Below are 57,671 nucleotides of genomic sequence, written 5' to 3'. Positions count from 1 at the left end.
ACGGCTCGACGGCGGTGGAGATCCTGCGCGGCCTGATGGTTGCGTCCCAGGGCACCCTGGGATTCGTCGCGGAAACCGTGTTCCGGACGGTCTCCCTGGACCGTATGACCCACACCGCCCTGCTGTTCTTCCCCGATCTCCCGGCGGCCGCGGCGGCGGTGCCCCTGTTCAACGCCGCCGGGGCGCGCGCGGTGGAGCTGATGGACGGCAACACCCTGCGCGCCTGCGCGAGCGTCGACGGGGTGCCCGCGGACTGGGCCGATCTGCCCCGGGAGACCGCCGCTCTCCTGGTGGAGTTCCGCGCACCTGACGAGCGGGCGCGCGAGGCCCACCGGCAGGCCGCCGCCGATGTGCTGGCGAAGCTCACGCTGGTGGTCCCGGTCGCGTCCGTGACCAACCACTTCGTCGAGGACCCGGCCACGATCCGGACGTACTGGCACGCCCGTGAGGCCTTCATGACGGCGGTGGGCAAGGCGCGCCCCGCCGGGTCGACGCTCATCACCGAGGACTTCGCGGTGCCGCCCTCGCGGCTCGCAGAGGCCTGCGAGGCGCTGGCGGAACTGCAGGAGCGGCACGGTTTCGACGCCGCGGTCGCGGGCCACGCTGCGCACGGGAACCTGCACTTTCTGCTGGCCTTCGACGCCGCCCGCCCCGACGAGGTCCGGCGCTACGCCGCCTTCATGGACGAGTTCTGCGCCATGGTGGTGCACCGTTTCGACGGCTCGCTCAAGGCGGAGCACGCCACCGGCCGGAACATGACCCCGTTTCTCGAACTCGAGTGGGGCCCCCGCGCGACCGAGTTGATGTGGCGGGTGAAGCAGACTCTCGACCCGGCAGGGGTCCTCGCTCCCGGCGTGGTGCTCAACCGCGACCCCGCGGCCCATCTCCTGGGTCTCAAGAGCATCCCGACCATCGAGGCCGTCGCCGATCCCTGCATCGAGTGCGGTTTCTGCGAGCCCGTGTGCCCGAGCCGCGACCTGACGACCACGCCGCGTCAGCGGATCGTCCTGCGCCGGGAGATGATGCGCCAGCCCTCCGGTTCACCGGTCATGGACAGCCTCCTCGGGTCGTACTCCTATGACGCGGTCGACACCTGTGCGGGCGACTCGAGCTGCAGGACGGCCTGCCCGGTCGGCATCGACACCGGCGCCATGATGAAGCGCTTCCGTCACCAGCGGCATTCGGTGCGGGAGGAGCGGTACGCGGCCCGGGTCGCCGAGCGGTTCTCCCTCGCGGAGTCGTCGCTGCGAACAGCCCTCGGTGTCGCGGACCATCTGAACGACCGGTTCCTGGGCGGCGTCACCTCGGCGGTGCGCAAGGCCGTGTCGCCCGACCTGGTACCCGAGTGGCTTCCCTCCGTCCCGTCCCCCGCGAGTCCACGACTGCCCCCCACGGACCGGACGACCGCCGCGGCCGTCTACTACGTCGCCTGCGTCAACCGGATCTTCGCGGGACCGGACGGCGTCGAAGGACCGTCCCTGCCCGAGGCGGTCGTCGAGGTCTCCCACCGGGCCGGGCGGCCGGTCTGGATCCCGCCGGACATGTCGGGGTCCTGCTGCGCGACCATCTGGCATTCCAAGGGGTACGACGCCGGCAACGAAATCATGGCGAACCGCATCGTGGAACGGGCCTGGGAGTGGACCGACGGCGGGCGGCTGCCGCTCGTCGTCGACGCGTCCTCCTGCACGCTCGGCATCGGGCGGGAGGTGAAGCCGTATCTGACGCCGGAGAACCTCCACAAGCACCAGGCTCTCACCGTCGTCGACTCGATCGTCTGGGCCGCCGAGGAGCTGCTGCCGGGTCTGGAGGTGACCGAGCGGCTCGAGAGCGCGGTGATCCACCCGACCTGTTCGATGCGGCACCTGGGCGATGTCGAGCAGCTTCGCGCCGTCGCGGAGTTCGTCGCGCGGGACGTCAGCGAGCCGGTCTACGCCGATTGCTGCGGTTTCGCCGGAGACCGGGGCCTGCTGCACAAGGAGCTGACCGAAGCGGCGACGGCCCATGAGGCGGCCGAGGTCACCGCGGGCACGTTCGACGCGCATCTTTCGGCCAACCGCACGTGTGAGATCGGTATGGAGCACGTCACCGGGCGGCCGTACCACTCCGCGCTGCTGGCACTCGAACGCGCCACCCGGCCCGTCGGCACCACCCCCCGCCCCGGTACCACCGATACCGCGGCCTGAACGGCGCGGCCGTGTCCAGGCGCGGGCGGTCGACGGCGGCCGTTCCTGCCCCGGCCCCGACCGCGGCCGGACCTGCAGCCGGGCCCGCAGCCGACTCCCGCCCCACCCTCACCCGAGCCTCCACCACCCATCGCACCTGGAGCACATCGTGCGTATCGCCAATCTCGCCGGCCGGCTGGTCGTGGTCACCGCCGACCGGGCGGTCGACGTCCAGCAGGCCAGCGACGGTCTGTTCTCCTCGGATCCGCAGGAGGTCTACCCCCGCTGGGAGGAGTTCCGTGCCTGGGCCGGCCGGGCGGATCTCGGTGACGGCGTCCCCTTCGACCCGGCCGATCTCGGCGCACCCGCGCCATCTCCCCACCAGCTGCTCGCCGTCGGCCTGAACTACCGCGAGCACGTCTCCGAGGCGGGATTCACCGTCCCGGACGGCATGCCGCCGGTCTTCACCAAGTACGCGACCAGCATCAGCGGCCCGGTCACCGAGGTGGCACTGCCCGAGGGCGGCCACACCGACTGGGAGGTGGAGCTGGTCGTGGTCGTCGGCCGCGAGGCCCACCGGGTGTCCGAGGCCGACGCCTGGAACCACGTCGCGGGCCTGACAGTGGGCCAGGACATCTCCGAGCGCGTGATCCAGATGGCCGGTCCGGCTCCGCAGTTCAGCCTCGGCAAGTCCTATCCGGGCTTCGCCCCGATGGGGCCCTGGCTCGTCACTCCAGACGAGTTCGACGACCCCGACGACCTGGAGCTGACCTGCGCGATCAACGGTGAGGAGGTGCAGCGTGGCCGCACCCGGCAGCTCATCTTCTCCGTCCCGGCCCTCATCGCCAGGCTTTCGCAGGTGCTCCCGCTGCTGCCGGGAGACGTCATCTTCACCGGCACGCCGGCGGGCGTCGGCCTCGGCCGCTCGCCGCAGCGCTGGCTGGCGCACGGCGACGAACTGGTCAGCGCCATCACCGGCATCGGCGAGCTGCGCCAGCGGTTCGTCGGCTGACCGCGCGGGACGGCGGCCGGGAAGCCCACGTTCCCGCACAGGCACCGGACAGACCGGACCGGGCGGGCCACGCCGAACAGACCGGACCGGCCGGAACAGACAGTCGGAACAGGCCGGTCGGAACAGAGAGACAGGAAGAAGCAATGACAAGAACGATCCATGGCAAACGGGCCGGCCTGCTGGCCGCCGCCGTGGCGGCGGCCCTCACGGCGACCGTCGCGGGCCCCGCGGCCGCGGCCCCGGCGGTGCGTTTCGTGGCACACCTGAACATGACCGACGGGCAGCGCCCCGAGAACATCACCCTGGAACCGGACGGCAGCGCCGACGTCACCTTCGCCTACAGCCGTCAGCTCGCCCGCATCAGCCCCGACGGCCGGGTGCGTGTCCTCGCGACCCTGCCAGAGCCCCCGGCCGGCGCCAGCACCCCTGCCCTGACCTCGCCGTTCCTCGGCGGCATCGTCCGGGCCCAGGACGGGACGCTCTACTTCCTGTACTCCACGGGCAGCAGCGATCTGACCGGCCTGTGGCGCCTGCGTCCCGGCGGCACCCCGGAGCGCACAGCCGCGTTCCCGGCCGACGGCCTTCCCAACGGCCTGGCCCTCGACAGCCGCACCGGACTGCTGTACGCGGCAGACTCGGTCCTCGGCACGGTCTGGCGGGTGCCCGTCACCGGTGGCACGCCCAGCAAGTGGGCGACCGGACCCGAGCTGGAGTCCACCGGGTTCCTGGGCGCCAACGGCATCAAGATCCACAACGGAGCGGCCTGGGTGTCCAACCTGGACCAGGGCACCGTACTGCGCATCCCGATCACCCCTGAGGGCACCGCCGGTCCCGTCGAGACCAAGGCCACCGGCCTCGTGAACATCGACGACATCGCCTTCACCGGCGCCGGCGACACTCTGCTCGCCGCGATCAACGCGAACAACGAGGTGGACCTGGTGAGGCCGGACGGCACCCACACCGTGGTGCTCACCGCCGCCGACGGTCTGCAGAACCCGACCTCCCTCACCGTACGGGGCACCACGGCCTACATAGCCAACGGTGCCTACTTCACCGACGAGGACCCCAACGTCCTCGCGGCCCGCCTCCCTTCCGCCCGGCAGCATGAGCAGGGTCGGCGGATCCAGCGGGGGCGGTCATGACGGAACCGGCAGGCATCACCCACCACACCGCCGTACTCAACGGGATCAAACAGCACTGGGTCAGTGCCGGAGAAGGGCCGCCGGTCTATCTGCTGCACGGCTTCCCCGAGACCTGGTACGGCTGGCGCAAGCAGATACCCGTACTGGCCCGGCGGTTCACCGTGATCGCCCCCGACCTGCGCGGCTACGGCGACACGGAGAAGCCGGCCTCGGGCTACGACAAGCGGACCATGGCCAATGACGTGATCGCGCTGATGGACCATCTCGGTCATGAGCGCGTCGCTCTGGTCGGCCACGACCGCGGGGCGCGTGTCGGGACCCGGTTCGCCAAGGACCACCCCGACCGGCTCGACCGGTTCGTCGCCATGGACAACATCCCGACCCGGGTCATCGCCGACACCTATGACGTGACCCTTGCCCGGGAGGGCTACTGGTTCTTCACCTTCCTCGGCGTGCCGGACCTGCCCGAGGCGCTGATCGCCGGCCGCGAGGAGACCTGGCTCACGCACTTCTACCGGAGCTGGTCGTACGACCCCGGCATGCTGACCCCGGAGGAGACCGCGGTCTACGTCCGCGCCTACCAGCAGCCGGGCGCGGTGCGGGGATCCTGCATGGACTACCGGGCGGCGCCCCAGGACGTCGCCCAGGACCGCGAGGACGCCGACCGGCTCATCGACTGCCCGGTCCTGACCATGTGGGGCGAGGACTTCAGCGCCGTCGGGCAGGCCTACGACGTCCTGGACGTCTGGAAGGGACTGGCGCGCGACGTCCGCGGGGTGCCGATCCCCCGGTGCGGACACCTCTGCCAGGAGGAACGCCCCGACGTCGTCAACGCCGAACTCCTCGACTTCCTCGCGGACTGGCGGGGCTGACCCGAAGCCATGTCCCGTGGGCACGACAGCGCCCACGGCAACCCCTCCCCACGCCGAGCGGGTGATGCGGCCGAGCCTTGTCGCCCGGCCGCTCTGCCACTCGCCCGGCCCGTCCGCCCGCCGCCCGCCCGGACGCACGCACGACCTCGTCACAGGGACCGGGCGGCAACACCACGGGAATTCACCTGGTAGCCACAGGGCTTCCGCACCGTCCTGAACACCCCTGTCGCCAGCGAGACTTGAGAAGACGACGGCAATGACCGATCCCCGCCCGGCCCCCGGCCGCGGCCACCCCTCCCTGCCCCGCGTCGCCGCCTTCTGGCTGCTCGGGGCGATCCAACTGCTTCTTCTCGCCGCCGCGAGCGCCCCCTCCCCGCTGTACCCCGTCTACCAGGCCCACTGGGGCTTCTCGGCGACCACCGTCACGGTGGTGTTCTCGCTCTACGCCATCGGTCTGCTGCTGGCCCTGACGGTGGTCGGCGCGCTCTCCGACCACATCGGCCGCCGCCCTGTCCTGGCCGTGTCGCTGCTCGTGGAGGCGGGCGCCATGGCGATCTTCGTCGTCGCCGGCGGAGTGGGCTCGCTGCTGCTCGCCCGCACCCTGCAGGGTCTGGCCACCGGTGCCGCGACCGGCGCCATCAGCGCCGGCCTGGTCGATCTCCAGCCCAAGCACCGCCCCAACATGGGAGCGCTGGTCAACAGCGTCTCCTCGCTCCTGGGCCTGGCCTCGGGTGCGCTGGGGTCGGGGTTGCTGGTCCAGTACGCCCCGGCGCCGACCACTCTGGTCTTCGTGCTGCTCGGGTCGGTATTCCTGGCCTCCGTCGTCTGCGTCACGCTGATGCCCGAGACCGCAACCCTCCGCTCGGGCGCGCTCGCCTCGCTGCGCCCGCGGGTGTCGGTGCCCCACCGGGTCCGGCCGCACTTCGTGGCCATCGCGCCCGGCCTGGTCGCTCTCTGGGCGCTCGGAGGATTCTCGCTGTCCCTCGGGCCCTCACTGACCGCCGACGTCCTGCATGTCCACGACCATCTCATCGCCGGTGTCGTGATCGGAATGCTCACCGGGACGGGGGCCGTCGGATCGCTCGCCCTCCACCCACGGGAGCCGAGGCACGCGATGGCCGTCGGGTCGCTGGCGCTGGCCACCGGAATGACGCTGACCTTGGTCGGTGTCTCGGCCGCCGTGCCCGCCGCCTACCTCCTGGGCAACGCGATCGCCGGCTTCGGCTGGGGTGCGGCGCTGCTCGGTTCCTTCCGCACGGTCCTCCCGCTGGCCGAGGCCAGGGAACGCGCCGGAGTGTTCTCGAGCCTGTACGTCGTCGGCTATCTGGCCTTCAGCCTGCCGGCGATCGCGGCCGGCGTGATCTCCACCAGGTTCGGCCTGCACAGGACCGCCGACGGATACGCGACGGTACTGATCCTGCTGTCGGTGAGCGCCGTCGCGCTCATGTTCCGCGGGCGTCGGCACCCCAAGGCGTAGCCGCCCCCTTTGCGGACGCCGGTGGACTTCGGCCGAGGGCCCGGCCATCGGCCGGCAAGCGACCGTTCTGGCCGCCGGTGTGATCCTGCGGTCGCCACCGGTCGATGCACCTGTCCAGACTCCGGCTGTCCCATGCCGGCCGTTCCCCTCCCCGGATACCATGCGGGCTCGCCACCCGCCCTCGGCCGGAAGAGGGGGTTCGGGGCGCCCTGGCAGGGACCGGTAGCGCGGTGTCCTACCGGAGCGGCTCGGGTGCGGATGGAGCGAGGGGACAGGGGGAGCGACGTGGCCGACGCGGATGGTGCGGAGTTCGGAACTCTGTTGCGGCAGTTGCGACTGGACGCGTCGCTGACCATCGAGATGCTGGCCGAGGCGTCGGGGGTGAGCGTCCGCGGAATCGGGGACCTGGAGCGGGGACGGCGGGCGACTCCCCAACGGGGCACGGTCGCCGCGCTCGCGGTGGGGCTCGGGCTGGGCGAGGCCGAGCGGGAGCGGCTCCTGGCCGCCGCCCGGTCCGGCCGCAACCCCCGCCAACGCCCGGCCGGCCTGCGCGCCTTCCCCCGGGGCATCGACGACTTCGTCGGCCGGAAGGCCGAGCTGGCGCAACTGACGGCAATGGCCGGGCAGGCGGCCGCCGGAACGCCGACCGTGGTGGCGGTGTCCGGACCACCCGGGACGGGCAAGACCACTCTGGCCCTGCGCGTGGCCCGCGAGCTGGCCGAACACTTCCCCGACGGGCACATGCTGATGCTCGACCTGCGTGGCACGGACGACCACCCGCCCGGGCCGGCCGAGCTGGTGCTCCGCGCCCTGAAGGCGCTGGGTGTGGCCGACCGGGACCTCGCCAAAGCCGGCCCGCACGGCCACCCGGAGCTGTACCGGCAGGCGTTGGCCGAACGGCGCTGTCTGCTGGTGCTGGACAACGCCCGCGACGAGGCTCAGGTCCGCCCCCTCCTGCCGAGCACGGGTGCCACCATGGTGTTGATCACCAGCCGGAGGATGCTCACCGGCCTGGAGAGCGTCCACCGTCTCCTCCTCGGCGAGCTGTCCCCGGCCGAGGCCGCCGATTTCCTGACCGCCCTGGTGGGGCGGGAGCGCGCGGAGGCCGACCCGGTCTCCCTGGCCGCGGTCGCCGACCGCTGCGCGCACCTGCCGCTGGCGCTGCGGGTGGCGGGCAACTGGCTTGCCACCCGCAGCGGCTGGTCCGTACGCCGCCTCGCCGACCGCCTCGCCCTGGAAGAACGCCGTCTGAAGACCCTGACCGCAGGGGACCTGCATGTCTCGGCGGCCTTCGAGCTGTCCTACCGTCAGCTCACCCCCGTCGCCGCCCGCCTCTTCCGGCTCCTGGCGTTGGTGGAGGGTTCCGACGTCAGCGCCGCGGGCGCCGCCCAGCTCAGCGGCCAGCACCTCTTCGACGCCGAGGACACCCTCGAGGAACTCGTCGAGACGGGCCTGCTCGGCACGGACAAGGACCGCTACCGCTTGCATGACCTGCTGCGCCTGTACGCGCAGGAGCGGCTGCGGGTCCAGGAGCCCGGCCCGGACGCGGAGGCGGCCCGCTCCGCGCTCCGCCGCTGGCTGCTCGAGACGGCCGTCGTGGCCGGACGCTGGTTCGAACCCGACTACGGCGCCCCGCCCCCCACCTGGCAGGGCACCGTCGACCTGTCCACCGCCGAGCACGCTCGCCGATGGCTCCAGGCGGAGGGCGACAACTGGCTCGCCGCCCTGCGCGCGGCCGCCGCCACGGGCGACCACGCCACCGTGGTGGAGGTCGCCGAGGCCCTGCACTGGTTCTCCGACCAGTGGATCTTCTGGGGACACTGGCCGGAGGTCTGCCGTACCGCAGCCCAGTGCGCCGAGTCCCTCGGCGACCCACGCGTCGAAGCCTTCCACCTCAACAACCATGCCTGGGCCCTCCTCATCTGCGAAGGCCGCCCTCGCCAGAGCCTCGAACGCTCCGCCCGGGCCCTCGCCGCCGCCAAGCGCGCCGATGACCCCGAACAGCAGGGCTGGGCCCACAGCTACACCGCCTGGGCCCTCGGCCTGCTCGGTGACCATGCCACGGCGGCACTTCACAACCACGAGGCAACCGGGTTCTTCGAGGCAGCCGGCGATCTCCACGGCACCCTGCACGCCATGAGCAGCACGGCCGAGACCCTTCTCCTGGCGGGCCGGCACGAGGAAGCCGTCGCGGAGAACCTCCGGGCCCTCGCCTTCCTGGAGCAGGCCGGAGACCGCATCGAACCTCACAGTGCCGCCTTCAACCGGGCGAACCTGCAGACGTCCTTGGGCCGGGCCCACGCCGCCCTCGAGAACTGGGACGAGGCCGCCCTCCACCTGCGGACCGCCGTGGCGCTCTGCCGTGCCAGTGGCCATCCGGCGCTGGAGAGCCGCGCCTTGGTCCGCCTCGGCAGCACCCTGCTGGGCGCCGGGGACCGTGACGGAGCCAGGGAGGCCTTCTCCCAGTGCGTCACGCTCGGGGCGGCGGCCAGTCCTCAGCATGTCGCCTCGGCCAGGGAGCACCTCGCCGAGCTCGACGCACACTGAACCGTCCGCCTCGCTCGGCCGACCGGCCCCGCAGAGTGACGACGGCGACAAGCGGCACCGGAAGGACCCCTGTGATCAGGGCCGCTGCCGGGGAGAGGGCGGCCAGGAGCGGCCACGCGCCGACGGCCGGCCGGTGCGGTCGCACCGGTCCGGCCGCCGGCGGGCGGGGCGCTGCCCGAGACCCCTTTGTCGCCGTACGAGGTCACTTCGCCAGGAAGGCGAGGAGCGCCTCGTTGACCTCCTCGGCGTGGGTCCACAGCAGGCCGTGCGGGGCGCCCTCGATCTCCACGTAGTCGGCGGACGGGAGGGCCTTGTGGAACACCCGCCCGGTCGCCTCGACGGGCAGGGTGCGGTCGGCCGTGCCGTGCACGATCAGGGCCGGCACGTCGATGGCCGGGATGTCCGCGCGGAAGTCGGTGTACCAGGTCGACGGCGCGGCGGCGGCGGCGAAGAAACCACCGCTCGCGGCGACGTTCCAGCTGTTGCGGACCGCTTCCTCGCTGATCCTGGTGCCGAGGTTCTCGTCCAGGTTGTAGAAGCCGTCGAAGAAACTGGTGTAGAAGGCGTAGCGGTCCGCCTTGACGGCCGCGACGACGCCGTCGAAGAACTCCTTGGGAGCGGCCCCGTCCGGATTGTCGTCCGTCTTGAGCAGGTAGGGCTCCAGCGAGGCGAGGAAGGCGACCTTGGCCACCCGGGCGGAGCCGTAACGGGAGACGTACCGGGCGACCTCACCGGTGCCCATCGAGAACCCGACCAGCACGGCGTCGCGCACGTCGAGGGTCTCCAGGACGGTGTTCAGGTCGGCCGCGAAGGTGTCGTAGTCGTAGCCGGCGGTCGGCTGGCTGGACTGCCCGAAACCACGCCGGTCGTAGGTGATCACGCGGTAGCCCGCCTCGAGCAGCGCGGCGCTCTGCCGCTCCCACGAGTGACCGTCGAGCGGGAATCCATGGATGAGGACGACCGGCTGCCCGGTTCCGTGGTCCTCGTAGTAGAGGTCCACGGGGGTGGAGTTCTCCTGGCCCACTGTGATGTACGGCATGACGTTTCTGCTCCTTGTGCGGAAGTACCGAGAGTTGCGGAACTCACCACGCTAGGCAGGATGGCCGTCGCCGCTGTCACCCGAGCGCACCGGCACTTGTCCACGGGTGCCCTCCGGCACCGACCGTCCTGACGAACCGGACTCGTGGAGGGGAGGAACGGAGCCGGGCGCGGGCAGTCCAGAAGCAGGTCGCCGACGGCAAAGTGCTGCGCCGATTCGCCCGTAGTGTCCTGTCCGAGCCCACGGCTCCGATCACGCCGGGCGGCCACCGCGCCAAGTCCGGTCCGCCCCCGCTCCTACCTCCCCTGGAGACACAGCCATGTCCGACGCCTCCACCACTCCGTTCACTCCCGTGCTGGAGCCGGCCGCCGCGGACTTCGCCGCGGCGACCGCCAACCCGCCGTACCTGTTCGACCTGCCGCCCGCCGAGGGGCGCAAGGCGGTCGACGAGGTGCAGTCCGGCGACATCGCCAAGCCGGCGGTCGACGAGGAGTGGATCACCGTCCAGGGCGGCCCCACCGGTTCCGTCCGCGCCCGCATCGTCAAGCCCGCCGGTGCCACCGGCGCGCTGCCCGTCATCATCTACATCCACGGCGCCGGCTGGGTGTTCGGCAACGCACACACCCACGACCGCCTGGTGCGCGAGCTGGCGGTGGGGACCAGGGCTGCGGTGGTGTTCCCCGAGTACGACCTCTCGCCGGAACACCGCTACCCGGTCGCCATCGAGCAGAACTGGACCGTCGCCCGCTGGGTCGTCACCGAGGGGGCGAGCAAGGGCCTGGACGCCGCCCGGATCGCCGTCGCGGGCGACTCGGTCGGCGGCAACATGACCGCCGCCCTGACGCTCATGGCCAAGGAGCGCGGCGGTCTCCCCCTCGTCCAGCAGGTGCTGTTCTACCCGGTGACGGACGCCTCGTTCGACACGCCGTCGTACCACCAGTTCGCCACGGGCTACTTCCTGCGCCGTGACGGCATGCAGTGGTTCTGGGACCAGTACACCACCGACCCCGCCGAGCGGGCCCGGATCACCGCCTCCCCGCTGCGGGCGACCACGGAGCAGCTCGCCGGGCTCCCGCCGGCGCTGGTCATCACCGGCGAGGCCGACGTCCTGCGCGACGAGGGCGAGGCGTACGCGAACAAGCTCCGCCAGGCCGGGGTCGCGGTGACCGCCGTCCGTTACCAGGGCATCATCCACGACTTCGTGATGCTCAACGCCCTACGGGAGACCCACGCCGCCGAGGCGGCGATCACCCAGGCCGTGCACACCCTGCGTACCGCGCTCCACACCGCCTGACCCAAGGCCCTTTGCGCAGAGAGGAAATTGACCCATGTCGAACACCGACAGACCCACCGTCGTCCTGATTCACGGCGCGTTCGCGGACGCGTCCAGCTTCGCCCGCGTCATACCGGAGCTGATCGACCGCGGCCTGGACGTGGTGGCCCCCGCGGTACCCAACCGCAGCCTGCTCGGCGACTCCGCGTACATCGCGTCGGTCGTCCGTCAGATCCCCGGACCGGTCGTCCTGGTCGGCCACTCCTACGGCGGTGCCGTGATCACGGTCGCGGGAGTGGAGGAGAACGTCAAGGCGCTGGTCTACCTGGCCGGTTACGCCTTGGAGGAGGGCGAGAGCCTGGGCGAGCTGCAGGGCGGCTTCCCCGACTCCGACCTGGCCTCCGCGCTGGTCTACACGCCGTTCCCGCTCGAGGGCTCCCCCGCGCCCGGCACGGATGTCTCGGTCCGGGTCGACAAGTTCCCGGCGATCTTCGCCGCGGACGTGGACCCCGATCTCGCCGCGGTCCTCGCCGTCTCCCAGCGCCCGCTGGCCGCACAGGCCTTCGGCGAGAAGGCTCCGGCCGCGGCCTGGAAGACCAAGCCCTCCTGGGGCCTGGTCTCCTCGTCCGACCGCACCATCAACCCCGATGTGGAGCGCTTCGGCTACCAGCGGGCCGGCATGACCACCGTCGAGGTCGACTCCTCGCACCTGGTGATGCTCTCCCACCCCCGGCGCGTCGCCGACCTGATCGAGGAGGCGGTCCGCGCCGTCCGCTGACCGGCCGCGGGCTGTCTTCGGCACAGCGCTGAGGCCCCTGTGATGAAAGGCGACTTGGGAAAGCCGTCCGTTCACCACAGGGGCCTCTGGCATTCGGCAACCGGCCTGCGGGATCAAGTCGCCGTGAGTCGGCTCGTCGGCGTCGGCGGTACCCGCCCGGTGAACCGCCTGCGTTCAGCCTCGGTCATCCCTCCCCACACGCCGTACGTCTCGCCCAGCGTGAGCGCGAACTTCGCGCACTTCTCCTGTACGGCGCAGGTCCAGCACACGCTGCGCGCCCGCTCCTCACGGCTGCGCCGGCCGGAGTGGCCCTCTCCGGGAGCGGAGTAGAAAAGGGCGCTGTCCAGACCCCGGCAGGCCGCCTGACGCTGCCAGTCCCACAGGTCGGCAAGGGGGCGGATTCCCTTTTTCGCGCGCATCGATTGCCTCGACTTCCCTTGTTTTTCATGGTCGATTGACCGCCCGGCACGGGTCGGAGTGTTCATCACACCGGAGGAGCCGGACCCTGCGACGTGATCGAATGTGCACAACCACCACGCCCCCCGCGAACTGTTCGTTCAAAGGGGGCGTCGGGCGTCAGGATCTGTGGATTTTGTCAAGCAGGACTATGCGTATCTGTGGGCCTGTGGACCTGCCGCAGTAATTGCGCCACGGACGGGCAGACCGGCACGACGCGCTTTCCTGTTTCGTACTCGGTGAAACCGGCGAGTTCGCCGTCGGCCGGATTCTCGTTCGACGGTGTTCGTCATCCGCCCGTCGGACAACGGGCGCTGCCCTTCGTCACAGGAAGCAGGGGTCGTACAGCCCCGTGCCGCCCTCCGGGGTCAGACCGCGGCGCACGCGCCACTGCCGGTGCAGTTCCGACTCGGCGACGGCCTGCCCGAGGAGCTCGGCCTGCCGGGCACCGGAGCCGCGTGGCGTGGCGGGGGCCTGGTAGCCGCCGAAGTGGGCCACCGGGCTCCACTCGGGGGTGACGGACGGGAGTTCGTCCGTCATGCCCTGGTACTCGCCTTCGGCGTGGACGATCCGGCCGCCGACCACGGTCAGCACGGACTCGATGTGCGGGACGTCCTCCTCGGGCACGGTGAAGTAGTCGTGGGTGAGGATCGCCAGGTCGCCGTAGTAGCCGGCGCGCAGGATGCCCTTGACGCCGTCCTCACCGGTCAGTGCGGCACCGGCCCGGGTGTACATGGCCAGGGCGGTCTCTCGGTCGACGCGGTTCAGCGGCGGTCGCAGGGACAGGCCGCCCAGGGTCCGGCCCGAGATCAGCCAGTGCAGGGCGACCCAGGGGTTGTAGCTGGACACCCGGGTGGCGTCGGTGCCGGCGGCGACGGTCAGCCCGCGGTCCAGCATGGCCCGCACCGGCGGGGCCTCCGCGGCGGCGCCGAGGCCGTAGCGCCGGGTGAACGCCTCGCCCTGGAAGGACATCCGGTTCTGCACGGACATCGCCCCGCCGAGCGCCGCGACGCGGTCGAGGCTGTCCGGGGATGCGGTCTCCGCGTGGTCGAACAGCCAGCGGTTGCCGCCCGGGAAGAGCCCCTCGGCGGCGAGCTTCTCGAAGACCGCCAGGTCGCGCCGGATGGTCTCGTCGTACGTGGCGTGCAGCCTGAAGCCCCACCCGTTCTCGAGGAGAAGACGTACCGCCTTCTCGAACTCTGTTTCATAGTCGGCGAGTTCCGGGCGGGGTTCGGCGAAGTTCTCGAAGTCGGCGGCGGCCCAGGTCAGGTTCTCGCCCGCGCCGTTGAGCCGTAGCCACTCGTCGCCGTCCTCGGGGCGGACCATCTCGATCCAGCGGGCGAGGTCGTCGAGTTCCTGGCCCGCGGTCTGCGGGAACAGATGGTAGGCGATCCGCAGGGACAGCCGGCCCTCGGCGGCCAGTTCGGTGACCGCGCGGTAGTTGTCCGGGAAGTTCTGGAAGCCTCCGGCGGCGTCGATCGCGGAGGTCAGCCCGAACCGGTTCAGCTCGCGCAGGAAGTGGAGGGTGGAGGTCTTCTGCTCCTCCTCCCCCAGCAACGGGGCCTTGGCGAGCGTGGAGTAGAGGATCAGCGCGCTGGGAGCGGCGAGGAGCAGGCCGTTGGGCTCGCCGTTCCGGCCCCGCACGATCTGTCCGCCCTTGGGGTCGGGGGTGTCCCGCGTGTAGCCGACGGCCTTCAGCGCCGCCCGGTTCAGGATCGCCGCCTGGTACAGGTGCAGGACGAAGACCGGGGTGTCCGGTGCGGCCTCGTTCAGCTCGGCGGGGGTGGGCAGCCGCCGCTCGGCGAACTGCTCGGCGGACCAGCCGCCCACCACGCGCACCCACTGGCCCTTGGGAGTGCGGGCAGCCTGCTCGCGCAGCATGGCCAGGCCCTGGCGCAGCGAGGTGACACCGTCCCAGCGCAGCTCCAGGACGTAGTTCAGGCCCCCTCGGATCACATGCACATGTGCGTCGTTGAGGCCGGGCACCACGCGGCGGCCGAGCGCGTCGACAACGGTGGTGGCGGGGCCGACGACGGGAGCGACATCGGCGTCGTCACCCACGACCAGCACCCGCCCGTCGCGGATGGCGAGCGCTCCCGCGTGCGGACGGCTCGGGTCGCCCGTGTAGATCTTCGCATTGCGGACAACGACGTCCGCGGCATTGTCGGAGGGGCGGGGAACCAACCCGCCGACCGGCATTGTCGGAGGCACCTGGACACACTCCAAAGGCTGATCGCGGACGGGACGGCGGATTCCGTCCGGCAAGGATTACGGATGGCGGCAGCCGAGTGGGCGGTAAGGGGCGCTGCCGGGCCACCCGGCTGCCAAAGAGGACGCTAGGACTTGCGGCCCTCGCGTGTTGCCCGGCAGCGCACCTGTCCAGGCCCGCGAGCGCACCGATCCGTCCACGCCCCGGCATTGCGCTGCGGGAGAAACCGTGGTGTGCGGGCGAGTAAGGAGGGCCAACCGGTTCTCGGACCGTGACGCGGCGGACAGAGGAATTTCTGTCGCCTTCCCGCATTCCCGAAGTATCTGGGGAGAACGACCGACAGGAGGCACTGCGGGGTCGCCTTCGGCCTGGGCGTGGTCGCCGACACCGTCATGACATTCGAGTTCGGTCTCAACCGAGGGCGATGGCCTTCGCCGGCAGTGGTGCTGCGGCTGCGCGGCAGGCTGTACACCGCCCGCCGGTTCCACCGGCTCATGGTCTGGATGGCCCCCGCCGTGGTGGCGATCAGCGGCGGCTGGATCACCGCGGAGACCGGCCGTCGGCCCTGAGTCGTCCACGGGCTATCCGCACCGGTGACGCCGTCTCCGGCCTCTCCCTCGGCGCGGCGATCGCAAGCATCATCGGCTTCGTCGGCGTCTACGCCGCTGCTGCTCGGACCGTGGTTCGGCTACATCGTCCGCACGGTGCGCACGAGACCCGAGCACCTGGTGACCGCCGACGACGACCACCTGCCGCCGAAAAGCCAAATCAAAATACGCCGCAGAAATCCTTCCGGCCAACGGGAAGGAACACCGGAAAAGAAAGGCGTGGGCATATCCGGGCCCGGTCGCACGGAACCTGCTCCCGGCATCGGACACATCCGCTCCGCCCTCATCCTGCGGCGCACCGGGCGGCCCCGGCAAGCCCGATCCGCAGGACATTCGTGAGACTGCGCAAGTGAGAAGTGCCGCTGCGACCAGGGACGTTGAGACGTCGGTGCGAAATGGACACTTAACAAAAAAATCATTGACACCTGATCGAACTACGGCAGCTAATGGATCGTCCACGCGAATGCATGGACGATCCATTCACTTTCACCCGCCCAAATCAAGGGCCTGTCATGACAGGTGATGCGTGAGAAAAACCAAGCGCGCCGGGGGCACACCCGACGTTCCCCGCGCACTCCGCCGCGGCGCCGCGGTCCTGGGCCTCACGGCTCTGGCACTCCTCGGCGTCCAGCCCGCCGCCCAGGCCGAGACCCCGGCCGACCCCGGTCCGACCGCCACCACAACCACCAGCGCGCCGACGCGGCTGGACACGCTGTCCGGTACCTCCGACGAACCGGCGACCGACCTCGAACCTCTCTGCGGCACCCCCGCCAAGGGCCGTGCCCGTTGCTTCGCGATGCGCGCGACCGACGAGGATCCCGTGAGGTCGCTGACCGCGACCCAGACACCTGCCGGACTCGGCCCGCAGGACATCCAGAGCGCCTACAGCCTGCCCTCCGACGGCGGCACCGGACAGACCATCGCCATCATCGACGCCTACGACAACCCCAACGCGGAGGCGGACCTCGCCGTCTACCGCAGCCAATACGGGCTGCCGCCGTGCACCACGGACAACGGCTGTTTCAAGAAGGTCGACCAGCGTGGCGGCACCAACTACCCGTCGGTCAGTGAGGGCTGGACGGGCGAGATAGCCCTGGACCTCGACATGGTGTCGGCGGCGGCGCCCAACGCCAAGATCCTTCTCGTGGAGACGGACAACGCCGGATTCGAGAACCTCGGGGCGGGTGTGGACCTCGCCGTCTCGATGGGTGCCAAGTACGTCTCCAACTCCTACGGCAGATCGGGCGACTTCGCGACCGACGCGGAGACCTGGGGCAGCCACTACGACCACCCGGGCGTCGCCGTCGTGGCCGCCAGCGGTGACAACGGCTACGGGGTGGCCTTCCCCGCCACCCTCTCCACGGTGACCTCCGTGGGCGGCACGAATCTGGTGGCCGACCCGGACAGCCTCCGTGGCTGGTCCGAGACCGTGTGGAAGCGGAACTTCTACGGGCCGGGCTCGGGATGCGCCGCCAACCAGCCCAAGCCCGACTTCCAGAAGGACACCGGCTGCGCGGGACGCAGTGTGGCCGACGTCTCCGCGGTGGCCGACAACCTCGCCGTCTACGACAGCTTCGGCACCGGGGGCCTCGGCTGGATGCGCTACGGCGGCACCAGCGCCTCGACCCCGCTGATCGCCGCCGTCTACGCCGTGGCCGGCAGTCCGCGCCCCGCCACGTACCCCAACGCCTATCCCTACCGGTCACAGGGCGCGGGCCTGAACGACGTCACCACCGGCTCCAACGGCACCTGTGACGCCGCCTATCTGTGCACCGCGGGTCCCGGTTACGACGGTCCCACCGGTCTGGGCACCCCGTCGGGTCTGGCCGCCTTCCGCAGCGGGCCCAGCGGGACCCTGTCGGGCGTCGTGACCGACGCGAAGACCGGGAAGCCGGTCGCCGGGGCCACCGTCGGATCCGGAGCCGACGTCGCGACGACCCTCACCGACGGCAGCTACTCCCTCAACCTGCCGGCCGGCACGGTCGACGGCCTCACGGTCACGATGTTCGGATACGCGACCACCGAACCGATCTCGGTGGACATCACCGAGGGCCACACCTTGGCCCACGACTTCAACCTCCAGCCACTTCCGCGCGTCCACGTCCGGGGCACGGTGAAGGACGGCTCGGGACAGGGCTGGCCGCTCTATGCCAAGCTCTCCGTCAAGGGTTCGCCCGAGGCACCGACCTGGAGCGACCCGGCGACCGGTGAGTACGACGTGCTGCTGCCGGAGAACGCGGACTACTCCCTGGACGTGACCGCCGCGCTGCCCGGCTACGAGGAGGCGACCCGCAAGGTGACGGTGGGCGGCGGGGCCGTGACCGCCGACGTCTCCCTGACCGCCGACGCGGACGCCGGCACCGCCGTCGGCTACACCCGGCAACTCACCGACCACACCGAGCACTTCGACACCACCACCGCCGCCCCGACCGGGTGGACGGTGACGAACGCAGACGGCACGAGCAACGGCTGGGAGTTCGACGACCCGATCCAGCGCGGCAACTACACCGGCGGCAGCGGAGCCTTCGCCGTGGCCGAGAGCGACAACGGACCCATCGGTCCCCACCAGGACAGCTTCCTGACCACCCCTGTCTACGACCTGTCGGACGCCCAGTCCGCCGAACTCACCTTCCAGACCGCCTACCTGAACAACATCAGGAACCAGCAGATGACCGTGGACGCCAGCGCGGACGGCGGCGCGACCTGGGAGAACATCTGGGCCGGACCGGACGTCAGCGGCGGTGAGCAGAAGCTGACCGTCCAGGTGCCGTTGCGGAAGTACGCCGGCGAGTCCTCCCTGAAGCTGCGCTTCCACTTCGTCGCGAACTGGGGCTACTACTGGGCCATCGACGACGTGAACGTCCAGGCCCGCACGATGCTGCCGGCCGACGGGGCACTCACCGTCGGCACGGTGCGCGACGCGGACACTGGCAAGGGCGTGGTGGGCGCCACCGTCGCGGACGCCTCCGCGCCGGACACCACGGCAGCCCTCACCGCGGCCACCCCTGACGACCCCGCCATCGGTGACGGCTTCTACACGCTCTTCCTGCCCGCCCCGGGCCGGCACACCCTGACCGTCGGCGCGTCCGGGTACGACACGGTCACCCGCACCGTCGTGACGCGGGCCGACCGGGTGACCACGAAGAACGTCAACCTGACGGCGACCGACTGATCCTCGGGTCCCGATCCGGGGCGCCGATCCGGCCCCGGGCGCAAGGCGGCGCCGCACCCCCACAAGGGGTGCGGCGCGGTCCGTGCGTCAGCCCTGCAACCCGTTCGCCCACGGATCGACGAGGTACACCGTGCGGGTCTCCGGGTCGGGAGGTGCCCTCGCGGTGAGGCCGACTCGAAGTCGGCGAGGTCTCCCATGCTCTTGGCGAGGTTGGCGACGGGGTACCGGGCGAGGACCCTTTCTCGGCGTGCGGGGGCGACGTGGGGGTGGCGTGATCGATCTCGCGGGACGCGGCTGACGGAACAAGTCCGCAAAGGCGCGCGTTCGCGCAATTGCCCACACGCGCCGAGCGGTCTCGACGGCTTCACCGCCGCGACCCGTGAACCCCGGCGTCCTTCGAAGGGGGCTCGTCACAGCCCCGCGCACAGGAGTGTCAGACGCTATGAACGTGATCCCGGACAGCCCCTGGTCGGCAGCCGGCCTGGACGCGACCGGCGGGCGGGTGCTCGAACACCTGGTGGGCACACGGTCGGCCGACACGGCAACGGTCGCGGAGGCCGCCGGGATCTCGCCGGGCGAGGCCGAGAAGGCGTTGCGGCGGCTGGCGGACGCCCTGCTGGTGATACGGCTCGACGGGCGGCCGGCGCGCTGGGCCGCGAGTCCGCCGCGCTCCTCACTCGCCGCGCTGCTGGCCCGTCGCCGGGCCCAACTGACCGAGGCCGAGGTGGCCTTGGAGCGGCTCCAGGAGAAATACGAGGCGACCTCGGGACCTCGGGCGGCGCACCTGATGGAGGTGCTCGAGCACGAGGAGGAGGTCTCCGCGCGCTACACCCAGCTCCTGAAGCAGAGTTCGGTGGAGGTGCTGCACCTGGCGAAGCCCCCGTACCTGACGGGCTCCCAGGTGTTCGCGGGCGAACTGGGCGTGGCGGCGGGGGTGCGGCTGCGTTCGGTGTACGAGACGGACGGGTTCACCGATGCGGTCTCGCTGGAGACGGCGCTGCGGGGTACGGCGGAGGGCGGGGAACTGCGTCTGGCCTCGCGGCTGCCGGTGAAACTGGTGGTCTTCGACCGTACGGCGGCACTCCTACCGGTGCGCGGCGAGCGGCCGGAGTCGGGGTCACTGGTGGTCCACTCCCCCGCGCTGGTGGAGGCGCTGGCGGCACTGTTCGAGAACGTGTGGGCGGGGGCCATGCCGGTGTCGTTGGAGAGCCGGGACGACTGGCCGGTGCCGGGCGGGACCAACGACCCCGGTGGCGCTGCCGGTTCGGATGCGCCCGAGGTCGACGAGCGGACCCGGGAGATCCTCCGGCTGATGGCCACCGGCCTGAAGGACGACTCCATCGCCCGGGTGCTGAAGGTGAGCCGCCGCACCGTGCAGAAGCACGTCACCGACGCCGGCAACGCACTGGGCGCGAAGACCCGGTTCCAGATCGCCCTGGGGGCGGCCGGGCGCGGGTGGCTGGGACCGGACCACAAGGCAGGCGGCTGAGGTCGGCGCTCCTGTGCGCCTGCCCGGAGCGGACGGCCCCGGCCCGCGTCGCATCGACGGGCAAGAGCCAGTGCGCCGGAGGGCAACAGGCGGCCGGACGTCCGCGCTGTCGTGCCGCTCTGGCCCCCTGGTCACCGCGGTGATCGACGCCTGGCCTTCCCCGCCCCGACGGCGCCACGCCTCCGCGGCCGCAGTACCGGGCCGGACGCGAGCAGCACCGACGTGTGCGGCTCCGTCCCGCCTCCCCTCGCGTGACGGCGGCGCCGGGTGCGACGGCAGTCGCGGCCAGGCCGCTGGGAGGCCCGGATGCGGGACACCCGAGCGCCTTGACTCTCCGCGCACGAGTGTGGTCTCTGCGCGCCCGCCCCGGGCAGCGGCGGACCTGGATGAAGGGCGCCGCGCGCGCCCACGTGTCGGGCGCCTTCCCGTCGTCCTCACCGGGCAATGCCTCGACACCTGTCGGGCGCCACCGGGCGGTGATCCGCCGCGGTCCGCCGGTGTGTGCTACGGTTTCGCAGTTGCAGTTGCGGTACCCATGAAACCTATGTGCGCCTGACCGGAATGTTTCTCCTTCAGGCGCATTATTTGTTTTCCGGCATCTCCGGATGGGGCCTCTGCCTACAGAAGGAGAAAGTCATGGCACAGGGAACCGTCAAGTGGTTCAACGCCGAAAAGGGTTTCGGCTTCATCGCGCAGGACGGCGGCGGCCCCGACGTCTTCGCCCACTACTCGAACATCCAGACCCAGGGCTTCCGTGAGCTCCAGGAGGGTCAGCGGGTCTCCTTCGACGTCACGCAGGGCCAGAAGGGCCCGCAGGCGGAGAACATCGTCCCCGCCTGATCGCCGGACGCGCATCCGCTCACCGTGGTCCGCACCGTCATGGTGCGGACCACGGTTTGTGCTGTTTCCAGGAAGGCAGACAACCGCATGCCCCGCAGGCCCCAGAAGTCGAACCGGCGCGCCTCGTCACCCCCGTCGTCCGCGGCGTCGCCGAGGGAGTTCCGGCTGCCGGAAAACACGACACCCGCACTCCCCGCCGTCGCGGACTTCGCCGATCTGGACATGCCCGCGGCGCTGCTGAAGACCCTCACCGCGCAGGGCGTCGTCACCCCCTTCCCCATCCAGGCCGCCACGCTGCCCAACTCGCTCGCCGGCCGTGATCTGCTGGGCCGGGGACGTACCGGCTCCGGCAAGACCCTCGCCTTCGGGCTCGCGCTCCTGGCCCGTACGGCGGGGCTGCGCGCGGAGCCCAGGGCACCCCTCGCCCTGGTGCTGGTGCCCACCCGTGAACTCGCCCAGCAGGTCACCGATGCGCTGACCCCCTACGCGACGGCGGTCGGCCTCCGGCTGACCACCGTGGTCGGCGGGCTGTCCATCACCCGGCAGGCCCAGGCGCTCCGGCGTGGCACCGAGGTGCTCGTGGCGACTCCGGGCCGGCTCAACGACCTCGTGGAACGCGGGGACTGCGGGCTCGGCGACGTGCGCATCACGGTGCTGGACGAAGCCGACCAGATGACCGACATGGGCTTCCTGCCGCAGATCACCAAGCTGATCGAGCGCGTACGGCCCGACGGACAGCGCATGCTCTTCTCGGCCACCCTGGACCACAACATCGACCGTCTGGTGCAGCGGTTCCTGACCGACCCCGTGGTGCACTCCGTGGACCCGTCCGCGGGAGCGGTGACCACCATGGAGCACCACGTGCTGCATGTGCAGGACGAGACCGACAAGAAGGCGGTCACCACGCGCATCGCCGCACGTGACGGCCGGGTCATCCTGTTCCTCGACACCAAGAGGTCCGCCGACCGGCTCACCAAGCGGCTCCTGGCCGTCGGGGTCCGCGCGGCGGCCCTGCACGGGGGCCGCTCCCAGCCGCAGCGGAACCGCACCCTGGATCAGTTCAAGAACGGCCAGGTCACGGCACTGGTGGCGACGAACGTCGCGGCCCGGGGCATACACATCGACGACCTCGACCTGGTAGTGAACGTCGATCCGCCCACCGACCACAAGGACTATCTCCACCGAGGCGGACGCACCGCCCGCGCCGGCGGCTCCGGCAGCGTGGTCACGCTGGTCCTGCCCGACCAGAAGCGGGACGTCACCCGGCTCATGTCGGACGCGGGCGTCCGCCCCCGGACGGCCCGCGTCAAGTCGAGCGACGCGGAACTGGCCACCATCACGGGCGCCCGCGAGCCTTCCGGCGTGCCCGTCACGATCGAGGTCCCGCAGCCGACGACACCGACGGCATCCCGCCCGGACCGGAAGACCGCGACCGAGCCCGGCAATCGGTCCGGCCGCCGACGCCGCAACCGCGGCGGGCCCGGCACGGCGCCGGCTGCTGCCACCAGGACGGGGAGCAGGGGCTCGGACCGCCGGTCCGCCGCAGGGGCGGCGGCAACCGGTGACACCTCCGCAACCAGCGGGCGCGGCTCTGCCCGCCGGGCCGGATCCGCCGGGGCCACCGGTGGTGCCGTCGACACGGGCGGCCGTGGTGCCGACCGCCGAGCCGCGGCCGGCACCGCGTCCGGCAAGACGGCCCGGGGATCACGCCGCCGAACGGCGGCCGGCGGAGCCACGGGGGGCGCTGCCGGCAGCGGCGGTCGCGGCTCCGAGCGTCGGGGCGGCCGCCGCACCACGGCCACCTAGGGGGTGTCTCGGCGGATCAAGGTGCAGGCAAGCGGCGGCGCCGGTCAACTCAGGTGAGCGGGGGCTGGTGCGTCCAGCTGCAAGGCTGATCCGCCGGACAGGCCCTATAGGGCCTGTTGCGCCGGCAGGCGACGTTCGCCCCGGCGCGATGCGCACATCAGGGCGCCCGCGACCGGGCAGGCCCCAGGTGAACCACCGAGGTGGCTCTCCTGGGACGCTGGTGCGCGTGCTCGGGACCGGGTCAGCGGCCCGCTGTCGTCGCCTGGCGTGTGGCCGCGGACTCCTGGTGCCGTCCGTCGCCGGTGAGTGCGCGCAGGATCTCCTCGACGCTCTGCTTGGCGTCGCCGAAGAGCATGCTGCTGTTCTCGCGGAAGAACAGCGGGTTCTGCACGCCCGCGTAGCCGGAGGCCATGGAGCGCTTGAAGACGATGACGTGCTCCGCTTCCCAGACCCTCAGCACCGGCATGCCGGCGATCGGGCTGCTCGGATCCTCGGTCGCGGCGGGGTTGACGGTGTCGTTCGCGCCGATGACCAGGACGACCGAGGTGTCGGCGAAGTCGTCGTTGATCTCGTCCATCTCCAGGACGATGTCGTACGGCACCTTGGCCTCGGCCAGCAGCACGTTCATGTGCCCGGGCAGGCGCCCGGCGACCGGGTGGACACCGAAGCGGACGTCGACGCCCCGCTGACGCAGCTGCCGCGTCAGCTCCGCGACCGGGTGCTGGGCCTGGGCGACGGCCATGCCGTAACCGGGGGTGATGATCACGGAGCGGGCCCGGGCGAGCATCTCGGCGGCCTCCGCGGCGCGCACCTCGCGGTGCTCACCCTGCTCCTCCTTGCCACCGGACGGCGCCTCGATGCCGAATCCGCCGGCGATGACGGACAGGAAGGAACGGTTCATCGCCTTGCACATGATGTAGGACAGATAGGCGCCGGAGGAGCCGACCAGTGCGCCCGTGACGATGAGCAGGTTGTTGTCGAGCAGGAAGCCGGCCGCGGCGGCCGCCCAGCCGGAGTAGCTGTTCAGCATGGAGACGACGACGGGCATGTCGCCGCCGCCGATCGAGGCGACCAGGTGCCAGCCCAGGGCCAGCGCCAGCGCGGTGACCGCGATCATCAGCGGCAGGTCCGGACTGACCGTGAACCAGACGGTCAGCGCGACGAACGCGACGAGAGCACCGATGTTGAGCGCGTTCTTGCCCGGCAGCATCAGCGGACGGGACTTGATGCGGGCGGAGAGCTTGAGGAACGCGACGATGGAGCCGGTGAAGGTGACGGCACCGATGAAGATCCCGATGAACACCTCGGCGTGGTGGATCCCCAGCAGGTCGGCGCCGATCCTGGTCTGCGCCGTGCCGTGCGCCTCCACCTCCAGGTAGCTGTTCCAGCCCACGAGGACGGCGGCGAGGCCGACGAAGCTGTGCAGCACCGCGATCAGTTCGGGCATCTGCGTCATCTCGACGCGGCGGGCCCGCCACAGGCCGATCGCCGCGCCGAGCGCCATGGCCAGCACGATCAGGGCCACTGCCCCGGCGGTGATGCTCTGCGCCGCCATCACGACCGTGGCGACCAGGGCGAGGGCCATGCCGGCGATGCCGTAGACGACGCCGGAGCGGGAGGTGCGGTGCTGGGACAGGCCGGCCAGGCTGAGGATGAACAGCAGCGCGGCGACCAGGTCGGCAGCGTGGGAGGCTGTCAGGGAGGTCATCTCGGCTCAGCCTTTCGAGAACATGGACAGCATGCGGCGGGTGACGGCGAATCCTCCGAAGATGTTGACGCTCGTCAGAAGGATCGCGACGAAGGACAGCGCGGTGACGATTCTGCTCTCGTGCCCGATCTGCAGCAGGGCGCCGATCACGACGATGCCGGAGATCGCGTTGGTCACCGACATCAGCGGTGTGTGCAACGCGTGGTGCACCTTGCCGATGACGTAGTAGCCGATCACCACCGCCAGGGCGAACACGGTGAAGTTCCCGGCGAGTTGGGCGGGGGCGAAGGCGACCAGCAGGAAGGTCGCGAGCATGCCGAGCCCGATCAGGGCGAAGCGCCTCGTCGGCGTCAGCCCGGGTTGTTGCCCGGACGGCTTGGGGTCCGGCTCGGTGGTCGTGGTCTGCGCGGCGGGCGCGGCCGATACGGGCACGGGCGGCGGCGGCCAGGTGACGGTGCCGTCCCGCACCACGGTCACGGCCCGCTGCACGACGTCGTCGAAGTCGATCACCAGCCGGCCGTCCTTGCCGGGCGTGAGCAGCTTCAGCAGGTTCACCAGGTTGGTGCCGAACAGCTGCGAGGCCTGCGCGGGCAGCCGGGAGGCGAGATCGGTGTAGCCGATGATGGTCACGCCGTTGTCGGTGACCACCGCGCGCTCCGGCACGGTGCCCTCGACGTTGCCACCCTGGGCGGCCGCCATGTCGACGATCACGCTGCCCGGCTTCATGACGGCCACGTCCCTGGCGGTCAGCAGGCGCGGCGCCGGCCGGCCCGGGATCAGCGCGGTGGTGATCACGATGTCCACGTCCTGCGCCTGGGCGTGGTAGAGCTCGGCGGCGGCGCGGTCGTATTCGGCGGAGGTCGCCCTGGCGTACCCGTCGGTGCTCGTCTCCTGGGCGACGTCCACCGGCAGGTACTCGCCGCCGAGCGACTTCACCTGGTCCGCCACCTCCGGCCGCGGGTCGGTGGCCCGCACGACCGCACCGAGGCTGGAGGCCGCGCCGATCGCCGCCAGACCGGCGACGCCCGCGCCCGCGACGAGCACCTTCGCCGGCGGCACCTTGCCCGCCGCGGTGACCTGCCCGGTGAAGAACCGGCCGAAGACGTGCGCGGCCTCGATGACCGCCCGGTACCCGGCGATGTTCGCCATCGACGACAGCACGTCCATCGACTGCGCGCGCGAGATCCGCGGCACCGCGTCCAGCGCGAGAGCGGTGATCCCGGCGTCGGCGAGCGCCTGCAGCAACTCGGGCCGCCCGGCGGGAGCCAGCAGGCCCACCAGGGCCGCGCCCTGGCGCAATCGGGTGATCTCCGAGCCGGCGGGGGCGTTCACCTTCAGGACGACATCCGCGGTCCAGGCCTCGCCGATCCGGGCACCGGCATCGACGTAGGACTGGTCGCTGAAGCCGGAGGCCTCGCCGGCCTCGGGCTCCACCACGACGTCGTAACCGAGGTCCAGCAACTGACGCACTGTCGCGGGGGTCGCAGCGACACGGGTCTCCCCGGAGGCGGACTCGGCCACGACGCCGATGCGCTGCGGTGAGGGGTGCGCGGGTTCACGTGAAGACATGTCTCGTGTTCTCTCCTCTGGGGAGGCTTGACGGGGCATCCGCGGTCAATCGGGCGTTCATCGGCCCTGTCCCCGGTGGGCACGGGCCGTAGGTACATACCTACCCGTCCCCTCGAGGACGTCGTGCCCGTTTCCGGACAGGCCACCGAAGAAGGCTGTTCCTGCCTCCTCGGTGCACCCCCCGGTCGGGCGTGTGCCGTCACGTCGTGGTGCAGGCGCGTCCGTTGAGCGCGAAGTCGGTGGGCGCGGAGTTGCGGTCGTGCCAGGAGGCGATGAAGCCGAAGGAGAGGGTGCCGCCCGCGGGGACGGTGCGGTCGTAGTCGGCGGCGGTGGCGGTGACGCGCGGGCCGTCCTGGTGGACGGTGGCGTCCCACATCTGGGTGATGTGCTGGCCGTCGCGGAAGGTCCAGCTCGTCCGCCAGGTGTCCAGGGCCCGGGTGGTGGTGACGGTGACACGGGCCTGGAAGCCGCCGTTCCACTGGTCGGCCAGGTCGTAGCGGACCGTGCAGGTCGGGGCTGCGCTTCTGGACGGGGCGGGCGTGTCGGAGGGGCGGGAGCCGTCGCCGGATCCGGTCCCGAGGGTGGACGACGAGGTGCCCTGGGGTTCCGGGTCCGGGTCCGGGTCGGTGCGGCCGGAGCCGGTCGCGGTGCCGCTCGGGGAGGGCCGCCGGGACGGGGACGCCGGGGCGGTTGCCGCGGCCGAGCCACGGGCCGAGTGCGGTGAGGGGTCCGCGGAGGGCAGGGTGAATCCGCCGTCCGCGACCGGCCGGCCGTCCCCCTCGCCACGGGCGGAGTCGCTCGCCGAGTCGCCGAACGGCATCAGTGACACGGTCAGTGCCAGCGCCGACAGCGCGACCGCCGCCGCGAGCAGGCTGCCGCGCACCACCCGGGCCCGGCCCGTGCCGGTCTCCGTCGGATCAGCGCTCTCGGTGCCGGGGGCGGCGCGCGGCGGGCCGAGACGTACCTCGGCCGCCCGGCGGCGGCGCTCCAGGTAGGCGAGGCCGCCCCAGCCGATCACACCGCCGGCCAGGGCGGCGGGCAGCCCGCCGCCGTGCGGCCGGAGGCAGGCGGCGGTCTCCGCGCACCGCACGCACGTCGCGAGGTGCCGGGACAGGTCCTCGGGTGCTTCCCCGGCGGGCGTGGAGCGGGTGACGGCGTCCAGCAGCCGGGCGTAGCGGCGGCACTCCGCGTCCATCGGGGTGTCGAGGTGGTTGCGCCGGCAGCGGTCCCGGAACAGGGCCCGGACCTGGTCCAGTTCCTCGGAGACGGTCGCCGGGTCGAGCCCGAGCCGGCGGGCCACGACGACCAGCGGCAGCGCCTCCACCTCGGCCAGCCACAGCAGCGCGGCGTCCGCCTCCTGGAGGTCCCGCAGTCCGCGCAGCGCCAACGGGCGGAGCGGCGGCGGGCCCGGATAGCGGGCGGCCCGGCCGGAGTTGAGCCACAGCCGCAGATCCGGGTCGAGCCGGTCACCGAGTCCGCCGGCCTCCCAGGCCGCGGCCGTGGTGCGTGCCGCGGTCAGCATCAGCGGGATCGCGGGCAGCCGGGGCGTACGGCGACCGCGGGACGCCCCGGCGTCGGCGGCGCGCACCTCGCGCAGGCCGAGCGCGAACGCCTCCGCGGCCAGTTCGTGGGCCGCGGAGGCGCCGGCCGTGCACAGGTCGGCGTAGGAGAGCACGGCGTCCCAGCACTCGGCCCACAGCGCTGCCTCGGTGGCGTCCTTGGGGCTCGGCTGCTCGGGCATGGGTCTCCTGCGTCCACGGGCGAGGTCGACTGACCTAGGGCCCCTCGTTCGGATCATGCCGGGCTCGCGGGCCCTGGCACCGCTCCCTGATCCGGCCTGATCCAAACGAAAGACCCTAGTTCACAGCGGAGTTGGGGTGCGGCCTAGCGGCAGGGCCCGAGCTTCGCACGTCCCGACACGGCTGACAAGCCGCGTATTCCGATGACGAGCCGCATATTCCGATGCCGTGACACGCGCCGCCGCCCCCGGCTCCGCTCCGTCATGTCCGTGATACGGATCGGCGCCGCATCCGGCTCACGGTGCCCGGAAACCCGCACCGGCGCCCGGCCCGCCGCCGTCCCCTTCCCGAGCTGTCCCGTCCTTTCCTACGCGCCGTCCCTCGCCTTCCTACGCGCCTTCCGGCGCCGTCTCCTTCTCGCGCGCCGTGTCGTCCGCCACCTCGTCCGCCGCGTCGTCCGCAGGCAGGCTGTCCATGAAGGAGCTGACCGAGAAGACGGCGCGGCCGGGGCCGGGCGGGCCGTAGCCGGGGGGCGAGGAGAGGCCGAAGTCGTCCATGGTGGCGCGGTAGGCCTCCAGCAGCCGGATGTGGTACTCCAGCGGCGCGCCCTGCGGGTTGGCCTTGCCGAGCGGGGTGGTGGGCTCCGGGCACCAGGTGGTGAAGCGGGGCGTGATGCCGTGCGACATGAAGAAGCGCAGGCCCTCGGTGGTGGAGGCGATGGCCTCGTCGACGGTGGTGAAGCCGAACGGCTCGGCCATCTCCACGCCCGCGACGAAGTTGGGGATCACGTTGCGCGCGCCGAAGACGTCCGCGGAGTCCAGGATGCGGCGGTGCCACTCGTCACGGCCGACGTAGCGCTCCTTGCCGGGGCAGTACAGCTCGAACAGGCGCCGGTCCCACACCTCGAAGTTGGGGTGGTAGATCTGCACGCCGTAGTCCTTGAACCGCTGCACGTCGTCCTTGGGCAGCGCCTGGGCGACGACCTTGCCGATCCAGCGGCCGGGGAAGCGCTCCTCGATGGCCTTGGCGTAGTGGCCGTAGAAGTCGGCCTCGTCGCGGCCCGCCACCTTGGACGTGATCGCGCCGCCGGTCAGCGTGTACGCGGTGGACGCCTTCTGGGTGTCGTACCGGTCGATGATCTCCAGGGCTTCGAGGACCTCCTCGACGTCCTTCACGCCCGTGTAGGGCCGGCCGGCGGCCTTGTGCTGGCGCCAGTTGTGGTTGATGTCGCAGTACTGGCACTCCTCCTTGGCACCGAAGTACTGGCAGACCCGGAAGACGGTCAGGTAGATCAGGTAGCCCCACTGGATGGTGGGGGCCACCTCCATGACGGACTTCCCGTTGGCGAGGGTGTGCCGGTAGTACTCCGGCATGGGCGGCACCCCGACGTCGGCGATGCGCCGGCCGTCGAGGTAGAGCCCGAGCAGGCCCTCGTCGTCGGCGGCCACGCGGTAGGGCGAGGCGGGATTCACCCGAACGGAGACGACGGTGCGCCGCAGGTCGTACGGCCCGCCGGTGAGGATGATCTCCTCCGGCGGGCGCCTGAGCGCGGCCTCGCCCAGCTCGGGCAGGGTGCCGTGGTCGAAGGAGAAGATGAAGTACGACTTCGGCTTGACCTCGCCGCTCTCGTTGTCGCTCAGCGCGGAGGGGTCGAAGGCCACCCCGCCCCGCAGCAGGTCCTCCTTGAAGACGGCCTCCCGCGGCACATGCGGAAAGCGCTCCATCAGATCCTCGACCAGCGCGGTACGGCTGCCCATCCCGTCTCTCCTCCTGGCTCGGTGCGTACGACTCCTCACGGTATGCCCCCGCCCGCGGGGCGGCGGTGCCGGGTCCCCTCCACGCCTGTCGGCGGTGCCGGGTCCCCTCCACGCCTGTCGGCGGCCCGGTTCCCCAGGGGAGGAGGACGGGTACGGGGGCCAAGGAATTAGTATGGTGGCTTGACAAAATAAGACGACATCACCGACCGTCGGGTAGGTTCCCTCGGCATACGGGCGCACGACGGGAGTCCGACGACAGGCCTGGACGCCCTGGGAAGGGACGACGACATGAGCGGGACCGTGACCAACTGGGCGGGCAACATCGTCTACACCGCCGCGGAGGTGCACCGGCCGGACTCGGTCGAGGCGCTGCGGGCGGTGGTCGGGAAGAGCGCGGCGGTGCGCGCCCTGGGCAGTGGGCACTCCTTCAACGAGATCGCCGACCCGGGCGCCGGCGGCGTACTGCTCCGCCTGGACGCGCTGCCGGCCGAGGTGGACGTCGACACTGCGGCCCGCACGGTCCGGGTCGGCGGCGGGGTCCGGTACGCGGAGCTGGCCCGCCTGGTGCACGCGCACGGGCTGGCGCTGCCCAACATGGCGTCCCTGCCGCACATCTCGGTGGCCGGCTCGGTGGCGACCGGCACGCACGGCTCGGGGGTGACCAACGGGCCGCTGGCGACGGCGGTGCGCGAGGTCGAGCTGGTCACGGCGGACGGCTCGACGGTGCGGATCGGGAAGGGCGACGCACGGTTCGGCGGCGCGGTGACCTCGCTCGGCGCGCTCGGGGTGGTCACCGCGCTCACCCTGGACCTGGAGCCCACCTACCTGGTGGAGCAGCACCTGTTCACCGAACTCCCCCTGGAGGGGCTGGACTTCGAGACGGTGGCGGGCGCCGCGTACAGCGTCAGCCTGTTCACCGACTGGCGGGATCCGGGCTTCCGGCAGGTGTGGCTCAAGCGGCGCACCGACCAGGTCCTGCCCGAGTTCCCCTGGGCGGTGCCCGCCAAGGTCGCGCTCCACCCGGTGCCCGGGATGCCGGCGGAGAACTGCACCGAGCAGTTCGGCGTGCCGGGGCCCTGGCACGAGCGACTGCCGCACTTCCGGGCGGAGTTCACCCCGAGCAGCGGCGCCGAACTGCAGTCGGAGTACCTGCTGCCCCGAGAGTGCGCCCTGGACGCGCTGCACGCGGTCCACCGCATCCGGGAGACGGTCGCCCCCGTCCTGCAGACCTGCGAGGTGCGCACGGTCGCCGCCGACGAGCAGTGGCTGAGCCCGAGCCATGGCCGGGACACGGTGGCGCTGCACTTCACCTGGGTCGAGGACACGGCGGCGGTGCTCCCGGTGGTGCGGCGACTGGAAGAGGCCCTGGAGTCCTTCGACCCCCGGCCCCACTGGGGAAAGGTGTTCGCCGTGCCGGCCGCAGCGCTGCGCGCGCGGTATCCGCGTCTGGACGACTTCCGGGCGCTGGTGGACGAGCTGGACCCGGCGGGGAAGTTCACCAACGCCTTCGTACGGGACCTGCTCGGCTGACGAAGAACCTCCGCGGCGGGCCTGAGGCTTTCTACAGCCCCTTTCCTAAGCCCTTGTCGAACGGCCGCCGCAGGCCATAGCCTTGCGACGGTCTCGGCGAGGAGATGGGGGCAGACGCAGTGAAGCGCACGTCACGGGACATTCGCACCGCGAACCGCTACGAGGTGCTGCGCCAGATCATCGCCCGGTCGCCCACGTCCCGCCAGGAACTGGCGGCCGCCACCGGGCTCAGCCTCGCCACGGTCGCCACGCTCGTCGGCGAGCTGCTGGACCTGCGCATGATCACCGAGGTGGGGTTCGAGGACTCGGCGGGCGGCCGGCCGCGCGGCCTGGTGGCCGTCGATTCCGCGGGCGGCGCGCTGATCGGCGTGGACATCGCGGAGACGTATGTCAGGGTCGAGCTGTTCGACCTGGCGCTGAACGTCCTGGCCCGCGCCGACGAGGACATGCGGCCCGGCGAGAGCCGCCCCGAGCAGGTGGTCGGCCATGTCGCCGCCGCCGTCGGCTCGGTGGTGGCGCAGGCCGGGGTGGAGGGCGCCCGGGTACTGGGTGTCGGCGTGAGCGTGCCGGGCCAGGTGGACCGCGACACCGGCATCGCCGAGTACGCGCCCAACTGGGACTGGCACGACGTACCGCTCCTCGACCTGCTCGCCGAGCACATCGCCCATCCGCTCTACCTGGACAACCCGCTGCGCGCCTGCGCGGTCGCCGAGCTGTGGTTCGGGGCCGCGCGGGGGCGGGGGGACGCGGTGGTGGTCAACCTCGGCACCGGCGTGGGCGCCGGGCTGGCGCTGGGCGGCGGACTGCACCGGGGCGTCAGCAACAGCGCCGGCGAGTGGGGCCACACCACGCTCGTGCTCGACGGCCGGTTGTGCCACTGCGGCAACCACGGGTGTGTGGAGACGTACGTCGGCGCCCCCGGCATCATGCTGAACCTGCGCGAACTGAGCCCGCGGAGCCCGCTGCTGCACCCCGGGGACCAGACGGCCACCATCGACGCGCTGGCCCGGGGTGTCGCCGCCGACGACCCGGTGGCCGTCAAGGTCGTCCGCGACACCGCCCGTTACCTCGGCGCGGCCATCGCCGACCTGGTGAACCTCCTCAACCCCGAGGTGGTCGTGCTCAGCAGCTGGGTCGCGGCCACGCTCGGCGAGCCGCTGCTGCACGAGGTGCGCGAGACCGTCGCCCAGCACGCGCTGAAGCGGCCGTACGCCGCCACCGAGATCGTCCTCTCGCCGATCCCCACCGACCCCGTGTGCCTGGGCGCGGCCACGTTCGCGCTCGAGGGCGCGTTGCAGTCGGTCGGCCAGAGGAACCACAAGCGCAACGCCGGCTCCGCCAGGAGCCGTACCGCGCCACCTTCCTGACGGGTACCGCCGGGCCGCAGCACCCCCTCCCCCGCGGCCGGGCAGCCACCCCTCCCCCGCCGCCGGACACCCTGACCCGGCGGCCCTCGACTCTCGTGTGCCCTGGGCGCGTTCGGTATCACGAACCGTCCGCAACGCTTCGAACAGACTTCGTCCAACCCCTTGCCGAAGGCTTAGCCGAAGAATAACGTCCCGCCACACCGCAGCCGCAATCGAGACAAGGACGTCAGCATGCCGGCACTGAGCAGCAGCAATTGGGACCGTCGATCGATCCTCCGGGCCGCCGCGGGCCTGGCCGCCGCCGGCACGCTCGCCGCCTGCGGCAGCAACAACGGCCGGGGCGGAGGGAGCGGGTCGGGCAAGAACCTCGCCCAGATGTTCCACGCCTACGGTGAGGCGGGGACCGAGCAGGCGGTCAAGCGGTACGCCGCCGCCTACAAGGGCGCCCATGTGACCACGCAGTGGATCACCGGGTCGAACTTCGAGAGCAAGCTCTTCGCGAGCCTGCTCACCAAGAACGCGCCGGACGTGTTCGAGTTCCACCCGCAGTACCAGCTCATCAAGAGCGGCCAGGTGGCCGACCTGACCGACCTCATCGAGCCGGTCAAGGACGACTTCAACCAGGCGGACATCGCCTCGCACACGGTGGACGGCAAGATCTACGGCATCCGCATGATCGACGACCCGCAGTTCTTCTTCTACCGGAAGTCGATGCTGGAGAAGGCGAACATAGAGCCGCCCACGACCCTGGACGAGCTGATCGAGGCCGCCGCCAAGCTCACCACCGACAAGGTCAAGGGCGTCTTCCTCGGCAACGACCTGCACGCCGTCATCCAGCCGCTGTTCTACTCGGCCGGCGCCGACACCCTCACCGACGACAACAAGATCGCCTACCACACGGACGGCGTCGTCGAGGGCCTGAAGCAGCTGCGCAAGCTCTTCACCAGCGGCGACCTGCTGCTGGACGCCCCGGCCGACTACTGGGACCCCTCCGCGCTCAATCAGGGCCTGTGCGCCATCCAGTTCTGCGGCATGTGGGCGATGCCGCAGTTCCAGCAGACCCTCGGCGACGACCTCGGCGTCATGCCGTTCCCGAAGGTCGGCGCCGCCGGGAAGCCCTCCGTCTACAACGGCGGCTGGTCGGTCTTCGTCAACGCCAAGAGCGCGAACGTCGACGCGGCCAAGGAGTACGTGAAGTGGCTGTGGATCGACCAGAAGAAGTACCAGGAGGACTGGGCTCTGTCCTACGGCTTCCACATCCCGCCGCGCACCTCCATCGCCCGGTCCGCCACCAAGCTGAAGTCGGGCCTGCCGGCCGAGGGCGTGAAGCTGTTCGACGAGTACGGCCACTTCGACCGGATCGGCTGGACCCAGGCCATGATCACCGCGACGGAGAACGTCTTCGCCGACTGCGTCCGCAAGAACGGTGACCCGGAGGCCGCCCTCGACAAGTGCGACAAGACGGTGAACGCCGAGCTGAAGAAGCTCTTCGGATAGGCCGGCGGACGGATCACGACATGTCGACGACCACGACGCGTGGCCTGGCGGGCCCCGCCCCGGCCGAGGCCTCCCCGGCCAGGCCGCGGCGGGGGCTGCGGGGCAGCAGCACCTTCAACTTCTGGCTCTTCACCAGCCCGTTCCTCATCGGGCTGATCGTCTTCGTCTACGTTCCCATCGGCTGGAGCGTCTACCTCAGCTTCTTCGAGGCCCGGTTCACGGTCACGCCCAGCGACTTCGTCGGCCTGGGCAACTACCGGGAGATCCTGACGGACAGCAACTTCACCGGCTCGCTCGTCACCTTCACCGTCTTCGCCCTGTTCATCGTGCCCACGACATGGGCGCTCTCACTGGGCCTGGCGCTGCTGGTGAACCGGCTGAGGTTCATGCGGGCCTTCTTCCGGTCGGTGTTCTTCCTGCCGACGGCATGCAGTTACGTCGCCGCCTCGCTGATCTGGAAGATGTCGATCTTCAACGGGGTGCGCTTCGGTCTGGCGAACACCGTCCTCGGTCTGTTCGGTGTGGACAACACCGCCTGGCTCGCCGACCCCAGCCCGCCGTGGTACTGGCTGGTCATCGTCACCGCCCGCCTGTGGCTGCAGTCCGGTTTCTACATGATCCTTTTCCTGGCCGCGTTGCAGAACATCCCACGGGAGCTGTACGAGGCCGCCGCCATCGACGGCGCCAGGCGCGGCCTGCAGACCTTCTGGTACATCACGCTGCCGCAGCTGCGTGCCACTTCGACGGCCGTGATCCTGCTGCTGATCGTGGCCGCCTACCAGGCCTTCGACGAGTTCTTCAATCTGCTGTCCAAGACGACCTGGGGACGTCCGCCCCTCGTCGAGCTCTACTACACCGCCCTCGGACAGGACCAGAACTACGGCAAGGGCAGCGCCGGCGCCGTGATCCTCACGCTCCTGATCTGCCTCGTCACCCTGTTCCAGGGCCGGATCATGGGCTTCGGAAGGGGCGAGGACTCCAAGTGACCACGACCACGACCACGCCCGAGGCCGGGAAGCCACGCCGCACGAGGCGCGGTGGCGGAGTGATGAGCTCCTCCGGCCTCTACCTCGCCACGGGCCTTGCCGCCGTCCTGTTCCTCGTCCCCTTCTACATCCTGATCCGCAATGCCTTCTCCACCGATCCCGAGATCACCGGCGAGAACTGGAAGTTCTTCCCCACTCACATCCAGTGGGGCAACATCACCGAGCCGTTCCGGGACGTGACGGTCGACTTCGGCCAGTCGATGGTGAACTCGCTGATCGTGGCCGTGCTGCACACGGCCGGCACACTGTTCGTCTGCTCGCTGGCCGGCTACGGCCTGGCCCGCATCCCGTACCGGCACGCCAACAAGGTCTTCTACGGCGTCCTGTTCACCCTGATGGTCCCGACCGCCGTCACCTTCGTTCCCAGCTTCGTGCTGGTGTCGTCCCTCGGCTGGGTGGACAGCTACCGGGGCCTGATCATCCCGGGCCTGTTCACCGGCTTCACCTGCTTCCTGTTCCGGCAGTACTTCCTGGGGTTCCCGAAGGAGCTCGAGGAGGCCGCACGGGTGGACGGTCTCGGCTACTGGGGCGCCTACTGGCGCGTCGTCGTCCCGAACTCGCTGAACTTCTTCGCGGCCATCGCCACCATCACCTTCATCAACGGCTGGAACTCGTTCCTGTGGCCACTGGTCATCGGCCAGGACCCCAGCGCCTGGACCGTCCAGGTCGCACTGTCCTCGTACATGACGAACCAGACGGTCAACTACCACCTGATCTTCATGGCCACCGCCATTTCCATCCTGCCCCTGCTGTTCGTCTTCCTCTTCCTCCAGCGCTGGCTGGTGCAGGGGATCGCGCAGACCGGTATCAAGGGCTGAGCTAGGAGTCCTATGTCTTTCCGCAGTCGTCGCACCGTCACCGATCACGTCGAGGACGTCTCACCGGGCTCCGGGGTGCTGCCGCCCCGCGCCCGCTACGCGTCCTCGGACGCCATGTCACTGTCCCTGAACGGAAGCTGGCGGTTCCGGCTGTCGCGCACGGCCGACGCCGAGGACGACTCCTTCGCCGAGCCCGGGTACGACGCCGGGGACTGGACGGAGGTCACGGTCCCCGGCCACTGGGTCCTCCAGGGCCACGGCTCGCCCATCTACACCAACCATCTCTACCCCTTCCCCGTCGACCCGCCCCGCGTCCCCACCGAGAACCCGACCGGCGACCACCTGCGCGTCTTCGACCTGCCCGCGGACTGGCCCGCGGACGGGGACGCGGCGCTGCGCTTCGACGGTGTCGAGTCCTGCGCCCGTGTCTGGCTCAACGGCACGGACCTCGGCGAGTTCAAGGGCTCCCGGCTGCCGCACGAGTTCACGGTCGGGCATCTGCTGCGGCCGGCCGGCAACGTGCTCGCGGTACGCGTCCACCAGTGGTCGGCGGGCTCCTATCTGGAGGACCAGGACCAGTGGTGGCTGCCGGGCATCTTCCGGGACGTCACCCTGCTGCACCGCCCGGCGGCCTGCGTCCAGGACTTCTTCGTGCATGCCTCCTACGACCACGCGACGGGCGCGGGCACGCTGAGGGTCGACTCGGACGTGGCCGGCCGGGTGACCGTGCCGGCCCTGGACATCGATGTCGCCACGGGCGAGCCGGCGACCGTGCCGGTCCGGCCGTGGACCGCGGAGACGCCGGTGCTCTACGACGGCGTACTGGCCACGGGAGGCGAGCGGGTGCCGCTGCGGATCGGCTTCCGCACGGTGGAACTGTCGGACGGCCTGATCAAGGTCAACGGCCGCCCGGTGCTCTTCAAGGGCGTCAACCGGCACGAGTGGCACCCGGAGAAGGGCCGCGCGCTGGACCTCGACACCATGCGCGAGGACGTCCTGCTGATGAAGCGGCACAACATCAACGCCGTCCGCACCTCCCACTACCCGCCGCACCCCGCCTTCCTGGACCTGTGCGACGAGTACGGCCTGTGGGTGATCGACGAGTGCGACCTGGAGACCCACGGCTTCGTCGAACAGGACTGGCGGGACAACCCGGTGGACGACGACCGCTGGACCCCGGCGCTGCTCGACCGTGCCGCCCGTATGGTCGAACGCGACAAGAACCATCCCTCGGTCGTCATGTGGTCGCTGGGCAACGAGGCCGGCACCGGCCGCGGCCTGACCGCCATGGCCGAGTGGATCCACGGCCGCGACCCCTCCCGGCCGCTGCACTACGAGGGCGACCGCGACTGCCGCGACACGGACGTGTACTCGCGGATGTACGCCTTTCACGAGGAGGTCGAGCGGATCGGCGAGGGCCTGGACGGCGGCGCGCACCGGCGCCGCGGACTCCCCTTCATCCTCTGCGAGTACGGCCACGCCATGGGCAACGGCCCCGGCGGACTCGCCGACTACCAGCGGCTGTTCGAGAGGTACGACCGCCTCCAGGGCGGCTTCGTCTGGGAGTGGATCGACCACGGCATCAAGGACGACCGCTACGGCTACGCCTACGGCGGCGACTTCGGCGAGGAGCTGCACGACGGCAACTTCGTCTGCGACGGCCTGCTGTTCCCCGACCGCAGTCCCTCCCCCGGCCTCATCGAGTACAAGAAGGTGATCGAGCCGGTCCGGATCGAGGGCGGCGGCGAGGGCTCCGACTCCACCGTGCGCGTGACCAACCTCCAGGACTTCGCCGATCTGTCGGCGCTCGCCTTCGAGTGGTCGTACCAGGTGGAGGGCGAGACCGTGGAGGCCGGCGCTCTGTCCGTGCCGGCGCTCGCGCCGGGCGAGTCGGCCGACGTGAAGCTGCCCGGTCCGCCCGAGGGTCCGGGCGGCGAGACGCACTGGACGGTCCGGGCGCTGCTGGCGGCGGACACCGCGTGGGCGCCGAAGGGGCACGTGGTGGCGTGGGGGCAGGCGGTCGTGGCGCCGCGGACACCGCCGTCGGTGCCGGCGACCGAGCGCCCGGTGCGGGGGCCCGCCGGGGACCTGATCACCCTCGGCCCGGCCGTCTTCGACGCGCGCACGGGTGCGTTGCGGCGCGTCGGCGAGGTGGAGGTCACCGGGCTGCGGCTGGACGTGTGGCGGGCCCCCACCGACAACGACGACGGTGCCGAGTGGCAGACCGGCACCCGCTACGGCCTGCTGTGGCGGCGGCTCGGCCTGCACCGCATGCGGCACCGTCCGGACGCCGTGGAGGCGAGCGAGGACGCGCTGACGGTACGCACCCGGGTGGCGCCCGCCGCCCGGGAACTGGGCCTGGCGACGGTGTACCGCTGGACGTCGGACGGCGAGAGGCTGCGGCTGACCGTCTCGGTGTCGCCCGAGGGCGACTGGACCGTGCCGCTGCCCCGGCTCGGCATCCGGTTCGGACTGTCCGCCGCCGACGAGGTGCGCTGGTACGGCGGCGGTCCCGGCGAGGCGTATCCGGACACCCGGTCCGCGTCGCTGGTCGCCCGCTGGGACGCCACGGTCGACGGCCTGCAGACGCCGTACGTCCGCCCGCAGGAGAACGGTGCCCGGGCGGACGTCCGCTGGGCCCGCCTCGGCGGCCTGCGGATCGAGGGCGACCCCGAGTTCTGGCTGACGGCCCGCCGCTGGACCAGCGAACAACTGGACGCCGCCCGCCACCTCACCGACCTCACCCCCGCCACCGCATCCGACAGCGGCTCCGCCGCGGGGGTGTGGGTCAACCTCGACCACGCCCAGCACGGCATCGGCTCCCAGTCCTGCGGCCCGGGTCCCCTGCCGCAGTACTTCCTGCGGGCCGAGCCCACGGAGTTCTCGTTCGTCTTCTCCGCGACGGGCTGACGGTTCCTGGCCCGCCCTCGAGGCGTCTCCTCCTGCCGCCCAGGTGCACTAGGCTCTAGCCTAGAGGCTCTAGGCAGGAGGAGGCGGCGCCCGTGGGCCGAGCCGGTGTCAGTGTCGAGCGGCTGGTCGCGGCCGCCGCCGAGATGGCCGACGAGGTGGGGTTCGAGAACGTCACGCTGTCCGCGCTGGCGCGCGGTTTCGGGGTGAAGGACGCGAGCCTGTACTCGCACGTCAGGAACCTGAAGGAACTGCGCACCCGGCTCGCCCTGTTCGCCGGCGGGGAGATGATCGACCGGATCGCCGCCGCCGTGGCGGGCCGGGCCGGGAAGGACGCGCTGGCCGCGTTCGCCGGTGCCTACCGGGAGTACGCCCACCGCCACCCCGGCCGGTACGCGGCCACCCAGATCCGGATCGACCAGACCCTCGTCGCCGACTCCCCCGCCATGCGCCGCACCGCCGGCATCACCTACAGCATGCTGCGCGCCTACGGCCTGGACGAACCCGACCTCACCGACGCCGTCCGCCTGCTGCGCAGCACCTTCCACGGCTACTGCGCCCTGGAGGCCACCGGCGGCTTCGCCGCGCCGCGGGACGTGGACGCCTCGTGGGACAAGGCCGTCGACGCCCTGCACACGGCGCTCACCCACTGGCCGCGAGAGGAACGCTGACGACATGAGCGACCTGTACTACGACGTGTGCGGCACGGGGCCCGTGCTGCTCCTCTTTCCCGGCGGGGCCGGGCACCCCATGGGGTTGGAGCCGATGACGCGGCGCCTGGCCCGCCGGTTCACCGTCGTCACGTACGACCCGCTCGGCCTGGCCCACGGCCGGCTCGGGCTGCCCGTCGCCGATCAGCGGGCCGAGGAGTGGAGCGACGGGGCGCGACGGGTGCTCGACGCGGTGCTCCCCGAGGGCGAGTCGGCGTACGTCCTCGGCACCAGCTCCGGCAGTGTCGCCGCCCTGGACCTGCTGGCCCGGCACCCCGAGCGGCTGCGGCACGTCGTCGCCCACGAGCCTCCGTGCGTGGCGGTGCTGCCGGACGGGGCCCGGCAGCGGGAGCGCTTCCGGGAGGTGTACGACGCCTATCGCGCGGCGGGGCCGCAGGCCGCCGGAGCGCGGATGGCCGCCGTGCTGACGGAACGGACCGTTGAGGACGGCGCCCCCGAGGGCCGGCCCCTGACCCGTGAGGAGGAGCTGTCCTCGCCGATGGCCCTCTTCCTGGCCCATGTGCTGCGCCAGTTCACCTCGTACGTGCCGTCCGCGGTCCCTCCGGCCGCCCCTCTCACCCTCGCCGCCGGCGTCGGCTCCCGCGGTCAGCTCCTCCACCGGACGGCCGTCTTCCTCGCCGAGCGGTACGGCGCCGGCTTCGTCGAGTTCCCGGGCGGGCACATCGGGGCCGTCGAGCAGCCCGAGGCGTTCGCCGACCGGCTCGCCGACGTCCTCACCTCCCGGTGACAGCGGTCAGGACAGGTCACCGAGGGCGTCGGCGTAGTACGTGGATCCGGCGAGGTGGCGGGCGAGTTCGCGAAAGCTCCAGCCCTCGCCCGGCGAGTCGTCGAGCTGCTCGGCGGTGAGCGCCTCCAGGCGGTTCGCCCAGATCCGGGCCAGCCGGGTGAGGCGGCTGCGGGCCTCCTCGAGGTCCTCCTCGGTGAAGGGTGCCCGGTCGGCCTCGGTCGTGATGGCGGAGGCGTGCCAGTGGTCCGGGCGCGGCTCCTCACCGGCCAGCCGTGCCTCCAGCTCCGACAGGTGGTCGATCATGTGGTCGGCGACGCGGCGGATCGCCTTGTGCGGGGTGTAGACACGGTCGTCGACGGGGGCGGGTATGCCGTCCCAGGCCGTCCAGGTGGCGGCCAGGGCGAGCACATGGTCGACCATGGCGGTCACAGAAGCGGCGGGCGTGTCGTGGGCAGTCTCGCTCATGCGGTTCACGCTAGGGGCCGGTTGCTTCGGCGCCGGCCGAAGTGTCCGGGTGCACGCCTCGCGCACCGGCCCGCTCCTCCGAGCCGGAACTTCGGTGATGCATGTACCTGACGGAGCGCAGATCCCCCCGGTCGTACGGGGCCGTCTTCGGGCCGGCGGCCGCCCGCCCACACCGGGGACGGCGGGGCGAATACCGGCGGAAACTCTCGACTAGCGTCGTCGTATGAGCACGAACGGCGCCTCCTGCCCTCCCTTCAGCCTCACCGAAGCCCTCGCCGCCGGGACGGTGGTGCTCGACGGCGGGATGTCAAACCAGCTGGAGGCGGCCGGGCACGACCTGAGCGACGAGCTGTGGTCGGCCCGGCTGCTGGCCGAGCGGCCGGAGGCGATCACCGAGGCCCACCTCGCCTACTTCGAGGCGGGCGCGGACGTGGCGATCACCGCGAGTTACCAGGCGACGTTCGAGGGGTTCGCACGGCGCGGGATCGGCCGGGAGCGGGCCGCCGGGATCGTCGCGTCGAGCGTGGAGCTGGCCCGGGCCGCGGCGCGGCGGGCGCGCGAGAAGGGTGTCGCACGGCCGCTGTGGGTGGCCGCGTCGGCGGGGCCCTACGGCGCGATGCTCGCCGACGGCTCGGAGTACCGGGGCCGCTACGGGCTCACCGTGGCGGAGCTGGAGCGCTTCCACCGGCCCCGCCTGGAGGTGCTGGCCGCGGCCCGGCCCGACGTGCTGGCCCTGGAGACGGTCCCGGACACCGTCGAGGCGGAGGCCCTGCTGCGGGCCGTGCGCGGGCTCGGCGTACCGGCGTGGCTGTCGTACACGGTCGACGGTCCCCGCACCCGTGCCGGTCAGCCCCTGGAGGAGGCGTTCGCCCTGGCCGCCGACGCGGAGGAGGTGATCGCGGTGGGCGTGAACTGCTGCGCGCCCGAGGACGCGGACGCCGCCGTGACGACGGCCGCCCGGGTGACCGGCAAGCCGGTCGTCGTCTACCCCAACAGCGGCGAGACCTGGGACGCCGGCGCCCGCGCCTGGAACGGCCGCTCCACCTTCACACCCGACCGCGTCGCACACTGGCGCACCCACGGCGCCCGCCTCATCGGCGGCTGCTGCCGGGTGGGCCCGGCAACGATCACGGAGATCGCCCACGCGCTGACCCGGGCCTAGCCGCACCGGACGGGACACCCACCGGTCCGGCGGCCCGACCCGGCCGACACCCCGCGGGCACCGTCGGAGCGGGCGGCGAGCGGTGGCGCTGTCCGTGCCTCGCGGGTCACGTGCCGCGGAGGTCGCCCGGGCGGCGCAGGCGCCGTATGACCGCGCGCAGTTCCGCGGTGCGGGCGGGGGAGGTTTCCTCGGTGGGGCGGGGCGTGGGGTCGGCCGTCCACAGGGCGAGCTCCGCGTCGCGTGGGCCGTGCACGGTGTGCGGGGGGCCGTCGCCGAAGACGTGCACCGGGTGGGCCGGGTCCCAGGACTCCCAGCCGGGGTCGCCGTCGGTGGCGAAGCGCACCCAGGCCGCGTGCATGGTGTCGGCCAGCTCCTGTGGGGCGCCCTCGCCCGCCAGCCTGCGGGACTCCGGTACCTCCCCGGTGTCGAAGACGAAGCCGAGTTCCAGGGCGTGGCAGGCGCCCAGGTCGGGCAGGAGGGACGGCCAGGCGAACTCGTAGACGTACGCGGAGCCGGGGCGGGCGTCGGCCAGGCGGTGCAGCGGGCGGCGCAGCAGGTGGTCGGTGACCATCTGGCCGACGATCTCGGCGGCGCCCGCCCGGGGCCGCAGCGACCGGTAGCCGCGGACCACCTCGTGTCCGCAGTGGCAGCGGGCCATGGCACCGGCCAGCGCGACCGGGCCGAGCCGGTCCACGCGCTCCAGCAGGCCTCCGGGCACCAGCCACAGTAAGTACTCGTCGCGGGTCCAGCCCATGAGCAGGTCCGCGCCGCGTGCCGCCTCCCCGGCGATCAGCGCCTCCAGCGGGTCACGGGGCACGAGGTCGCCGTCGACGACGATGCCGAAGGCGGGTCCGCCGAGGACCGGGCTGCTCAGCCGGCCGACCTCGGCCTGGGTGCGCAGCAGCAGGTCGCGGTCGACGGCGGCGAAGGCCTCGGCGGTGGCGGGCACCTTCAGCCGGGTCGCCATGCGGCGCACCATCCGGCGCACCTTGTCCCGGTCGGGCGCCTCCGGAGGCCCGCTCTGCAGGACGGCGCGCCGGAACAGGCCCTGGGCCTGCGGCGCGGCGATCAGGGCGCCGACGCTGATGGCGCCGGCCGACTGGCCGCACAGGGTGACCCGGTCGGGGTCGCCGCCGAAGGCCTCGATCGCGTCGTGCACCCAGCGCAGCGCGGCGAGCTGGTCACGCAGGCCCGGGTTGGCGGGCGCGTCCGGGAACAGTCCGTAGCCCTCCACACCCAGTCGGTAGTTGACGGAGACCAGGACGACCCCGTCACGGGCGAAGGAGTGCCCGGCGTACACGGGCACGGCGGACGAGCCGCGGGTCAGCGCCCCGCCGTGCAGCCAGACCAGGACGGGCAACCGCGCGCCCGGGCCGGGCTCGGGGGTCCACACGTTCAGGTTCAGGCAGTCGTCGCCGGGCACGGACGGGTCGGACAGATACTGGGCGAAGGCCTCCGAGTACGGCGGCTTGGGCGCGGTCGGCCCGAAGGAGCCCGCGTCCCGCACCCCGTCCCACGGCTCGGGCGGCACCGGCGGCCGGAACCGGCGGGGCCCGAACGGGGGCGCCGCATACGGAATCCCCCGGAACACCGCCACTCCGTGCTCGTGTCTGCCGCGTACCGCGCCGTACGGCGTTCTGACCACGGGATCCGTCTGGTCCGCCGTCATCTGCCCACCAGCCCTTCGCCGCGCTCGTGCACCAGCACCGGTAACACCAGAGCACCACGACGGCGCCCCGTATTCCGGCGCAGAAGGCCGAGATGGGGCCGTTCGGCGTACACGACCGGGCACGGTCCGCGTCGATGACGGGCCGGTGAACGGCCGAGGGGCTGCCCCGCCCTTCACCGGCCCTCCCGTGCGCCGGCCGCGGCAGGTCGCCGCCTCAGCCGCCGTCCTCCTCGTCGGCGTGCGCCGCGCCCACGAGGGCCTGCATCAGGTCGACGGCGCTGCCGTCGTGGTCGCTGCCGGCGGTGCCGCTGCCGGTCTGGATGTTCGCGGTGCGGTCGACCTCGAGGATCGAGTCGGCGTGCGAGTTGTCGACGACGGTGATCAGGCTGCTGCCCCCGGTCTCGTCCCCCGCCGTGGCCGCGGGTGCCGTGGCGCCCAGCAGCGCCGCGGCGAGGACGGTAGCGGTACCCAGCCGGGGCGCCGGTCCGCGCCCGCTCACACGCTCACGCCCGCGCTCGCACCCGCACCCGCGCCCGCACCGGCACCGGCACCGGCACCGGCACCGGCAGCGGCACCGGCAGCGGCACCGGCGCTCACGCCCGCGCGCTCGGGTCGCCGGTGCGCCATGTTGCGCTCCAGCAGGCGCGTCGAGGCCTGTACGCCGATGCCGCGCGCCGTGTCCACCACGGGCAACCGGCCGTCGGCGCGCCTGAGTTCGGCGAGTGCGCTGTCCATCGCCTCGTGCGCGGCGAAGAGGCACGGGGTGCTGTAGATCGCGACGTCGACGCCGAGTTCGGACAGCTCGCCCAGGGACAGGCGCGGGGACTTGCCGCCGGCGATCTGGTTGAACAGCAGCGGCTTGTCGCCCACCGCCTCGCGCACCGTGCGGATCCACTCCACGCTGCGGATGCCGTCGACGAGGATCACGTCCGCGTCGGTGGCCGCGAGGGCCTTGGCCCGGCGCAGGATGTCGGCCTCGTCGGTGGCGTCCGTGCGGGCCACCACGACCAGGTCGTGCCGGGTGGCCAGCACCTTCTCCAGCTTGGCGAGATACTCGTCGAGCGGCAGCACCTGCTTGCCGTCGGCGTGCCCGCACCGGCGCGGCCGCTTCTGGTCCTCCAGGATCACGCCGGAGGCCCCGATCCGCTCCAGCCCCTCGACCACATGGCAGGCGACCTCGGGGTCGACGTAGCCGTCGTCGATGTCGACCAGCAGGTGGTGGGTGGGGAACGCGCCCCGCAGTCGCTGAACGAACGCCACCATGTCCGGCCAGGCGATGAAGCCGATGTCCGGCAGCCCGTAGTACGACGCGGCGAAGCCGAACCCGGAGACGAACATGCCGTCGTAGTGCCCGGCGGCGATCGACGCCGAGTACATGTCGTACACACCGATCAGGGGGGTGGTACCCGGCGCGGTGATCTGCTCACGCAGCTTCTTCCCGTACGTCAAGGCGTAACTCCTCGGGTGCGATGGGGGGTTGTCGGGCGTCACGGCAGCCCTTTGCCGAGACAAAAGCTTCCCGTGGTCAGCGGCGGAGATCGTCATGGGCAGCTCTTTACTCACTCCAACGGCGCAACGGCTTCACCGGAGAAACGTCACTGAAGCGCCGCCGGAACGTCGCTGGTGGACGCGTCGCGGGCACGGTCCGATTCGTTCAAGACCCGCGGCCGGGGCCATGCCTACCGTGCCCGCATGACGACTCCGAAGACTTCAACGGCCCCGAAGACTTCGACGACCCCATCGGCTCCGCGATTCGCCGTGATCGGCCTGGTCGCCTCCGACCTGGCCGCCTCCCTCGCCTTCTACCGCCGCCTCGGACTCGTCTTCCCCGAGGGCGCCGAGGAACAGCCGCACGTCGAGGCCGTGTTGCCCGGCGGCCTGACCCTCGCGCTGGACACCGAGGAGACCGTCCGCTCCTTCCACCCCGGGTGGCAGCCCCCGGCAGGGGGCGGCAGGGTCGCGCTCGCCTTCCGGTGCGCCTCGCCCGCCGAGGTGGACGCCGTGTACGAGGAGTTGGTCGGCGCCGGGTACCACGGGGAGCTCAAGCCGTGGGACGCGTTCTGGGGGATGCGGTACGCGGTCGTGCACGACCCGGACGGCAACGGCGTGGACCTGTTCGCCGCGCTACCCGAGGGCGAGTAGGTCGCGCAGCGGCATGCCGGTCAGCTCCCGCACGTTCCGGGCGAGATGGGCCTGGTCGGCGAAGCCGGCCCGGACCGCGGTCTCGGCGAACGGCACCCCTGCCCGCGCCAGTGCCAGGGCGCGCTGCAGGCGCAGGACGCGGGCCAGCGTCTTGGGGCCGTAACCGAAGGCGGCCAGCGAGCGGCGGTGCAACAGGCGCTCGCCCAGACCGAGTTCGTCGGCGGTGGCGGCGACCGGGCGGCCGGCGTCCAGGGCCGCGACGAGGTGCCGCAGCAGCGGGTCGGGCGGCCCCGTCGCGGCCGCCAGCTCCAGGGCCACCTCCTCGAGCGCGGCGGCCGGGTCCGGCGCCGCCTCCAGGCGTGCGCTCAGCCGCCGGACCCGTGCGGCGGGCCACAGCTCGGCCAGTTCGACGCGCCGGTCGCGCAGCTCGTGGGCGGGCACGCCGAGGTAGCCGGGAGCCGTGCCGGGGAAGAACCGCAGCCCGGCCCAGCGCGCGGGCGGCCCCGCGGGGACGTACGCACGTGTGTCCGGCCCGGCGACCAGCAGCCGCCCCTCGCTCCACAGCAGGTCCATGCACCCGTCGGGCAGCACGGGCCGATCCCCGGCACCGGCCTCGGCACCGGCTCCGGTACCGCCCTCGGGACCGGCTCCGCTACCGGCCTCGGACCTCGCCGGGCCCTTCGTCCACACCACCGCGCCGGTCAGCCGGGAGGGCCGCTCCGCGTACCCGCCCCCGACCGCCCCCGCGGACGTCTCGACAGCCACGTAAGCCACGTACCCGAGGCTAGCGACCCCGCGGTCACTTCTCCCACTTCTGGGAGGAGGAGCCGTTCTGGCTCTCCTTGTGGGGGCTGCGGGGCTGGGTGGCCCTGGCGTGGGCGCGCAGGCGGGCGGTGACGTCCTCGGGGGGCAGGAAGCGGGACCAGCGCTCGGGGAACTCGGAGGGCATGTCGGGGTCGTCGCCGCCGTCGGGGTCGGCCTCGCGGGCGGCGGCGGCACGGGCGACGTACTCGGCGATCTGCGCCTCGCGCACCCGCTCGTTGGCGGCGCGGGCCGCGGCCGTCGCGGCGGCCGGCCAGACCCGGTCGATGGCGGCGTTGACCGCGGCCCCGACGAGCACGGCGAACGCGGACACACCGATCCACAGCAGCACGGCGACCGGCGCGGCCAGTGAGCCGTAGATGGTGGGCCCCTCGACGGTGCTGGTGAGGTAGATGCGCAGCAGGAAGCTGCACACCACCCACATGGCCAGGGCGACCAGGGCCCCGGGCACGTCCTCGATCCACGGCGAGCGCACCGGCACGGACACGTGGTACAGCGTGGTCAGGAAGGCGACGGACAGCACGATGACGACCGGCCAGTACAGGACCTGCACCACGGTCGTCGACCAGGGCACGACGCGCACCACCGCGTCCGGTCCCGCGACCATCAGCGGCAGTGCGATCGAGCCGATCAGCAGCGCCACGACGAACAGCAGGAACGCCATCAGCCGGGTCCTGACGATGCCGCGCACCCCGTCCAGCCCGTACATCACGGTGATGGTGTCGATGAAGACGTTCACCGCGCGGGAGCCCGACCACAGCGCGAACACGAACCCGATGGAGATCACATCGGGTCTGCCGCCCTTCATCACGTCCCGCAGGATCGGCTGGGTGATCTCCTTCACGCCCTGGTCGGACAGGACCGTGCGGGAGGCGTCCAGGATGTTGCGCTCCAGGCTGGCGATGGTGTGGGCGCCGGTCCAGCTGTCGACGTAGAAGAGCAGGCCGATGAGGCTGAGCAGCAGCGGCGGCACGGACAGCAGGGAGAAGAACGCGGCCTCGGCGGCGAGCCCGAGGATCCGGTACTCCATGCACGAGTTGACGGTGTCCTTGAGCAGCAGCCAGGCGGTCCTGCGTTTGGAGACGTTCCGGTAGAGGGCACGGGCCCTGTGGAGGCGGCCGGACGGCCTGTCGGGAGTATCACTGGCTTGCTGCACGCCCTAAAGGTATCCCCGTCCAGCCGCGTCGCTCTCGCCGGTGACCATGTGGTGACCGGCGGCGTACCGCGAGGTAGGTTCCGTTCCATGGCAGCCAGCACTCACACCGTGACGAACCAGGCACCGCCGCTGGTCGGCTACGACGTCTTCACCGCCGACCGGGCCCTGGCCAAGGCGGTCGAGCGGCACGTCGATCCCGGTCTGCTCGACGAGGTGCGCGGCGAGCTGTCGGCGCTCGGGCGCTCCGCCGGCTCGGCCCAGCTGCAGGAGTGGGGCGCCCAGGCGAACGAGAACCCGCCGCGCCTGCGCACCCACGACCGCTACGGCCACCGCGTCGACGAGGTCGACTTCCACCCGGCCTGGCACCGGCTGCTCGGCAAGGGGGTCGCGGCGGGCCTGACGGCCGCCTGGGGCCGTCCCGCGGGACATGTGCGGCGGGCGGCCGGGTTCCTGGTGTGGTCGCAGGTGGAGGCGGGCAACGGCTGCCCGCTGTCGATGACGCACGCGGCGGTGCCCGCGCTGCGCACCGACCCGGAGCTGGCCGCCGAGTGGGAGCCACGGCTGACGTCCATGGTCTACGACCGTGAGCTGCGGCCCGCGCACCTGAAGGCCGGGGCGCTGTTCGGGATGGGCATGACCGAGAAGCAGGGCGGCAGCGACGTACGGGCCAACACCACCTCGGCGCGGCCGCTCGCCGAGGCCGGGGCGTACGAGCTGACCGGGCACAAGTGGTTCTGCTCGGCGCCCATGTCGGACGCCTTCCTGGTGCTCGCGCAGGCCCCGGGCGGGCTCACCTGCTTCCTGGTGCCGAGGATCCTGGAGGACGGCAGCCGCAACGTGTTCCTCGTCCAGCGGCTCAAGGACAAGATGGGCAACCGGTCGAACGCCTCCGCCGAGGTCGAGTTCGCCGGGACCTGGGCGCGCCGCGTCGGCGAGGAGGGGCGCGGGGTGCGCACCATCATCGGGATGGTGGCGGCGACCCGGCTGGACTGCGTGCTCGGTTCGGCGGGGCTGATGCGGCAGGCCGTGGCGCAGGCGGTGCACCACTGCACCTACCGCGAGGCCTTCGGCGGGCGGCTCGTCGACAAGCCGCTGATGCGCAACGTCCTGGCCGACCTCGCGCTGGAGTCGGAGGCGGCGACCACGCTGGCGCTGCGGCTGGCGGCGGCCTACGACGACGACGGCGAGCAGGAGCGGGCGCTGCTCAGGATCGCGGTGCCGGCCGCCAAGTACTGGGTGACCAAGCGGTGCGCGCCGCTCGCCGTGGAGGCCGCCGAGTGCCTGGGCGGCAACGGCTACGTGGAGGACTCCGGCATGCCGCGCCTGGTGCGGGAGTCGCCGCTGAACTCGATCTGGGAGGGCGCCGGCAACGTCCAGGCGCTGGACGTGCTGCGGGCGCTGCGACGGGAGCCGCAGGCGTTCGACGCGTATCTGCGGGAGGTGGGCCGGGCACGCGGCGCCGACCACCGCCTCGATGCGGCGATCAAGAACCTGCTCACGGAACTCGCGGACCTGGAGGGCATCGAGGCCCGCGCCCGGCGCCTGGTCGAGCGGCTGGCGCTGGTGCTCCAGGGGTCGCTGCTGGTGCGGTACGCGCCCCCGGAGGTCGCGGACGCGTTCTGTGCCGCGCGGCTGGGCGGCGACGGCGGCGCCGCCTTCGGCACGCTGCCGCACACGCTGCCCCTCGCGGCGCTGGTGGAGCGGGCGCGCCCGGTGTCCTGACGGGGTCGCCGAAAACATCCGGCCTCTGTGAACGCCTGGCATCCGGCGCCCGGCATAGGCCAGGTGTCCGAATACCCGGCGTTCGTCCCGGCATCCGGCGCCCGCCGTGGAGCGGTTTCCGGACACCACGCGGGGGTGGTGCTGCGCCGACACGGCACCACCCCCGCCGCAGCCCCGTTGCAGGCCACGGACGCCGCACACGGCGGCGCTGAACAAGTTTCAACCATCGTGCGCATGTTCACCAGGGTTGCAAGGGGTTGCAACTCGCCCGTCCGGTATGGCCGGAGCGTATCCCTCCGGGGCCGGTGGACGGCAGTATGAACCGCACAGTCGGGAAAGCCGCCGACACATGGCCGGAACATCCCGGGGAGACCGGTTGCCGGTGGCCCCTTGTGGCGGGAGGACCCAGTGGCGAAGGCGCCGTTGGACGTGGACGTGACGCAGATCGCCGCCGTCGACGCGGCGCGGGCGGCCCGGCTGCTCAGCGAGGTGCGCTCGGCGGCACTCGCGGGGCAGCGTACGCAGGTGGCCCCGCGTCCGGTGATCGGACAGTCCTGGGAGCGCGTGCTGCGCACCGGCATCGATCCCGACCACGGCCTGAACTCCCGGCTGCTGCCCCGCGAAGAGGTGGAGCGGCGGCGCGAGGCGTCCCCGCTGCGGCATGTGCTGCCGGTGCTGCGCGAGGGGCTGCTGTCCGTCGCGGACGTCGCCCAGCACATCATGGTCGTCGCCGACGCGGACGGCCGGGTGCTGTGGCGCGAGGGCCATCCGTCGGTGCTGCGCAAGGCCGACGGGCTCGGGTTCGAACTCGGCGCCGACTGGCGGGAGGACGTGGTCGGCACCAACGGCGTCGGCACCCCGGCGGTGGTGCGCCGGCCCGTGCAGGTCTTCGCCTCCGAGCACTTCGTCCGCTCGCACACCACCTGGACCTGCACCGGCGCCCCCGTCACCGACCCCCGGGACGGCCGGCTGCTCGGCGTGGTGGACGTCAGCGGGCCGCTGGAGACCATGCATCCGGCGACACTGGCCTGGGTGGACTCGGTGGCCAAGCTGGCCGAGGCGAGGCTGCGGGAGCTGCATCTGAGCGCGCTGGAGCGGCTGCGCGCGGTGGCCGCGCCGGTGCTGGCCCGGCTGGACGGTCGAGCGGCGGTGGTCGACCGGGACGGCTGGACGGCGGCGGTGGCCGGAATGCCGTACACCCCGCGGATCCCGCTGCCCAAGTCGGTCTCGCCGGGCCGCCGGTGGCTGCCGGCGGTCGGCCTGTGCTCCCTGGAGCCGCTGGCAGGTGGCTGGTTGGTGCGGGCCGACGAGGAGGTGGCCGTGCACGGCGACGCCCGGATCGTGCTGGACCTCACGCGCGCCCGGCGCTGGTCGGTGACCGTCTCGGCGGGCGCGGGCTCCTGGTCGCACGAACTGAGTCCGCGCCACGCCGAACTGCTCTACCTGCTGGCCATGCACCCGGCCGGGCGCAGCGCGGCGGACCTGGCCGAGGCGGTGTTCGGCGATCCGGCCCGCACGGTGACCGTCCGGGCCGAGATGTCCCGGGTACGGCGGTATCTGGGCGCCTTCCTCGAACACCGGCCGTACCGCTTCCGCGAGGGCGCCGAGGTCCGACTGCTCCTCCCGGACGACCCCCGCGACCTGCTACCCCACTCGACGGCCCCAGCGGTACGCCGAACAGGCGTGACCCCCTCCATGCCCTGAACCGCCCCGACCCCGGGCGACCTGACACCGGACACCGCGCCGCGGGCCGGCGTGCCGCGAGTGGCCGTTGCACGAGTCGCCGTCACGCGAGACCGCGAGGCGCGAGCGGCCGTACGAGACCGCGAGACGCGATTCGCCCTGCCGTAAGTCCGCATGCCGCGAGTCGCCGTGGCACGAACCCGCGAGACGCGAGCCGCCCTGGCGCGGACCCGCATGCCACGAGCCCCCCCCCCACACAAGTCCACGAGGCGCTAGGCGCTCTGCCGCGACCCGCCCTGCCGCGAGTCCACGAGACGCGAGTCGCCGTGACGTGAGCGCACGTGACGCGAGACGCCCTGCCGCGAGCGCCGTGCGGGTGCGAGTCCGTGGGTCCGAGTAGTCCCGGCGTGGCATCTTCCGCATATTTGCGGGGTCTTCGTCCTGCGGCGGGCCGCACTGCCGTAGCATCGCCTGCGGGCCGCCGCATCCGCTCCTCGGCCAACGCTCGGAATGCCCCGCGCAGTTGGACCGCCTCGGCCGGAGGGCGTCCCGAGGTGGACCGAGCCCTGCAAAGGGGGGTTGGATGAAGCAACGCGGCAGACACCGCCGCCGCAGGCGGGGCAGGGCGTTGCGCGCGGTGCTGGCCGGGGCCGGACTCGCACTGACCGCCGCCGCCACCCTGATCAGCGCCTCCCAGGCCACGGTCGCCGAGGACCCCGGCGCCCTGAAGCCGCTCACCTCGCCCACCGAGCTGGGCCGGCTGCGGCTCACGGAGCAACTGGTGCCGGAGCGGTCCCTGGACCGGCTCGAGGCGGCGATGGGCCGGCCGGCCGGAGTCGACGCCGTGCTGGCCGGCGCCGACCACGCGCTGCGCACCGAGGACGCCTGCACGGCCGGGGAGAAGAAGGCGCTGCCCGTCGAACCTGCGGCCACGCGCGCCTACTGCTGGGACACCGCCGACGCCGCCACACACCGCTGGCGGCCGGAGTCGGTGACCACGTCCGGGGACGCCGAGGCCTACGGCAGGTGGGGCGCGCACCGTGTGATCCTCTCCGGCTGGACCCGCGAGGGCGGCGGCGCCTTGGACCGCGACCTGGCCCGGGTGGCGTTCGTGAACGCCGACGACCCCGACCGCCTCACCTACACCTGGGCCCTGCTGGCCGTGCCCGTCGACGGCGGACGCGACTACCGGGGCCTCGCCTCGCATGTGTCGGGGATGGTCTGGTACCAGGACAAGCTGCTGGTCACCACCTCCGGCAGCGAACCCGACGCGCTGTACGTCTACGACCTGCGCCGCATCCAGCGCGCCACCGTCACCACCGATGCGATCGGCCGGGTGCCCGGCGGCTGGTCGGCGTACGGCTACCGGTGGGTGCTGCCCGCTGTCGCCTCCTACCGTCCGGCACAGGGGCAGTGCGGCGACGCGACCGGCACGGCCCGCGCAGCCGCCACGACGGCCGGCTCCGGACTCCCCTGCCCCGACGGCCTCTCCCTCGACCGCACCTCCACCCCGGCCGGTCTCGTCGCGAGCGAGACGACGGCCAGGGGCAGTGGCGGGCACACGCGTCTGTGGCGGTACTCCTTCAGCACGGACCCCGCCCGCTCCGGGCTCCTGGCCGCCGACTCCACCGGGACCGTGACCGCCGACGAGGCCTACGAGACCAGGACGGACGGCGTAGGAGGGGTGCTGTCGCACCGCACGGGTCCGACCGGCCCCGCCCGCTGGTACCTGAGCCGGGTGGCCGGGTCGTCCGGCGGTCACGGCACGCTGTGGCGGCAGGACCTGCACGGCGCCGAGGCGACGCGCTGCGGATCGTCCGACGACACGCACCGCTGCTGGGGCGACGGCACCGGCTCCCTGTCCTACTGGGAGGCGACCGGCGAGCTGTGGTCGCTGTCCGGACGGACCCTGTTCGCGCTGCCGCTGTCCTCGGTCGAGCGGGAGCTGCGCTAGGACGGCCCGGGCGGAGGCAGGGCCGGGACGGGACGGGCGGGAACGATCCCGATCGACACGAGCCCGGCCCGGATGATTCCCTGACCGGCATGACGCACATCGCCGTGACCACCTGGTCCCTGGAGCAGACCGCTCCCACCGACCTCCTCCCGGCCTCCACCCCCGAGGGGGATGTCCGGATCGTCCGTTCCGAGGTACCGTCGCCCGAGTTCAGCCGGTTCCTGTACGCCTCGGTCGGCGGCGACATCCGCTGGACGGACCGGCTCGGCTGGAGCCACGCCCGGTGGCGGGAGCACCTGGAGCGTCCCGGTGTCGAGACCTGGGTGGCGTACGACCGGGGCACACCGGCGGGTTACGTCGAGCTGGAGGCACAGGACGACGGGGTGGTGGAGATCGTCTACTTCGGGCTGATCCCGGCCTTCCGCGGCCGCCGGATCGGCGGGCACCTGCTGTCGTACGGCACCGCCCGCGCCTGGGACCTCGCGGACCGCTGGCCGGGGCTGGCCCCGACCAAGCGCGTATGGCTGCACACATGCAGCAAGGACGGCGAGCACGCGATGGACAATTACCAGCGCCGCGGCTTCAAGCTCTTCGACACCAAGGTCGAGGAGGAAGCGGAGGTGGCGAATCCGGGCCCCTGGCCGGGCGCCTACGCCGACTGACCCCGGCCTGACCCGGGCGGTCCCAGCCGCCTTCCGGGTATGTGATCAACGACACCCTTGTCTCTCATCGCGAGACAAGGGTGTCCGCATATTGGATAAAGCTGGACTGTGTCCAGATCGTCGTGCCACGCTGCGGTCATGTCTGGAACTGGAATCGCCTTGGTGAGTCGACGGCACGTCGACCTCGGCCGCATGTCCAGCGCCATCTGTCCGGCGAGCTGACCCGCCAGCGACGCCGCAGTTCCCCGTTTTTCCCTCGCCTGCCGCGCAGTGACGCGCGCACATTCCCCTTTGCGCCTGGGCGCGCAGGTCAGAGCCGCTTTCCGCCTGTCCCGAAGGACGTAACAACCATGGCCGCCACCCCGCCGAACCCTGCTGCCGCGACCTCCCGCCGCAAGGTGAGCCGTCACCGCGGTGAGGGTCAGTGGGCCGTGGGGCACTTCACCCCGCTCAACGGCAACGAACAGGTCAAGAAGGACGACGACGGTCTCAATGTGCGGACACGCATTGAGACGATCTACTCCAAGCGCGGCTTCGACTCCATCGACCCCAGTGACCTGCGCGGTCGTATGCGCTGGTGGGGTCTGTACACCCAGCGCAAGCCCGGGATCGACGGCGGCAAGACCGCGGTCCTGGAGCCGGAGGAGCTGGATGACCGCTACTTCATGATGCGGGTGCGCATCGACGGCGGCCGGCTGACCACCGAACAGCTGCGCGTCATCGGTGAGATCTCCCAGGAGTTCGCCCGCGGCACCGCCGACATCACCGACCGGCAGAACGTCCAGTACCACTGGATCCGGATCGAGGACGTGCCCGAGATCTGGAACCGGCTGGAGGCGGTCGGCCTGTCCACCGTCACGGCCTGCGGCGACACCCCGCGTGTGATGATCGGCTCCCCGGTGGCGGGCATCGCCGAGGACGAGATCATCGACGGCACCCCGGCGCTGGAGGAGATGAAGCGCCGGGTGCTCGGCAACAAGGCGTACTCGAACCTTCCCCGGAAGTTCAAGACAGCCATCTCCGGCTCGCCGCTGCTGGACGTGGTGCACGAGATCAACGACGTGGCGTTCGTCGGTGTGCGCCACCCCGAGCACGGGCCGGGCTTCGACCTGTGGGTCGGCGGCGGGCTGTCCACCAACCCCAAGCTGGGCGTGCGTCTGGGCGCCTGGGTGCCGATCGAGGACGTCCCGGACGTCTACGAGGGCGTGCTGTCGATCTTCCGCGACTACGGCTACCGCCGGCTGCGCAACCGGGCCCGGCTGAAGTTCCTGGTCGCCGACTGGGGCGCAGAGAAGTTCCGCCAGGTACTGGAGGACGAGTACCTGAAGCGCAAGCTGGTCGACGGTCCCGCTCCCGAACAGCCCGTGCAGCAGTGGCGCGACCACGTCGGCGTGCACCGGCAGCAGGACGGCCGCTACTACGTCGGCTTCGCCCCTCGGGTCGGCCGCGTGGACGGCACCACCCTGACGAAGATCGCCGAGCTGGCGGAGGCGCACGGCTCCGGGCGGGTCCGTACCACCGTCGAGCAGAAGATGATCATCCTCGACGTCGAGGAGGGCCAGGTCGACTCGCTGGTCGACGGTCTGGAGGCGCTGGACCTCACCGCACGGCCGTCCTCCTTCCGGCGCGGCACGATGGCCTGCACCGGCATCGAGTTCTGCAAGCTCGCCATCGTGGAGACCAAGGCGCGCGGCTCCCAGCTCATCGACGAGCTGGAGCGCCGTCTGCCGGACTTCGCCGAGCCCATCACCATCAACCTCAACGGCTGCCCCAACGCCTGCGCCCGTATCCAGGTGGCGGACATCGGTCTCAAGGGCCAGCTGGTCCTGAACGACCAGGGCGAGCAGGTCGAGGGCTACCAGGTCCACCTGGGCGGCGCGCTGGGCCTGGAGCCTTCCTTCGGCCGCAAGGTCCGCGGCCTGAAGGTGACCTCCACGGAGCTGCCCGACTACATCGAGCGCGTCCTCAAGCGCTACCAGGCCGAGCGTCAGGACGGCGAACGCTTCGCCACCTGGGTGGCCCGAGCTTCCGAGGAGGCGCTGTCGTGAGCTCGGCGAGTGAGCCGAAGGGGCGCGCCTCCGTCGAGAGGGAGAGCGCGCGGACGCCGCGCAGCGGTCGAGCACGGTCGACCGTCGACGGAGGCTGGAGCGCCCCGGAGGCGAACCGGGCCACAGAGAAAAGGGCGGCGCTGTCGTGAGCGAGCGGGCCGCGCCCTTCTACTGCCCCTACTGCGGCGAGGAGGACCTGCGCCCCGGGGAGCAGGGCCACGGCGCCTGGGAGTGCGCCGCGTGCAACCGGGCCTTCCAGCTGAAGTTCCTCGGGCTGCTGGCCCGGGGCCTTCGACAGGCGGCTGACAACGGAGGGGAAGAGTCGATATGACGACGACTCAGAAAGAGCGCACGGCAGAGGAGTTGAAGGCACTGGCCGAGCAGGCCGGGCGCGATCTGGAGGACGCCTCCGCGCTGGAGATCCTCCGGTGGGCGGCCGAGACGTTCGGCAGCCGGTTCTGTGTGACCTCCTCCATGGAGGACGCGGTGGTGGCCCACCTCGCCTCCCGTGCGATGCCCGGCGTGGACGTGGTGTTCCTCGACACCGGCTACCACTTCCCGGAGACCATCGGCACCCGCGACGCCGTCGAGGCCGTGATGGATGTGAACGTCATCACCCTCACCCCGCGGCAGACGGTCGCCGAGCAGGACGCCGAGTACGGCCCCAGGCTCCACGACCGCGACCCGGACCTGTGCTGCAGGCTGCGCAAGGTGCTGCCGCTGGAAGAGGGGCTCAGGGACTACGACGCCTGGGCGACCGGCCTGCGCCGCGACGAGTCCCCGACCCGGGCGAACACCCCCGTGGTCGGCTGGGACGACAAGCGCCGGAAGGTGAAGATCTCCCCCATCGCACGGTGGTCGCAGGAGGACGTGGAGGCGTACGTCGCCGAGCACGGCGTCCTCACCAACCCGCTGCTGATGGACGGCTATCCCTCCATCGGCTGTGCCCCGTGCACCCGGCGGGTCCTCGAGGGCGAGGACGCACGCGCCGGACGCTGGGCGGGTCGTGCCAAGACCGAGTGCGGGCTGCACGGATGACCACGACACACATTCAGGAGAACCACGTGACGACCGGAGCCACCGTATGGCTCACGGGTCTGCCGAGTGCCGGCAAGACCACCATCGCGCACGAGCTGGCAGGGCGGCTGCGCGAGGAGGGCCACCTCGTCGAGGTGCTCGACGGCGACGAGATCCGCGAGTTCATCTCGGCGGGCCTCGGCTTCAGCCGCGAGGACCGGCACACCAACGTGCAGCGCATCGGCTTCGTCGCCGAACTCCTCGCCCGCAACGGCGTCAAGGTGCTCGTCCCGGTCATCGCGCCGTACGCGGACAGCCGCGACGCGGTGCGCAAGCGGCACGAGTCGAACGGCACGACATACCTGGAGGTGCACGTCGCGACCCCGGTCGAGGTGTGCTCCGTACGCGATGTGAAAGGCCTGTACGCCAAGCAGGCCGCGGGCGAGCTGACCGGGCTCACGGGCGTCGACGACCCGTACGAGGAGCCCGAGACGCCCGATCTGCGGATCGAGTCGCAGCACCAGACCGTGCAGGAGTCGGCGGCGTCCGTTCACGCGCTGCTCAGCGAAAGGGGACTGGCATGACGACCACCGTCGCCGAGGTCGAGGAGGGCACGGGCAGCCCGTACGCCCTCTCCCACCTGGACGCGCTGGAGTCGGAGGCGGTGCACATCTTCCGGGAGGTGGCGGGCGAGTTCGAGAACCCCGTGATCCTGTTCTCCGGGGGCAAGGACTCCATCCTCATGCTGCACCTGGCGCTGAAGGCGTTCGCACCGGCGCCGGTGCCGTTCGCTCTGCTGCACGTGGACACCGGGCACAACTTCCCCGAGGTCCTGGAGTACCGGGACCGGACCGTGGCCAAGCACGGCCTGCGGCTGCACGTGGCCTCCGT

The 57,671-nt window shown here is 71.9% G+C and carries 46 protein-coding genes (1 of these 46 running past the window's edge); 33 read left to right on the top strand and 13 right to left on the bottom strand.

Features of this window, described 5'->3' with window-relative positions:
* From IE318_RS13945 to IE318_RS13920, 6 genes are all read left to right on the top strand, one after another.
* Positions 1 to 2,183 carry the 3' portion of an FAD-binding and (Fe-S)-binding domain-containing protein gene (locus tag IE318_RS13945; RefSeq protein ID WP_189900207.1) on the top strand. Its footprint begins 784 nt before the window's first position, so only the last 2,183 of its 2,967 coding nucleotides appear in the window; its start codon lies beyond the left edge, outside the window; its stop codon occupies positions 2,181 to 2,183.
* A gap of 148 nt (positions 2,184 to 2,331) precedes the next feature.
* A complete protein-coding gene (locus tag IE318_RS13940; protein WP_189900205.1) occupies positions 2,332 to 3,174 on the top strand; it encodes a fumarylacetoacetate hydrolase family protein in 843 nt (280 codons plus the stop codon).
* Positions 3,175 to 3,317: 143 nt separating this feature from the next.
* Positions 3,318 to 4,316 (top strand): SMP-30/gluconolactonase/LRE family protein, encoded by a 999-nt coding sequence (locus tag IE318_RS13935; RefSeq protein ID WP_189900203.1) that lies wholly within the window; start codon positions 3,318 to 3,320, stop codon positions 4,314 to 4,316.
* Positions 4,313 to 5,188, top strand: coding sequence for an alpha/beta fold hydrolase (locus tag IE318_RS13930; RefSeq protein ID WP_189900201.1), 876 nt, complete (start codon positions 4,313 to 4,315; stop codon positions 5,186 to 5,188). Before IE318_RS13935 ends, IE318_RS13930 begins: the two co-directional genes overlap by 4 nt.
* 256 nt (positions 5,189 to 5,444) lie before the next feature.
* Complete coding sequence (locus tag IE318_RS13925) at positions 5,445 to 6,665, top strand: MFS transporter (protein ID WP_189900198.1); 1,221 nt, start codon at positions 5,445 to 5,447, stop codon at positions 6,663 to 6,665.
* A gap of 285 nt (positions 6,666 to 6,950) precedes the next feature.
* Positions 6,951 to 9,212: an ATP-binding protein gene (locus IE318_RS13920; RefSeq protein WP_229903507.1), complete on the top strand. Its 2,262-nt coding sequence runs from the start codon at positions 6,951 to 6,953 to the stop codon at positions 9,210 to 9,212.
* 202 nt (positions 9,213 to 9,414) lie between these two features.
* Here IE318_RS13920 and IE318_RS13915 read toward each other — a convergent pair whose 3' ends face one another.
* The gene (locus IE318_RS13915) at positions 9,415 to 10,251 is read right to left on the bottom strand and encodes an alpha/beta fold hydrolase (protein WP_189900196.1); all 837 of its coding nucleotides are present in this window, start codon (positions 10,249 to 10,251) and stop codon (positions 9,415 to 9,417) included.
* 319 nt (positions 10,252 to 10,570) lie between these two features.
* Between IE318_RS13915 and IE318_RS13910 the strand changes: the two genes are divergently transcribed.
* Together IE318_RS13910 and IE318_RS13905 are read left to right on the top strand one after the other, a co-directional pair.
* Complete coding sequence (locus IE318_RS13910) at positions 10,571 to 11,545, top strand: alpha/beta hydrolase (protein ID WP_189900194.1); 975 nt, start codon at positions 10,571 to 10,573, stop codon at positions 11,543 to 11,545.
* A gap of 34 nt (positions 11,546 to 11,579) precedes the next feature.
* On the top strand, positions 11,580 to 12,302 hold the full coding sequence (locus tag IE318_RS13905; RefSeq protein WP_189900192.1) for an alpha/beta fold hydrolase: 723 nt from the start codon (positions 11,580 to 11,582) through the stop codon (positions 12,300 to 12,302).
* A gap of 113 nt (positions 12,303 to 12,415) precedes the next feature.
* Here IE318_RS13905 and IE318_RS13900 read toward each other — a convergent pair whose 3' ends face one another.
* Entirely contained in the window at positions 12,416 to 12,721 is a 306-nt protein-coding gene (locus IE318_RS13900; RefSeq protein WP_189900190.1) for a WhiB family transcriptional regulator, read from the bottom strand.
* Between the two features lie 361 nt (positions 12,722 to 13,082).
* Entirely contained in the window at positions 13,083 to 14,957 is a 1,875-nt protein-coding gene (locus tag IE318_RS13895) for an amidohydrolase (protein ID WP_189900423.1), read from the bottom strand.
* Positions 14,958 to 15,359: 402 nt separating this feature from the next.
* Between IE318_RS13895 and IE318_RS13890 the strand changes: the two genes are divergently transcribed.
* The 5 genes from IE318_RS13890 to IE318_RS13870 all read left to right on the top strand — a co-directional run bounded on the left by IE318_RS13890 (position 15,360) and on the right by IE318_RS13870 (position 22,882).
* Positions 15,360 to 15,536, top strand: a complete 177-nt coding sequence (locus IE318_RS13890) for a hypothetical protein (protein WP_189900189.1) — start codon at positions 15,360 to 15,362, stop codon at positions 15,534 to 15,536.
* Between the two features lie 565 nt (positions 15,537 to 16,101).
* Entirely contained in the window at positions 16,102 to 18,747 is a 2,646-nt protein-coding gene (locus IE318_RS13885; RefSeq protein WP_229903506.1) for a carboxypeptidase regulatory-like domain-containing protein, read from the top strand.
* A gap of 442 nt (positions 18,748 to 19,189) precedes the next feature.
* Positions 19,190 to 20,236, top strand: a complete 1,047-nt coding sequence (locus tag IE318_RS13880) for a helix-turn-helix transcriptional regulator (RefSeq protein ID WP_189900186.1) — start codon at positions 19,190 to 19,192, stop codon at positions 20,234 to 20,236.
* Positions 20,237 to 20,872: 636 nt separating this feature from the next.
* Positions 20,873 to 21,076, top strand: coding sequence for a cold-shock protein (locus IE318_RS13875; RefSeq protein WP_030180551.1), 204 nt, complete (start codon positions 20,873 to 20,875; stop codon positions 21,074 to 21,076).
* A gap of 87 nt (positions 21,077 to 21,163) precedes the next feature.
* Positions 21,164 to 22,882 carry a DEAD/DEAH box helicase gene (locus IE318_RS13870; protein WP_189900184.1) on the top strand — a complete coding sequence of 573 codons (1,719 nt, stop codon included), beginning with the start codon at positions 21,164 to 21,166 and terminating at the stop codon, positions 22,880 to 22,882.
* A 241-nt stretch (positions 22,883 to 23,123) separates the two neighbouring features.
* On the opposite strand, the gene pntB is transcribed toward IE318_RS13870, so the two are convergent.
* The 4 genes from pntB to IE318_RS13850 form a co-directional block, all read right to left on the bottom strand.
* Positions 23,124 to 24,590, bottom strand: a complete 1,467-nt coding sequence (gene pntB / locus IE318_RS13865; protein ID WP_189900182.1) for a Re/Si-specific NAD(P)(+) transhydrogenase subunit beta — start codon at positions 24,588 to 24,590, stop codon at positions 23,124 to 23,126.
* Between the two features lie 6 nt (positions 24,591 to 24,596).
* Complete coding sequence (locus tag IE318_RS13860; protein WP_189900173.1) at positions 24,597 to 26,159, bottom strand: Re/Si-specific NAD(P)(+) transhydrogenase subunit alpha; 1,563 nt, start codon at positions 26,157 to 26,159, stop codon at positions 24,597 to 24,599.
* 199 nt (positions 26,160 to 26,358) lie between these two features.
* Complete coding sequence (locus IE318_RS13855) at positions 26,359 to 27,900, bottom strand: cellulose-binding domain-containing protein (RefSeq protein ID WP_189900171.1); 1,542 nt, start codon at positions 27,898 to 27,900, stop codon at positions 26,359 to 26,361.
* A gap of 387 nt (positions 27,901 to 28,287) precedes the next feature.
* Positions 28,288 to 29,655 (bottom strand): radical SAM protein, encoded by a 1,368-nt coding sequence (locus IE318_RS13850; protein ID WP_030180568.1) that lies wholly within the window; start codon positions 29,653 to 29,655, stop codon positions 28,288 to 28,290.
* A gap of 288 nt (positions 29,656 to 29,943) precedes the next feature.
* Between IE318_RS13850 and IE318_RS13845 the strand changes: the two genes are divergently transcribed.
* The 8 genes from IE318_RS13845 (at position 29,944) to IE318_RS13810 (ending at position 40,278) form a co-directional block, all read left to right on the top strand.
* Positions 29,944 to 31,185 carry an FAD-binding protein gene (locus tag IE318_RS13845; RefSeq protein ID WP_189900169.1) on the top strand — a complete coding sequence of 414 codons (1,242 nt, stop codon included), beginning with the start codon at positions 29,944 to 29,946 and terminating at the stop codon, positions 31,183 to 31,185.
* 104 nt (positions 31,186 to 31,289) lie between these two features.
* The gene (locus IE318_RS13840; protein WP_189900167.1) at positions 31,290 to 32,552 is read left to right on the top strand and encodes an ROK family protein; all 1,263 of its coding nucleotides are present in this window, start codon (positions 31,290 to 31,292) and stop codon (positions 32,550 to 32,552) included.
* Between the two features lie 231 nt (positions 32,553 to 32,783).
* Positions 32,784 to 34,049, top strand: a complete 1,266-nt coding sequence (locus tag IE318_RS13835; RefSeq protein ID WP_189900164.1) for an ABC transporter substrate-binding protein — start codon at positions 32,784 to 32,786, stop codon at positions 34,047 to 34,049.
* A 20-nt stretch (positions 34,050 to 34,069) separates the two neighbouring features.
* The gene (locus tag IE318_RS13830; protein WP_189900153.1) at positions 34,070 to 35,035 is read left to right on the top strand and encodes a carbohydrate ABC transporter permease; all 966 of its coding nucleotides are present in this window, start codon (positions 34,070 to 34,072) and stop codon (positions 35,033 to 35,035) included.
* 62 nt (positions 35,036 to 35,097) lie between these two features.
* Positions 35,098 to 35,913, top strand: coding sequence for a carbohydrate ABC transporter permease (locus tag IE318_RS13825; protein WP_051844894.1), 816 nt, complete (start codon positions 35,098 to 35,100; stop codon positions 35,911 to 35,913).
* Between the two features lie 12 nt (positions 35,914 to 35,925).
* A complete protein-coding gene (locus IE318_RS13820; RefSeq protein WP_189900151.1) occupies positions 35,926 to 38,823 on the top strand; it encodes a glycoside hydrolase family 2 TIM barrel-domain containing protein in 2,898 nt (965 codons plus the stop codon).
* Positions 38,824 to 38,915: 92 nt separating this feature from the next.
* Entirely contained in the window at positions 38,916 to 39,491 is a 576-nt protein-coding gene (locus IE318_RS13815; protein WP_189900149.1) for a TetR/AcrR family transcriptional regulator, read from the top strand.
* Positions 39,492 to 39,495: 4 nt separating this feature from the next.
* Positions 39,496 to 40,278: an alpha/beta fold hydrolase gene (locus tag IE318_RS13810; protein ID WP_189900148.1), complete on the top strand. Its 783-nt coding sequence runs from the start codon at positions 39,496 to 39,498 to the stop codon at positions 40,276 to 40,278.
* A gap of 6 nt (positions 40,279 to 40,284) precedes the next feature.
* Here the strand turns inward: IE318_RS13810 and IE318_RS13805 are convergent, their stop codons facing one another.
* Positions 40,285 to 40,743 carry a hypothetical protein gene (locus IE318_RS13805; RefSeq protein ID WP_189900145.1) on the bottom strand — a complete coding sequence of 153 codons (459 nt, stop codon included), beginning with the start codon at positions 40,741 to 40,743 and terminating at the stop codon, positions 40,285 to 40,287.
* Positions 40,744 to 40,966: 223 nt separating this feature from the next.
* On the opposite strand from IE318_RS13805, the gene mmuM reads away from it, so the two are divergent.
* Complete coding sequence (gene mmuM, locus IE318_RS13800) at positions 40,967 to 41,905, top strand: homocysteine S-methyltransferase (RefSeq protein WP_189900143.1); 939 nt, start codon at positions 40,967 to 40,969, stop codon at positions 41,903 to 41,905.
* Between the two features lie 106 nt (positions 41,906 to 42,011).
* Here the strand turns inward: mmuM and IE318_RS13795 are convergent, their stop codons facing one another.
* From IE318_RS13795 to IE318_RS13785, 3 genes are all read right to left on the bottom strand, one after another.
* A complete protein-coding gene (locus IE318_RS13795) occupies positions 42,012 to 43,574 on the bottom strand; it encodes a carboxylesterase/lipase family protein (RefSeq protein ID WP_189900141.1) in 1,563 nt (520 codons plus the stop codon).
* 214 nt (positions 43,575 to 43,788) lie between these two features.
* Positions 43,789 to 44,073 (bottom strand): hypothetical protein, encoded by a 285-nt coding sequence (locus IE318_RS13790; RefSeq protein ID WP_189900139.1) that lies wholly within the window; start codon positions 44,071 to 44,073, stop codon positions 43,789 to 43,791.
* Positions 44,070 to 45,023 (bottom strand): isocitrate lyase/PEP mutase family protein, encoded by a 954-nt coding sequence (locus tag IE318_RS13785; protein ID WP_189900137.1) that lies wholly within the window; start codon positions 45,021 to 45,023, stop codon positions 44,070 to 44,072. Before IE318_RS13785 ends, IE318_RS13790 begins: the two co-directional genes overlap by 4 nt.
* A gap of 243 nt (positions 45,024 to 45,266) precedes the next feature.
* Here IE318_RS13785 and IE318_RS13780 point away from each other — a divergent pair, with 243 nt between their 5' ends.
* Entirely contained in the window at positions 45,267 to 45,716 is a 450-nt protein-coding gene (locus tag IE318_RS13780) for a VOC family protein (RefSeq protein ID WP_189900135.1), read from the top strand.
* On the opposite strand, the gene IE318_RS13775 is transcribed toward IE318_RS13780, so the two are convergent.
* Both IE318_RS13775 and IE318_RS13770 read right to left on the bottom strand, forming a co-directional pair.
* On the bottom strand, positions 45,699 to 46,490 hold the full coding sequence (locus tag IE318_RS13775) for a helix-turn-helix transcriptional regulator (RefSeq protein WP_189900133.1): 792 nt from the start codon (positions 46,488 to 46,490) through the stop codon (positions 45,699 to 45,701). The two genes, IE318_RS13780 and IE318_RS13775, sit on opposite strands and share 18 nt — an antisense overlap.
* A 25-nt stretch (positions 46,491 to 46,515) precedes the next feature.
* Positions 46,516 to 47,694 (bottom strand): YihY/virulence factor BrkB family protein, encoded by a 1,179-nt coding sequence (locus IE318_RS13770; protein WP_189900132.1) that lies wholly within the window; start codon positions 47,692 to 47,694, stop codon positions 46,516 to 46,518.
* A gap of 87 nt (positions 47,695 to 47,781) precedes the next feature.
* Here IE318_RS13770 and IE318_RS13765 point away from each other — a divergent pair, with 87 nt between their 5' ends.
* The 10 genes from IE318_RS13765 to IE318_RS13725 form a co-directional block, all read left to right on the top strand.
* Positions 47,782 to 49,416, top strand: coding sequence for an acyl-CoA dehydrogenase family protein (locus tag IE318_RS13765; protein WP_189900130.1), 1,635 nt, complete (start codon positions 47,782 to 47,784; stop codon positions 49,414 to 49,416).
* A 429-nt stretch (positions 49,417 to 49,845) separates the two neighbouring features.
* On the top strand, positions 49,846 to 51,120 hold the full coding sequence (locus IE318_RS13760; protein ID WP_189900418.1) for a helix-turn-helix domain-containing protein: 1,275 nt from the start codon (positions 49,846 to 49,848) through the stop codon (positions 51,118 to 51,120).
* A gap of 562 nt (positions 51,121 to 51,682) precedes the next feature.
* Entirely contained in the window at positions 51,683 to 53,053 is a 1,371-nt protein-coding gene (locus IE318_RS13755) for a hypothetical protein (protein ID WP_189900128.1), read from the top strand.
* Between the two features lie 89 nt (positions 53,054 to 53,142).
* Entirely contained in the window at positions 53,143 to 53,715 is a 573-nt protein-coding gene (locus IE318_RS13750; RefSeq protein ID WP_189900126.1) for a GNAT family N-acetyltransferase, read from the top strand.
* 138 nt (positions 53,716 to 53,853) lie between these two features.
* Complete coding sequence (locus IE318_RS46515; protein WP_309486338.1) at positions 53,854 to 53,937, top strand: putative leader peptide; 84 nt, start codon at positions 53,854 to 53,856, stop codon at positions 53,935 to 53,937.
* Between the two features lie 128 nt (positions 53,938 to 54,065).
* On the top strand, positions 54,066 to 55,763 hold the full coding sequence (locus tag IE318_RS13745) for a nitrite/sulfite reductase (protein ID WP_189900124.1): 1,698 nt from the start codon (positions 54,066 to 54,068) through the stop codon (positions 55,761 to 55,763).
* Between the two features lie 145 nt (positions 55,764 to 55,908).
* On the top strand, positions 55,909 to 56,094 hold the full coding sequence (locus tag IE318_RS13740) for a hypothetical protein (RefSeq protein WP_030180629.1): 186 nt from the start codon (positions 55,909 to 55,911) through the stop codon (positions 56,092 to 56,094).
* Positions 56,091 to 56,801, top strand: coding sequence for a phosphoadenylyl-sulfate reductase (locus IE318_RS13735; RefSeq protein WP_189900122.1), 711 nt, complete (start codon positions 56,091 to 56,093; stop codon positions 56,799 to 56,801). Before IE318_RS13740 ends, IE318_RS13735 begins: the two co-directional genes overlap by 4 nt.
* Before the next feature lie 26 nt (positions 56,802 to 56,827).
* On the top strand, positions 56,828 to 57,364 hold the full coding sequence (gene cysC / locus IE318_RS13730) for an adenylyl-sulfate kinase (protein ID WP_037869643.1): 537 nt from the start codon (positions 56,828 to 56,830) through the stop codon (positions 57,362 to 57,364).
* Positions 57,361 to 57,671, top strand: a 311-nt coding sequence (locus IE318_RS13725; RefSeq protein ID WP_189900118.1) for a phosphoadenosine phosphosulfate reductase domain-containing protein, incomplete at its 3' end; no start/stop codon positions are given. The genes cysC and IE318_RS13725, both read left to right, overlap by 4 nt.

Source organism: Streptomyces spiralis (assembly GCF_014654675.1).
In the GTDB taxonomy this organism is placed as follows: domain Bacteria; phylum Actinomycetota; class Actinomycetes; order Streptomycetales; family Streptomycetaceae; genus Streptomyces; species Streptomyces spiralis.
This window is presented reverse-complemented; position numbering and strand designations above follow the sequence as displayed.

What these genes read in the sequence shown, in the direction of transcription:
- IE318_RS13780 (WP_189900135.1), top strand. Translation starts at nt 45,267, where the DNA reads ATGACGACTCCGAAGACTTCAACGGCCCCGAAGACTTCGACGACCCCA.
- IE318_RS13915 (WP_189900196.1), bottom strand. Translation starts at nt 10,251, where the DNA reads ATGCCGTACATCACAGTGGGCCAGGAGAACTCCACCCCCGTGGACCTC.
- pntB (WP_189900182.1), bottom strand. Translation starts at nt 24,590, where the DNA reads ATGACCTCCCTGACAGCCTCCCACGCTGCCGACCTGGTCGCCGCGCTG.
- IE318_RS13930 (WP_189900201.1), top strand. Translation starts at nt 4,313, where the DNA reads ATGACGGAACCGGCAGGCATCACCCACCACACCGCCGTACTCAACGGG.
- IE318_RS13935 (WP_189900203.1), top strand. Translation starts at nt 3,318, where the DNA reads ATGACAAGAACGATCCATGGCAAACGGGCCGGCCTGCTGGCCGCCGCC.
- IE318_RS13755 (WP_189900128.1), top strand. Translation starts at nt 51,683, where the DNA reads ATGAAGCAACGCGGCAGACACCGCCGCCGCAGGCGGGGCAGGGCGTTG.
- IE318_RS13840 (WP_189900167.1), top strand. Translation starts at nt 31,290, where the DNA reads ATGGGGGCAGACGCAGTGAAGCGCACGTCACGGGACATTCGCACCGCG.
- IE318_RS13830 (WP_189900153.1), top strand. Translation starts at nt 34,070, where the DNA reads ATGTCGACGACCACGACGCGTGGCCTGGCGGGCCCCGCCCCGGCCGAG.
- IE318_RS13745 (WP_189900124.1), top strand. Translation starts at nt 54,066, where the DNA reads ATGGCCGCCACCCCGCCGAACCCTGCTGCCGCGACCTCCCGCCGCAAG.
- IE318_RS13925 (WP_189900198.1), top strand. Translation starts at nt 5,445, where the DNA reads ATGACCGATCCCCGCCCGGCCCCCGGCCGCGGCCACCCCTCCCTGCCC.
- IE318_RS13875 (WP_030180551.1), top strand. Translation starts at nt 20,873, where the DNA reads ATGGCACAGGGAACCGTCAAGTGGTTCAACGCCGAAAAGGGTTTCGGC.
- IE318_RS13795 (WP_189900141.1), bottom strand. Translation starts at nt 43,574, where the DNA reads ATGACGGCGGACCAGACGGATCCCGTGGTCAGAACGCCGTACGGCGCG.
- IE318_RS13845 (WP_189900169.1), top strand. Translation starts at nt 29,944, where the DNA reads ATGAGCGGGACCGTGACCAACTGGGCGGGCAACATCGTCTACACCGCC.
- IE318_RS13850 (WP_030180568.1), bottom strand. Translation starts at nt 29,655, where the DNA reads ATGGGCAGCCGTACCGCGCTGGTCGAGGATCTGATGGAGCGCTTTCCG.
- IE318_RS13750 (WP_189900126.1), top strand. Translation starts at nt 53,143, where the DNA reads ATGACGCACATCGCCGTGACCACCTGGTCCCTGGAGCAGACCGCTCCC.
- IE318_RS13805 (WP_189900145.1), bottom strand. Translation starts at nt 40,743, where the DNA reads ATGAGCGAGACTGCCCACGACACGCCCGCCGCTTCTGTGACCGCCATG.
- IE318_RS13905 (WP_189900192.1), top strand. Translation starts at nt 11,580, where the DNA reads ATGTCGAACACCGACAGACCCACCGTCGTCCTGATTCACGGCGCGTTC.
- IE318_RS46515 (WP_309486338.1), top strand. Translation starts at nt 53,854, where the DNA reads ATGTCTGGAACTGGAATCGCCTTGGTGAGTCGACGGCACGTCGACCTC.
- IE318_RS13810 (WP_189900148.1), top strand. Translation starts at nt 39,496, where the DNA reads ATGAGCGACCTGTACTACGACGTGTGCGGCACGGGGCCCGTGCTGCTC.
- IE318_RS13825 (WP_051844894.1), top strand. Translation starts at nt 35,098, where the DNA reads ATGAGCTCCTCCGGCCTCTACCTCGCCACGGGCCTTGCCGCCGTCCTG.
- IE318_RS13820 (WP_189900151.1), top strand. Translation starts at nt 35,926, where the DNA reads ATGTCTTTCCGCAGTCGTCGCACCGTCACCGATCACGTCGAGGACGTC.
- IE318_RS13765 (WP_189900130.1), top strand. Translation starts at nt 47,782, where the DNA reads ATGGCAGCCAGCACTCACACCGTGACGAACCAGGCACCGCCGCTGGTC.
- IE318_RS13860 (WP_189900173.1), bottom strand. Translation starts at nt 26,159, where the DNA reads ATGTCTTCACGTGAACCCGCGCACCCCTCACCGCAGCGCATCGGCGTC.
- IE318_RS13855 (WP_189900171.1), bottom strand. Translation starts at nt 27,900, where the DNA reads ATGCCCGAGCAGCCGAGCCCCAAGGACGCCACCGAGGCAGCGCTGTGG.
- IE318_RS13835 (WP_189900164.1), top strand. Translation starts at nt 32,784, where the DNA reads ATGCCGGCACTGAGCAGCAGCAATTGGGACCGTCGATCGATCCTCCGG.
- IE318_RS13870 (WP_189900184.1), top strand. Translation starts at nt 21,164, where the DNA reads ATGCCCCGCAGGCCCCAGAAGTCGAACCGGCGCGCCTCGTCACCCCCG.
- IE318_RS13880 (WP_189900186.1), top strand. Translation starts at nt 19,190, where the DNA reads ATGAACGTGATCCCGGACAGCCCCTGGTCGGCAGCCGGCCTGGACGCG.
- mmuM (WP_189900143.1), top strand. Translation starts at nt 40,967, where the DNA reads ATGAGCACGAACGGCGCCTCCTGCCCTCCCTTCAGCCTCACCGAAGCC.
- IE318_RS13910 (WP_189900194.1), top strand. Translation starts at nt 10,571, where the DNA reads ATGTCCGACGCCTCCACCACTCCGTTCACTCCCGTGCTGGAGCCGGCC.
- IE318_RS13890 (WP_189900189.1), top strand. Translation starts at nt 15,360, where the DNA reads ATGACATTCGAGTTCGGTCTCAACCGAGGGCGATGGCCTTCGCCGGCA.
- IE318_RS13900 (WP_189900190.1), bottom strand. Translation starts at nt 12,721, where the DNA reads ATGCGCGCGAAAAAGGGAATCCGCCCCCTTGCCGACCTGTGGGACTGG.
- IE318_RS13895 (WP_189900423.1), bottom strand. Translation starts at nt 14,957, where the DNA reads ATGCCGGTCGGCGGGTTGGTTCCCCGCCCCTCCGACAATGCCGCGGAC.
- IE318_RS13735 (WP_189900122.1), top strand. Translation starts at nt 56,091, where the DNA reads ATGACGACGACTCAGAAAGAGCGCACGGCAGAGGAGTTGAAGGCACTG.